The 57,671-nt window shown below is 73.5% G+C and carries 44 protein-coding genes and 1 pseudogene (2 of these 45 only partly in view); 14 read left to right on the top strand and 31 right to left on the bottom strand.

What is annotated here, in order from left to right:
- On the bottom strand, positions 1 to 184 hold the 5' end (the start) of the coding sequence (locus tag ACZ3YO_RS19745) for a molybdopterin oxidoreductase family protein (protein ID WP_465570808.1). The gene continues 1,916 nt to the left of window position 1, outside the view; 184 of the gene's 2,100 nt are visible here — the first part of the coding sequence; it begins with the start codon at positions 182 to 184; its stop codon lies off the left edge, out of view.
- Between the two features lie 192 nt (positions 185 to 376).
- On the opposite strand from ACZ3YO_RS19745, the gene ACZ3YO_RS19750 reads away from it, so the two are divergent.
- From ACZ3YO_RS19750 to ACZ3YO_RS19760, 3 genes are all read left to right on the top strand, one after another.
- Positions 377 to 1,525 (top strand): uroporphyrinogen-III synthase, encoded by a 1,149-nt coding sequence (locus ACZ3YO_RS19750; protein WP_465570810.1) that lies wholly within the window; start codon positions 377 to 379, stop codon positions 1,523 to 1,525.
- On the top strand, positions 1,525 to 2,385 hold the full coding sequence (locus ACZ3YO_RS19755; RefSeq protein WP_465570813.1) for a sirohydrochlorin chelatase: 861 nt from the start codon (positions 1,525 to 1,527) through the stop codon (positions 2,383 to 2,385). The genes ACZ3YO_RS19750 and ACZ3YO_RS19755 overlap by 1 nt, the downstream gene beginning before the upstream one ends.
- 186 nt (positions 2,386 to 2,571) lie before the next feature.
- Positions 2,572 to 4,092: a carboxyl transferase domain-containing protein gene (locus ACZ3YO_RS19760; RefSeq protein WP_465570815.1), complete on the top strand. Its 1,521-nt coding sequence runs from the start codon at positions 2,572 to 2,574 to the stop codon at positions 4,090 to 4,092.
- Between the two features lie 61 nt (positions 4,093 to 4,153).
- On the opposite strand, the gene ACZ3YO_RS19765 is transcribed toward ACZ3YO_RS19760, so the two are convergent.
- Positions 4,154 to 4,507 (bottom strand): VOC family protein, encoded by a 354-nt coding sequence (locus tag ACZ3YO_RS19765; protein WP_465549846.1) that lies wholly within the window; start codon positions 4,505 to 4,507, stop codon positions 4,154 to 4,156.
- 85 nt (positions 4,508 to 4,592) lie between these two features.
- A complete protein-coding gene (locus tag ACZ3YO_RS19770; RefSeq protein ID WP_465570818.1) occupies positions 4,593 to 5,561 on the bottom strand; it encodes a helix-turn-helix domain-containing protein in 969 nt (322 codons plus the stop codon).
- Between the two features lie 99 nt (positions 5,562 to 5,660).
- On the opposite strand from ACZ3YO_RS19770, the gene ACZ3YO_RS19775 reads away from it, so the two are divergent.
- The gene (locus tag ACZ3YO_RS19775) at positions 5,661 to 6,455 is read left to right on the top strand and encodes an NAD(P)H-dependent oxidoreductase (RefSeq protein ID WP_465549842.1); all 795 of its coding nucleotides are present in this window, start codon (positions 5,661 to 5,663) and stop codon (positions 6,453 to 6,455) included.
- Between the two features lie 485 nt (positions 6,456 to 6,940).
- Entirely contained in the window at positions 6,941 to 7,315 is a 375-nt protein-coding gene (locus tag ACZ3YO_RS19780; protein ID WP_396322511.1) for an aggregation-promoting factor C-terminal-like domain-containing protein, read from the top strand.
- 361 nt (positions 7,316 to 7,676) lie between these two features.
- Here the strand turns inward: ACZ3YO_RS19780 and ACZ3YO_RS19785 are convergent, their stop codons facing one another.
- Positions 7,677 to 8,126: an HD domain-containing protein gene (locus tag ACZ3YO_RS19785; protein WP_465570823.1), complete on the bottom strand. Its 450-nt coding sequence runs from the start codon at positions 8,124 to 8,126 to the stop codon at positions 7,677 to 7,679.
- Positions 8,127 to 8,304: 178 nt separating this feature from the next.
- Between ACZ3YO_RS19785 and ACZ3YO_RS19790 the strand changes: the two genes are divergently transcribed.
- Positions 8,305 to 9,243, top strand: a complete 939-nt coding sequence (locus ACZ3YO_RS19790) for an AEC family transporter (RefSeq protein WP_465570825.1) — start codon at positions 8,305 to 8,307, stop codon at positions 9,241 to 9,243.
- Between the two features lie 48 nt (positions 9,244 to 9,291).
- On the opposite strand, the gene ACZ3YO_RS19795 is transcribed toward ACZ3YO_RS19790, so the two are convergent.
- Positions 9,292 to 9,729: a MarR family winged helix-turn-helix transcriptional regulator gene (locus tag ACZ3YO_RS19795; protein WP_465571000.1), complete on the bottom strand. Its 438-nt coding sequence runs from the start codon at positions 9,727 to 9,729 to the stop codon at positions 9,292 to 9,294.
- A 113-nt stretch (positions 9,730 to 9,842) separates the two neighbouring features.
- Here ACZ3YO_RS19795 and ACZ3YO_RS19800 point away from each other — a divergent pair, with 113 nt between their 5' ends.
- From ACZ3YO_RS19800 to ACZ3YO_RS19810, 3 genes are all read left to right on the top strand, one after another.
- Positions 9,843 to 10,766, top strand: a complete 924-nt coding sequence (locus ACZ3YO_RS19800) for an alpha/beta fold hydrolase (protein WP_465570827.1) — start codon at positions 9,843 to 9,845, stop codon at positions 10,764 to 10,766.
- Positions 10,767 to 10,892: 126 nt separating this feature from the next.
- Positions 10,893 to 11,444: a DUF6817 domain-containing protein gene (locus ACZ3YO_RS19805; protein WP_465570830.1), complete on the top strand. Its 552-nt coding sequence runs from the start codon at positions 10,893 to 10,895 to the stop codon at positions 11,442 to 11,444.
- The gene (locus ACZ3YO_RS19810) at positions 11,441 to 12,196 is read left to right on the top strand and encodes a maleylpyruvate isomerase family mycothiol-dependent enzyme (protein ID WP_465570833.1); all 756 of its coding nucleotides are present in this window, start codon (positions 11,441 to 11,443) and stop codon (positions 12,194 to 12,196) included. Before ACZ3YO_RS19805 ends, ACZ3YO_RS19810 begins: the two co-directional genes overlap by 4 nt.
- A gap of 186 nt (positions 12,197 to 12,382) precedes the next feature.
- Here ACZ3YO_RS19810 and ACZ3YO_RS19815 read toward each other — a convergent pair whose 3' ends face one another.
- Positions 12,383 to 12,646, bottom strand: a complete 264-nt coding sequence (locus tag ACZ3YO_RS19815) for a dsRBD fold-containing protein (protein WP_148641447.1) — start codon at positions 12,644 to 12,646, stop codon at positions 12,383 to 12,385.
- 324 nt (positions 12,647 to 12,970) lie between these two features.
- Between ACZ3YO_RS19815 and ACZ3YO_RS19820 the strand changes: the two are divergent.
- Positions 12,971 to 13,810 (top strand): annotated as a pseudogene (locus ACZ3YO_RS19820) (DMT family transporter); the annotation flags it as partial.
- 281 nt (positions 13,811 to 14,091) lie between these two features.
- Complete coding sequence (locus tag ACZ3YO_RS19825; protein ID WP_465570835.1) at positions 14,092 to 14,736, top strand: DUF6629 family protein; 645 nt, start codon at positions 14,092 to 14,094, stop codon at positions 14,734 to 14,736.
- A 162-nt stretch (positions 14,737 to 14,898) separates the two neighbouring features.
- Here ACZ3YO_RS19825 and ACZ3YO_RS19830 read toward each other — a convergent pair whose 3' ends face one another.
- The 5 genes from ACZ3YO_RS19830 to sbnB form a co-directional block, all read right to left on the bottom strand.
- Positions 14,899 to 15,783 (bottom strand): LLM class flavin-dependent oxidoreductase, encoded by an 885-nt coding sequence (locus tag ACZ3YO_RS19830; RefSeq protein WP_465570838.1) that lies wholly within the window; start codon positions 15,781 to 15,783, stop codon positions 14,899 to 14,901.
- A gap of 13 nt (positions 15,784 to 15,796) precedes the next feature.
- Positions 15,797 to 16,792: a hypothetical protein gene (locus tag ACZ3YO_RS19835; protein WP_465570840.1), complete on the bottom strand. Its 996-nt coding sequence runs from the start codon at positions 16,790 to 16,792 to the stop codon at positions 15,797 to 15,799.
- Entirely contained in the window at positions 16,789 to 17,241 is a 453-nt protein-coding gene (locus tag ACZ3YO_RS19840) for a VOC family protein (RefSeq protein WP_396322520.1), read from the bottom strand. The genes ACZ3YO_RS19835 and ACZ3YO_RS19840 overlap by 4 nt, the downstream gene beginning before the upstream one ends.
- 127 nt (positions 17,242 to 17,368) lie before the next feature.
- On the bottom strand, positions 17,369 to 18,223 hold the full coding sequence (locus tag ACZ3YO_RS19845; protein WP_465570844.1) for an aspartyl/asparaginyl beta-hydroxylase domain-containing protein: 855 nt from the start codon (positions 18,221 to 18,223) through the stop codon (positions 17,369 to 17,371).
- 376 nt (positions 18,224 to 18,599) lie between these two features.
- Positions 18,600 to 19,607, bottom strand: coding sequence for a 2,3-diaminopropionate biosynthesis protein SbnB (gene sbnB, locus ACZ3YO_RS19850; protein ID WP_465570846.1), 1,008 nt, complete (start codon positions 19,605 to 19,607; stop codon positions 18,600 to 18,602).
- A gap of 182 nt (positions 19,608 to 19,789) precedes the next feature.
- Here sbnB and ACZ3YO_RS19855 point away from each other — a divergent pair, with 182 nt between their 5' ends.
- Together ACZ3YO_RS19855 and ACZ3YO_RS19860 are read left to right on the top strand one after the other, a co-directional pair.
- Positions 19,790 to 21,049, top strand: a complete 1,260-nt coding sequence (locus tag ACZ3YO_RS19855) for an MFS transporter (RefSeq protein WP_465570849.1) — start codon at positions 19,790 to 19,792, stop codon at positions 21,047 to 21,049.
- A 99-nt stretch (positions 21,050 to 21,148) separates the two neighbouring features.
- Complete coding sequence (locus tag ACZ3YO_RS19860) at positions 21,149 to 21,442, top strand: phosphopantetheine-binding protein (RefSeq protein ID WP_465570852.1); 294 nt, start codon at positions 21,149 to 21,151, stop codon at positions 21,440 to 21,442.
- A gap of 66 nt (positions 21,443 to 21,508) precedes the next feature.
- Here the strand turns inward: ACZ3YO_RS19860 and ACZ3YO_RS19865 are convergent, their stop codons facing one another.
- The 6 genes from ACZ3YO_RS19865 to ACZ3YO_RS19890 form a co-directional block, all read right to left on the bottom strand.
- Entirely contained in the window at positions 21,509 to 22,384 is an 876-nt protein-coding gene (locus ACZ3YO_RS19865) for an acyl-CoA dehydrogenase family protein (protein ID WP_465570854.1), read from the bottom strand.
- Entirely contained in the window at positions 22,381 to 23,493 is a 1,113-nt protein-coding gene (locus ACZ3YO_RS19870; RefSeq protein ID WP_465570857.1) for an acyl-CoA dehydrogenase family protein, read from the bottom strand. The genes ACZ3YO_RS19865 and ACZ3YO_RS19870 overlap by 4 nt, the downstream gene beginning before the upstream one ends.
- Positions 23,483 to 23,866, bottom strand: a complete 384-nt coding sequence (locus ACZ3YO_RS19875; RefSeq protein WP_465570859.1) for a phosphopantetheine-binding protein — start codon at positions 23,864 to 23,866, stop codon at positions 23,483 to 23,485. The genes ACZ3YO_RS19870 and ACZ3YO_RS19875 overlap by 11 nt, the downstream gene beginning before the upstream one ends.
- An 85-nt stretch (positions 23,867 to 23,951) precedes the next feature.
- The gene (locus tag ACZ3YO_RS19880) at positions 23,952 to 25,481 is read right to left on the bottom strand and encodes an amino acid adenylation domain-containing protein (RefSeq protein WP_465570861.1); all 1,530 of its coding nucleotides are present in this window, start codon (positions 25,479 to 25,481) and stop codon (positions 23,952 to 23,954) included.
- 4 nt (positions 25,482 to 25,485) lie between these two features.
- A complete protein-coding gene (locus ACZ3YO_RS19885) occupies positions 25,486 to 26,220 on the bottom strand; it encodes a hypothetical protein (RefSeq protein WP_465570864.1) in 735 nt (244 codons plus the stop codon).
- Positions 26,217 to 26,462 carry an MbtH family protein gene (locus tag ACZ3YO_RS19890; RefSeq protein WP_465570866.1) on the bottom strand — a complete coding sequence of 82 codons (246 nt, stop codon included), beginning with the start codon at positions 26,460 to 26,462 and terminating at the stop codon, positions 26,217 to 26,219. The genes ACZ3YO_RS19885 and ACZ3YO_RS19890 overlap by 4 nt, the downstream gene beginning before the upstream one ends.
- Positions 26,463 to 26,719: 257 nt before the next feature.
- Between ACZ3YO_RS19890 and ACZ3YO_RS19895 the strand changes: the two genes are divergently transcribed.
- Complete coding sequence (locus ACZ3YO_RS19895; protein WP_465570869.1) at positions 26,720 to 30,064, top strand: condensation domain-containing protein; 3,345 nt, start codon at positions 26,720 to 26,722, stop codon at positions 30,062 to 30,064.
- A gap of 70 nt (positions 30,065 to 30,134) precedes the next feature.
- Here ACZ3YO_RS19895 and metH read toward each other — a convergent pair whose 3' ends face one another.
- From metH to ACZ3YO_RS19965, 14 genes are all read right to left on the bottom strand, one after another.
- Positions 30,135 to 33,722 (bottom strand): methionine synthase, encoded by a 3,588-nt coding sequence (metH, locus tag ACZ3YO_RS19900; protein WP_465570872.1) that lies wholly within the window; start codon positions 33,720 to 33,722, stop codon positions 30,135 to 30,137.
- 199 nt (positions 33,723 to 33,921) lie between these two features.
- Positions 33,922 to 37,788, bottom strand: a complete 3,867-nt coding sequence (locus ACZ3YO_RS19905) for a non-ribosomal peptide synthetase (protein WP_465570874.1) — start codon at positions 37,786 to 37,788, stop codon at positions 33,922 to 33,924.
- A 130-nt stretch (positions 37,789 to 37,918) separates the two neighbouring features.
- Positions 37,919 to 39,250, bottom strand: coding sequence for a helix-turn-helix domain-containing protein (locus ACZ3YO_RS19910; RefSeq protein WP_465570878.1), 1,332 nt, complete (start codon positions 39,248 to 39,250; stop codon positions 37,919 to 37,921).
- Between the two features lie 893 nt (positions 39,251 to 40,143).
- Positions 40,144 to 42,255 (bottom strand): hypothetical protein, encoded by a 2,112-nt coding sequence (locus ACZ3YO_RS19915; protein ID WP_465570881.1) that lies wholly within the window; start codon positions 42,253 to 42,255, stop codon positions 40,144 to 40,146.
- 14 nt (positions 42,256 to 42,269) lie between these two features.
- Entirely contained in the window at positions 42,270 to 44,078 is a 1,809-nt protein-coding gene (locus tag ACZ3YO_RS19920; RefSeq protein ID WP_465570884.1) for a carbamoyltransferase family protein, read from the bottom strand.
- A 17-nt stretch (positions 44,079 to 44,095) separates the two neighbouring features.
- Positions 44,096 to 48,112, bottom strand: coding sequence for a non-ribosomal peptide synthetase (locus tag ACZ3YO_RS19925; RefSeq protein WP_465570886.1), 4,017 nt, complete (start codon positions 48,110 to 48,112; stop codon positions 44,096 to 44,098).
- A gap of 163 nt (positions 48,113 to 48,275) precedes the next feature.
- On the bottom strand, positions 48,276 to 49,232 hold the full coding sequence (locus tag ACZ3YO_RS19930) for a TauD/TfdA family dioxygenase (protein ID WP_465570888.1): 957 nt from the start codon (positions 49,230 to 49,232) through the stop codon (positions 48,276 to 48,278).
- Between the two features lie 68 nt (positions 49,233 to 49,300).
- On the bottom strand, positions 49,301 to 51,439 hold the full coding sequence (locus ACZ3YO_RS19935) for an amino acid adenylation domain-containing protein (RefSeq protein ID WP_465570891.1): 2,139 nt from the start codon (positions 51,437 to 51,439) through the stop codon (positions 49,301 to 49,303).
- Between the two features lie 48 nt (positions 51,440 to 51,487).
- Complete coding sequence (locus tag ACZ3YO_RS19940; RefSeq protein WP_465570893.1) at positions 51,488 to 53,383, bottom strand: FAD/NAD(P)-binding protein; 1,896 nt, start codon at positions 53,381 to 53,383, stop codon at positions 51,488 to 51,490.
- A 50-nt stretch (positions 53,384 to 53,433) separates the two neighbouring features.
- On the bottom strand, positions 53,434 to 54,354 hold the full coding sequence (locus ACZ3YO_RS19945; RefSeq protein ID WP_465570895.1) for an MBL fold metallo-hydrolase: 921 nt from the start codon (positions 54,352 to 54,354) through the stop codon (positions 53,434 to 53,436).
- Positions 54,351 to 55,346 (bottom strand): ornithine cyclodeaminase family protein, encoded by a 996-nt coding sequence (locus tag ACZ3YO_RS19950; RefSeq protein WP_465570898.1) that lies wholly within the window; start codon positions 55,344 to 55,346, stop codon positions 54,351 to 54,353. The genes ACZ3YO_RS19945 and ACZ3YO_RS19950 overlap by 4 nt, the downstream gene beginning before the upstream one ends.
- Before the next feature lie 45 nt (positions 55,347 to 55,391).
- Complete coding sequence (locus ACZ3YO_RS19955; RefSeq protein WP_396322543.1) at positions 55,392 to 56,162, bottom strand: thioesterase II family protein; 771 nt, start codon at positions 56,160 to 56,162, stop codon at positions 55,392 to 55,394.
- Positions 56,159 to 56,956: an FkbM family methyltransferase gene (locus ACZ3YO_RS19960; protein WP_465570901.1), complete on the bottom strand. Its 798-nt coding sequence runs from the start codon at positions 56,954 to 56,956 to the stop codon at positions 56,159 to 56,161. Before ACZ3YO_RS19960 ends, ACZ3YO_RS19955 begins: the two co-directional genes overlap by 4 nt.
- Positions 56,953 to 57,671: the 3' portion of a thioesterase domain-containing protein gene (locus tag ACZ3YO_RS19965; protein WP_465571003.1), read on the bottom strand. The gene runs 121 nt beyond the window's last position; the window shows 719 of its 840 coding nt (coding positions 122-840); its start codon lies beyond the right edge, outside the window — the gene reads right to left on this strand; it ends in the stop codon at positions 56,953 to 56,955. Before ACZ3YO_RS19965 ends, ACZ3YO_RS19960 begins: the two co-directional genes overlap by 4 nt.

Genomic DNA, 57,671 nt, shown 5'->3' on the forward strand with positions numbered 1-57,671 from the left:
GGACGTCCCGCGCCAGCAGGGCGGGCGCCGAACGGCCCTTGCCGCAGAGCGCGCCACGGTTGACGGGGAAGTCCGGCCGCTCCAGCACCTCGGCCCGGGCCGCACCCACCTGAGGTCCGGTGCGCAGCCGCATGCCGCACTGCAGCGAGCAGTACGGGCAGTGGGTGTCGGTGGTCGTCGTCATGGCGACGAATCTGACCGGTGATCGTTTCGCCGCCGGGTCCCCCGTGTTGCGCGCGCGGTACGCCTCGCTCACGCCCTCGCCGGACCGGGGTGCGCGGCCGGACATCAGTCGTAACCGGACGGGCGGATTCGCTAACGCGCAGGTGACGGGCGGGCAATCCCCGCGTAACGCGGCCACCGCACCCTTGCGGCCATGGCACCCTCCCCCACACCCGCCGGTCCGCGTCCCCCCGCACAGCCGGGCCCCCTCACCGGCTTCAGCATCGGGGTCACCGCCGCGCGCCGCCGCGACGAACTGGTCGCCCTGCTCACCCGGCGCGGCGCCCAGGTGGTCGAGGCGCCGGTCCTGCGGATCACCCCGCTCGCCGACGACCTGGCCCTGCGTCAGGCCACCGAACGCTGTCTCGCGGCGCCGCTCGACTACGTGGTCGCCACCACCGGCGTCGGCTGGCGCGGCTGGATGAGCGCCGCCGAGGGCTGGGGCCGGGGCGCCGCCCTCGCCGACGCCTGCCGGGACGCGGTGGTGCTCAGCCGCGGCCCCAAGGCCACCGGTGCGGTCCGGGCCAGCGGCCTCGGCGAGGGCTTCTCGCCCGACTCCGAGGCCACCGACGAGCTGCTCACCTGGCTGCTGGCCCGCCCGCTGGCCGGCCGCCGGATCGCCGTCCAGGAGCACGGCATCCGGCTGGACGCCTTCGCGGCCGCCCTGCGCGAGCGCGGCGCCGAGGTGATCTCCGTCCCCGTCTACCGCTGGGAGCCGCCGGACGACCCGGCACCGGTGCGGCGGCTGGTCGAGCAGACCGTCCGGCGCCAGGTCCACGCGCTCACCTTCACCAGCGCCCCGGCGGTCACCGCGTTCGTGGAGACCGCCACCGCCGAGGGCCTGCGCGGACCCCTGCTGGACGCGCTGCGCGGGGACGTCCTGCCGGTCTGCGTCGGCGCGCTCTGCGCCCGGCCGTTCGCCGAACTCGGCCTGCCCGTGGTCTTCCCCGAACGCGGCCGGCTCGGCTCGCTGGTCCGCCTGCTCGCCGAGGCGCTGCCCGGGAGGGGCCGACAGGAGGTGGCCCTCGCCGGGCGGGTGCTGACCCTCCAGGGAAACGCCGTACTGGTCGACGGCCGGAGCCACTGGCTCAGCCCGCGCGGCGCCGCCGTACTGCGCGCCCTCGCCGAGCGGCCGGGCCGTGTACTCAGCCGCGCCGAACTGCTCCGCACCGCCTGGGCCGACGCCACGGCGGACGAGCACGCCGTCGAGGCGGCGGTCGGGCGGCTGCGGGCGGCGCTCGGACCGCACGGCGGGCTGATCCGGACGGTGCCCAAGCGCGGATACCGCCTGGCGGCGGGCTGATGGGCGCCGGCGTGCGGCCGGGGCCGGGGCCGGGGGCGCCTCCGGGCGCAGGCCCGGGGCGGGGTGACCGCCCGGCGCTGCTCGCCGTCGCACACGGCAGCCCCGACCCGGCCGGGGTCGCCACGACCAGGGCGCTGCTGGAACGGGTGCGCGCACAGCGGCCCGGACTGGACGTCCGCTGCTGCTTCCTGGACCTCGCCACGCCCTCGCTCCCCCAGGCGCTGGCCCGGCTCCGCGACGACCGGCCGGCCGTCCTCGTGCCGCTGCTGCTCGGCACCGGCTACCACCTGCGGGTCGACATCCCCGGCGCGCTGACCGCCGCCCGGCCGCCGCACGTCCGGCTCGCCCCCGCGCTGGGCCCCGACCCGCTGCTGGCCGCCGTGCTCGCCGACCGGCTCGCCGAGAGCGGGCGGCCCGCGGGCGCCGGCCCGGTGGTGCTCGCCGCGGCCGGCTCCTCCGACCCGGCGGCCGTCACCGACACCCGCCGGATGGCCCGCCTGCTCGCCGCGCGCCTCGCCGACGGCCGGCCCGTCGTCCCCGCCTACCTGTCCGCCGCCCGCCCGACGCCACGCGAGGCCGTCGAGGCCCTGCACGCCGAGGGCCACCAGCACGTCGCCGTCGCCACCCATCTCCTCGGCCCCGGCTTCTTCGCCGACCGCGCCGCCGGCACCGCCGCCCGCTGGACCAGTGCCCCGCTCGGCGCCCACGACGCCCTCGCCCGCCTGGTCGCCGCCCGCTACGACCGCGCATGCCTCGACCTGGCACGCGACGACCCGGCGTACGGCGACCGGGCATGCGAGGACCGGACGTACGGCGACGCGGCCCGGCGGCGGCCGGAGCCGGCGATCGCCCGCGGCTGAGGCCGGGGCCGCGCGATCGGGCCGGTCCCTCGGGGCGTGCCGAAGGCCCGCGGGGCTGCGACGGGATGCCGGCTCCCCGACGCTGTCGGCCTGCTCACATCCGCACGTCGGACCGGGACGGGCCCGCCGCCGCTGCGTAGGGTGGATCTTGTCGGTGCGGGTGGCGCTCGGGTGACGGGGTGGACGTTGGGTACGGGAACTTCTCTGACGGCTCGTCAACTACTCGGCCTGCTGGTCGATTCGGGCACCTTCCGGAGCTGGGACGAGCCGCTCGGCCCGGAGCCCGCCGAGGCCGGCTACCGGGCCGCGCTGGCCCGGGCGCGGGAGCGGACCGGCACGGACGAGGCGGTCGTCACCGGAGCCGGACTGATCGGCGGCCGGGCGGTGGCGCTGGTGGCCTCCGAGTTCGGGTTCCTCGGCGGGTCGATCGGGGTGGCCACGGCCGAGCGGATCACCCGGGCCGTGGAGCGGGCGACCGCCGAACGGCTGCCGCTGGTCGCCCTGCCGGTCTCGGGCGGGACGCGGATGCAGGAGGGTTCGGCGGCCTTCCTCTGCATGCTCCGGATCACCGCCGCCGTCCAGGCCCACCGCGCGGCCGGCCTCCCCTACCTCACCTACCTGCGCAACCCCACCATGGGCGGCGTGTTCGCCTCCTGGGGAACGCTCGGGCAGCTGGTCTTCGCCGAACCGGACGCCCGGCTGGGGTTCCTCGGACCCCGGGTGTACGAGGAACTGCGCGGCGTGGAGCTGCCCGCCGACGTGCAGCGCGCCGAGACACTGGCCGGGCGCGGCCTGGTGGACGCGGTGGTCCCAGCGGAGGACCTGCGCGAGGTCCTGCGGCGCTCACTGGCCGTGCTCACCCTCGAACCGACGCCCGCGCCCGGCGACGCCCGGACGGACGGCCGGACGGACGCCCGGCCCACCGGGCCCGCGGCCCGCCCCGACGCCTGGGAGTCCGTGCGCAGCACCCGCCGGCCCGACCGGCCGGGCGCGCGTGAGCTGCTGCGCCGCACCGCCGAGGAGCTGGTCCTGCTGGACGCCCCCGGCGGCCGGGACGGCGCGCTGGTGCGCGCGCTCGCCGTGCTGCACGGCCGGCCCGCGCTGGTGATCGGGCAGCAGCGGCAGGAGCCGGGCCGGGAACGCCCGTTCACCGCCGCCGACCTGCGCGCCGTCCGCCGCAGCGCCCGCCTCGCCGAACAGCTCGGGCTGCCGCTGGTCACGGTGGTCGACACGGCCGGCGCCGAACTCTCCGCCCAGGCCGAGCTGGACGGCATCGCCATCGAGATCGCGCACTGCCTCACCACCCTGCTCGCCCTGCGCACACCCGTCCTCGCGGTGCTGCTCGGCCAGGGTTCGGGCGGCGGCGCGCTCGCCCTGCTGCCCGCCGACCGGGTGCTCGCCGCCGAACGTGCCTGGCTCGCCCCGCTGCCGCCCGAGGGCGCCTCGGCGATCGTCCACCGCGACGGCGCGCACGCGCCCGAACTGGCCCGCTCGCAGGGCATCGGCGCCTACGACCTGGCGGACGTCGGCCTGGTCGACACCGTCGTGCCCGAGCGGCCGGACGCCGCCGAGGAGCCGGCCGCCTTCTGCGACCGGCTAGGGCAGGCGATCGGCGCCGCGCTCGGCGCCCTCACCGCCACCCCGGAGCCGCAGCGCCTCGCCGCCCGCGCCGCCCGGCACCGCCGGCTGGGGGACGTCCTGGGCTGACGAGTCCCCCGGGCGGGGTCGGGGCGGGCCGGCGCGACTCAGCGCCGCCGCGAGGACGCGGTCAGGCAGGCTGCCACAGCTCGACCCGGTTGCCCTCGGGATCGGTGACCCAGCCGAATCGACCGACCCCCTCCATGTCCTGCGTCCCTTCGGCGACGTCCGCTCCCTTGGCGCGCAGTTGCGCGAGCATCGCGTCCAGGTCGCGGACGCGGAAGTTGAGCATGGTCTGCTGGGAGCGGGGGCCGAAGTAGTCGGTCCCGGACTCGAACGTCGCGAAGACCGTCGGCCCGGCTCCCTGACGCCACAGGCCGTGCTCATCGGCGTCCAGGCCCAGGCAGTCGCGGTACCACGCATTCAGGGACACCGGGTCGGCGGCCCGCAGGAAGTACCCACCGATTCCAAGCACATGTTCCATGCCGCCATCCTGCCAGGACGGCGGCCGGGCGGGCCGGCACCACACCACCGCCCGCATCCGCCCCCGCCCGGCCACGCCGGACTCGTCAGGGAGTGTGCCCCGCCGGGGCCGGCGCGGCGGTGAGGGAGGCGGCCAGCCGGTCGAGGGCGGCGGCCTCCGGGGTGCCCTCCCCGGCGCTGAACACGTGCACCACCAGGCCCGTCTCGCCGGGCGCGGCCGGAACGTGCAGCGTCTCGAAGTCCAGGGTCAGCGGCCCGGTCACCGGGTGGCGCAGCCGCTTGCGCCCGGCCGAGCACATCACGACCTCGCCGGTGGCCCAGATCCGCCGGAAGTCCGCACTGTGGGTCGACAGTTCGGTGATCAGCGCGGCCAGCTCCAGGTCGTCCGGGTAGCGGCCCGCGGCGACCCTCAGCTGACCGACGGCCTCGCGGGCCCGGTCCTCCCAGTCGGGGTGGACGTCGCGGGAGGCCGGGTCGAGGAAGAGGAAGCCGGCGTTGTTCCGGCCGCGGCGGGGCGGGTCGGCGAGGCCGCCGATCAGCTCCGCACCCAGGCTGTTCCACGCCACCACGTCCAGGCGGTGGTCGGTCGCGAAGGCGGGGAAGGGGGCCATGGTGTCCAGGAGCCGCTGCAACAGCGGGCTGGCCGTCACCCGGGGCGCGGTGCCGCGCCTGGCCCCGGCCAGGGTGGCGAGGTGCCCGCGCTCCGCCGCGTCGAGGCCGAGCGCCCGGGCGAGTGCGTCGAGCACCTCGGGGGACGGCTGGGTGGCCCGGCCCTGTTCGAGGCGCACGTAGTAGTCGACGCTGATCCCGGCCAGCTGGGCCAGCTCCTCGCGCCGCAGCCCGCGCACCCGCCGGTGGCGGCCCCCGGCGAGCCCGACGTTCTCCGGCGCGACACGGCCGCGGCGGGCGCGCAGGAAGCCGCCCAGCGCGCGCCGGGCGTCGCCCACCCCGTCGATCCCCTCGGCCCCGTCGATTGTGCTGCCGCCGTCCGCGCGGCCGGTCCCGTCCCTCTTGTCCGTCACAGCTGTGCGCTCGATGCGGTCCACCCCGTTCATACGGTCAAGTATGGGTGGCCCTCGCAGTACCAGGACCACCGGTCCGACGGTCGAACAGGGTTCTGGCCGGCCGGCGGCGCCCGGGAGAGTGTGGTCCGCATGACCGATGCCACGCCGCAGCCGCGGAAGAAGATCCTTGTCGTCAGCGCCCACCCGGAGCCCCGTTCGCTCAACGCCTCCCTCACCGCCTTCGCCGTCGAGCACCTGCGCGCGGCCGGGCACGAGGTGCAGGTGTCCGACCTCTACGCGATGAAGTGGAAGGCCGCGGTGGACGCCGACGACTTCCCGCAGCACGCGGCGGACGGGCGGCTCGCGGTGATGGCCGCCTCGGAGCGGGCCACGCTGGCGGGGCGGCTGGCACCGGAGATCGCGGCGGAGCAGGAGAAGGTGCTCTGGTCGGACGCGGTGATCCTGCAGTTCCCGATGTGGTGGTTCTCGGCTCCCGCGATCATGAAGGGCTGGATCGACCGGGTGTTCACCGCCGGCTTCGGCTACGGCCCGGCCGTTCCGCCGCCCTACAGCGAGGGCGCACTGGCGGGGCGGCGGGCGCTGGTGTCGGCGACGATGGGCGCCCGCGAGTCGGCCTTCTCGGACCGGGGGATCCACGGGCGCCTGGCCGACGTCCTGTACCCGCTCCAGCACGGCCTGTTCTGGTTCGCCGGGGTGGCACCGCTGGAGCCGTTCGGGGTGTTCGAGTCGAACGACCTGCCCGAGGAACGGTTCGCGCAGGCGCGTCGCGCGTACGCGCGGCGGCTCGACGGCCTCTTCACCGACGAGCCGGTCCCGTTCCGCACGCTCGTCGGCGGCGACTACGACCACGACATGCGGCTGCTGCCCGGGGTGGAGGAGGCGGGGGCGAGTGGGCTGGACCTGCACGTCCGCCCGCGGGGCTGAGCCGGGGGCCGCGGCCCCGCTGGGGTGTGGCGCCGCTCTCAGATCGTCTGTACACGCAGTGGCGCCGGCCGTCCGGTGGGTGACGGCCCCGGGTGGGCGGTCGGTGAGTGCGCTCACACGCGATTGGCCGCCACGACGACCGGTAGTGGTCGGCGGGCGGCAGTCCGGGCGGACGCTCTTCGGGCGCATCCGCCGACGTCAACGGGCACCTCGGCGGCCGCCGTGGCGGGCCCTTCGAATCCACGGCGCAGCCCCGCACTACGACGACGCATCGTAAACAGGGGGTCTTGGCGACGGCCGATCCGGTCTGGCAACAATGGCTCAGTCGTCAGCCGCCCCGGCACCTGTCCCGCCGGGGAACGGCTAGCTGCCGAGTCACGCCCCGCGACCGTATCGGCCCCTGTCCGGCCATTGGTCGAGGCGGGGCGTGACACCGGCCCAACCTGATTGAGGTCCTGTTCTTCATGCCCGCTTTCAAGCTCCGTATGCGCACTTCCGCTGCTCTTCTTGCCGGCGCCGCCGGTGTGACCGCCCTGGGTGCCGGTCTGATGCCCGCCACCGCCTCGGCCGCGACCGCCTCCCCGCAGGCCATCGCCGCCCAGATCGTGCCGGCCAACCAGCTCTCCTCGTTCAGCCAGATCATCTCCCACGAGTCCAGCTGGAACGTGACCGCGACCAACCCGAGCTCGGGCGCGTACGGCCTGGCCCAGGCGCTGCCGGGCTCCAAGATGGCCTCGGCCGGCGCGGACTGGAAGACCAACCCGAAGACCCAGATCAAGTGGGCGCTGGACTACATGAACACCCGCTACGGCAGCCCGAACGCCGCCTGGTCGTTCTGGCAGACCCACCACTGGTACTAAGCCGCTCCACTCCGGCAGAAGCCGGACCGTCGAGCCGCCGAGTCACCGAGTCTCCGAGCCACCGCGCAGGCGAGCAGCTGAGCCGCTGAGCCGCTGGGGCTCCGACGCCCGCCGTCAGACCGCTGTCCCCCCTCACCCCGGGGATCGGACAGGGAGATCCGGGGTGACCGAGAGGGCCCGTGCACGCGTGATCCGCGTGCACGGGCCCTCTCGCCCGTTCCCGGGCCGGGCGCCCAGCCCGCCGGTCACCGCGCCGACGCCGGCGGCCGTCCTCCGGCTCGTCCCACCGCCGGCGGCCGTTCACCGGCTCCTCCCACCCCGGCGGCCGGGCAGCGGGAGCCGACGGCCCGTCAGCCGAGCGTCAGCCCTCGTCCAGGCCGAGCAGCGCGCGCGTGCGGCGGTACTTGGCCGCCAGCCGCTCGGCCGTCGCGGGGTCGAGACTGGCCAGCCGGACCGGGTCGGCGTTGTGCGCGAGGTCGGCCTGCTTGACCAACAGGGCGCCGGGGGTGGCCAGAATGCGAGCGGTGTACTCCTCGAGCGGCTCGCCCGGGCGTTTGGTGAGGGCGTCGACGATCACCTTGGTGGTGTCCGGGAGCGCGGCCGCCGCCAGCCAGTCCCGGGTGAGCGCGTCGTCCTCGATCGCGTCGTGCAGCCAGCCTGCCGCGATCTGCTCCGCGCTGCCGCCGCGGTCCGCCACGCCGTGGGCGACCGCGGCGAGGTGCTCGGCATAGGGGTGGCCGTTCTTGTCGACCTGCCCCTCGTGCGCGCGCCGTGCGATCGTCTCCACCTCAGCCAGGCTCAGATAGTCCACCAGGTCATCGTAGGCCTCCGGGCATCTGGTTGACTGCGGCGGTGCCGGGCGACCCCCGGCCGCGCCCACGCACCGCCCACGGGCGGCCGACACGCGTGTCGCCACCGCGCCACGCCGCCAGGCCGCCAGGCCGCCACGTCGCCGTCCCGACCCGGCGACCCGAGCCCTCCGAGGAACCATGCCCAGCCTGCATCCGTTGCTCTCCGGCTTCGCCCCGATCTGGGCCCTCACCGGGGTCGGCTACCTGGTCGGCCGCAGCGGCCTGCTCGGGCCGCACGCGGACACGGTGCTGAACCGGTTCGTCTTCCATGTGGCCATGCCTGCCGCGCTCTTCCTGATGATCGCGCGCGAGCCGCTGGACCGGTTCGCCAACCCCTCGATGCTCGCCTTCGCCGCCGGAACGGTGGTCGCGACGGGGCTCGGACTGCTGGCCGCGCACCGGCTGTTCGGCCGGGAGCTCCCCGAGCGGGCGATCGGCGGCATGGCGGCCGGCTACGTCAACTCGGCCAACCTCGGCATCCCCGTCGCCGTGCAGGTGCTCGGCGACGCGTCCTTCGTCGCACCGGTGGTGCTGTTCCAGATCCTGCTGGTCACGCCGGCCGTGCTGACCGTGCTGGACAACGGGCGCGCCGGCCGTCGCGCGCTGCGCACGCTCCCGCTGCGCAACCCGATCCTGCTGGCGGTCGCCGCCGGCGCCGTGGTCTCCGCCGTGACCTCCGCGACGGGGTGGCACCTGCCGGACGAACTCAACCGTTCCTGCACGCTGCTCGGTGGCGCCGGCGTGCCGACCGCGCTGGTGGCGCTCGGTATGTCGCTGCACCACCGCCCGGCGGCCTCCGGCACGGCCCGGTACGCGGAGGTCGGGGTGGCCGTCGCGGTCAAGACGCTGATACAGCCGCTGGCCGCGTTCGCCGTCGGCGCGTTCATCCTCCACCTGCCGCCCCACCAACTGCTCACCGTCGTACTGTTCTCCGCCCTGCCGACGGCGCAGAACGTCTTCACCTACGCCCGCGAGTACGGGAAGGGCACCGCGCTGGCCCGGGACTCGGTGCTCTGGTCCACCCTCGTCTCGATGGCGACGCTCTCGGCCGTCAGCTGGGCACTCGGGCCGGCCTGAGGCGCCCCCGCGCCGGCCGGGTCCGCCTCCACCGTCGCGTCGGCCCGGTCACTCCTCGTCGCGGGCCGCGGCGACCACCTCCGTCATGGCCAGCAGGAACCGCCGGGCCGTCGCCAGCTCCGCCTCGTCGAACCGGCCCATCGCGGCCACCAGATCGGCGATCAGACGCCCGAAGAACGCCTGCCCCAGCTCCATCGCCCGATCCTCCAACAGCAGTTGGACCTTGCGGCGGTCCCCCGGATCGCGCTCGCGGCGGATCAGGCCGAGCCGCTCCAGCCGGTCGATCAGGCCGGTGGTGCCCGCCGAGTTGAGCCGCATCGCCTCGCCGAGCCGCCCGGGGGTCACCACCGTGCCGGCCCGGGCGGCGTCCAGCAGGTGGATCAGTGCCCGCAGGTCGGTCGGGTGCAGGCCGTTGCGTCCGGCGAACTCGGCGCCGAACAGGTCGAGTTCGACGGTCAGCCCGCGCAGCAGATGGACCAGCTGCATCGGTTCCTCGGTTCTGTCCACCCTGTCGTCCTTCCCCGGGCACATCCGTGCGACTATTCTCTCGCTCAGCGAGATTATTGTTCAGCGAGTAAGTTCGCCGTCCACCGGAGGGCATGATGTCAGCACGCTCCGCCAGAACGTCCGACGCCACCGGCACCGCCGCTCCCCCGGAGGCCGGACTCGACGCCTTCTTCGCCGCCTACGACGCAGCCCTGGCCCGCTGGCCCGTCCCCGTCGAGGCCCTCACCGTCCGCACCCCGCACGGCACCACCCGGGTCAACGCCTGCGGCCCCCGCGACGGCCGCCCGCTGGTGCTGCTCCACGGCGGCGGCGCCACCTCCACCGGCTGGCTCGCCAACGTCGGCCCGCTCGCCGCCGCCGGCCACCGCGTCCTCGCCGTCGACCTCATCGGCGACCCCGGCCGCAGCACCCTCGACGGCCCGCCGCTCGCCGGTGTGCCCGGCCTGCTGGGCTGGCTGGACGCCGTCCTCGACGGCCTCGCCGTCCCCCGGGCCGACCTCTGCGGCCACTCGTACGGCGGCTGGATCGCGCTGGAGTACGCGTTGCACGCCCCGGCCCGCATCCGCCGGCTCGCACTGCTGGACCCCACCCAGTGCTTCACCGGTTTCCGCCCCGGCTACCTGTTCCGCGTCCTCCCCCTCTTCCTGCCGCCCCGCACCGCCGGCAAGGCGCGCCGCTACCTCGGCTGGGAGACCGGCGGCACCGGCCTCGACCCGGCCTGGCGCGAGGTGTACGCCCTCGGCCACTCCGAGTACCCCGCCGTCCGCCCGGTCACCGGCCGCCGCCCGGACGCCGCCCGTCTGCGCACCCTCGGCGCCCCGGCCCTGGTGCTGCTCGCCGAGCACAGCCGCCCGCACGACGCCCGCCACGTCGCCACCCTCGCCCGGCAGGCCCTCCCCGAGGCCACGGTGACCGTCCTCCCCGGCACCTCCCACCACAGTCTCCTGACGGCCCGGCCGGCCGAACTCAACCGCCGGCTCACCGAGTTCCTCGCCCCACACCCCGGACGCACCTGAGGGCCACCGCCCGGGCTCCGGGCGGGCGCGACCCCACCGGTGACGGTGCGGCAGGCGGCCGGCGGCTCCTATGATCGGGGGCAGGTCCCGCACGCACCCGCGATCGTCCGGACAGGTGAGGTCGAGATGACGGCAGCAGCACTGGCGATGTTGCGGGCGGCCGGGGCCGAGGTGGTGGAACACCCAGGCGGCACACTGCTCGCGCACCTGCAGCGGGTCGCCGCCCTTCTCGATACGTGGGGCGCTCGCCCGGCGCTGGTCTCGGCCGGCCTCTGCCACGCCTTCTACGGGACGGACGGCTTCCCGGTCGCGCTGCTGGATCCCGGTCGCCGCGCGGAGCTGGTCGAGGCGATCGGCACCGAGGCCGAGGCGCTCGTCCACTTCTACGCCTCCTGCGACCGCGCCTCCTCCTACCGCGGACTGGCCGACGAGGCAGGCCCGTTCGTCGACCGCTTCACCGGCACGCAGCGGTGCCCGAGCCTCCGGGAACGCCGGGACTTCGCCGAACTCACCGCGGCCAACGAGCTGGACCTCGCCGCCGTCAGCCCGGAGTTCCGCGCCCGCCACGGCGCGGGCCTGCTCGACCTGTTCACCCGGTGGCGGCCACTGCTGTCCGACCCGGCCCGGGCGCACTGCCGCAGCGTCCTGGGAGCGAGCGGCCCGGTCCCGCCGTCATGACCACACCTCCTCCCGCCTCCCGGTCCGCCTCCCGCTCCGACCTCGTCGACGAGCTCGTCCGCTCCGGTGCCCGGCTCGCCGACACACTCGCCGGCCTGACCGACGCCGACCTGCGGGCCCCCTCCGCCCTCGCCGGCTGGACGCGCGCGCACGTCGTCGCCCACCTCGCCCGCAGCGCCGACGCCTACCGCGGGCTGCTGGCGGCGGCCCGCACCGGCGCCGGGCCCGACCCGCGCCCGGGCGCCGGGGCCTTGGCGCGAGCCGTCGAGGACGGCGCGGCCCGCCCGGCCGCCGACCTCGTGAACGACCTGCGGAACTCCCTCGCCGGCCTGATCGAGGATGCCCGGTCGATGCCCGCGGCCGCATGGGACGCGAGGGTGACCGCCCTGGCCGGCTGGCCCCACCCGGCCTGGTTCACCCTCCACCGCTGCCGGCGGGAGCTGGAGACCCACCACGCCGACCTGGCCGCCGGCTACGGCCCGCCCGACTGGCCCGCCGCCTACGTCGCCTGGGCCCTCGACGACACCCTCGCCGCCCTGGCCGCCCGCGACTTCGCCCTCGGCCGGGTCGACGCCGTCGACCTCGGCCGGCACTGGACCCTCGCACCGACCGGCCCGTCCGTCGCCGCCCCCGGCCACGCCCTGCTCGCCTGGCTCGGCGGCCGCGCCGACGCCCCTCTCCGCAGCACCGCCGGCGCTCCCCTCCCCACACCCCCCGCCTGGCCACTCCCCCCGGTCCAGGCCTGGACCTGACCGGACGTGACGACAGGCCCGGACACGACCGGACGTCACGCGGCTTCGAGTGCCGCCCCGCTCCTCCCGCGCCCGGCCGCCTTCCCGCCCGTCGGGGGCCGCCGCCGTACTCCGTGGGTCCGGTGAGGCCGGCGGCGGCCCCGGTGGGTGAGCGATGAGCCCGGCGGGTGCCGGCGGGGGCGGTCGTCAGTAGATCAGGTAGCCGGGCCGGTGCCCCTCGTCCTCGATCTCGCCGGTGGCCTGCGCCCGCAGCTTGCGGGAGAGCTCCTCCAGCGCACGGGAGGCCGCCACCTCCTCGCCGATCCGGGCGAGCGGGCGGTCCTCCGCGCTCTTGACCGCCTCCCCGTGGGCGCTGAGGCCCGGAGCCCTGGCGCCGGTCAGCCTCGCGTTGCACCCCGTGTGCACACCGTCTTCCTCGAAGCTCAGCTCCACGTCCCATTGGTTGTGCATGCCACACCTCCTGGTGCCGGCCCCCGACGTGCCTGTTCAGACCGGCACGGATGCGGACCCCGTGGCGGCTGCTCACACCAGCGTGCGCCCGCTGCGCCTGCGGCGGCAAGCGCGGCGGGCGCGGCGGGAGCGGCACTCCGGGCCCGGCACTCCGCCGGCACTCCCGGCCACGAGCTCCCGGCCACGAGCTCCCGACCCCCGGCCCGCGGTGTCCCGGGGGTCGGTGTCCCGCCCCGGCGGTAGGCTGGCGACAGCGCGCCACAGCCGCGGTCGAACCACGGACCGACGGTCCGGCGCCGGCAGCGACGTTCGGGTGGTCCCTCCGTGGCGGTCTTCCTTCTCGCACTCAGCGCCGCCTGCTGCTTGGGTCTCGGCTTCGTCCTCCAGCAGCACGCGGCACAGCGGGCGCCGCGCTCCGACCTGCTGCACTGGCGACTGCTGCTCGACCTGGTGCGGATGCCGGAGTGGCTGCTCGGCACCGGCTTCATGGTCAGCGGTCTGATCCTCTCCGCGCTCGCCCTCAACCAGGGCGAAGTCTCGCTGGTCGAACCGCTGCTCGCCACCAACCTGCTGTTCGCGATGGCGCTCTCCCGGGTGCTCACCCACCAGAGCCTCGGCCGCTCCGGCTGGGCCGGGGTGCTGCTGCTCGGCCTCGGCGTGACCGCCTTCATCGTGGCCGGCCGTCCCAGCGGAGGCGGTCCACCGGCCGGGGAGCTGCGCCATTGGCTGGTCGTCGGCACGGTCACCGGGCTGACCCTGCTGCTGGTCTCCCTCGCCCGCCGGCTGCCGCTGTTCGAGGAGGCCACCCTGCTCGCCCTGGCCGCCGGCCTGCTCTACGGCCTCCAGGACGCGCTCACCCGGACTACCACCCAGCGCCTCGACCACGACGGACTCGACGCCGTCCTGCGCAGCTGGCAGCCGTACGCGGTGGTGGCGGCCGGCGTGGTCGGACTGCTGCTGGTGCAGAGCGCGTTCGAGGCCGCGCCGCTGCGGATGTCGCTGCCCGCGCTGACCGCCGCCCAGCCGATCTCCGGGATCGTGTGCGCGGTCGGCTTCCTCGGGGACCGCCTGCGGGTGACCCCCGGTGCGCTGGCCTGGGAGTCGGCCGGACTGGTGGCCATCGTCATCGGCGTGATCGTGATCGGCCGCCACCCCGCCATGCCGGGGACCACCCGCGACCTCCTGGAGACCGTCGGCGAACTTCCGGAGGACGTGGACGGGGAGGCGGTGGAGGACGAGGGGCTCGCGACGAGCGGGCCCGCGGGCGGGCCCGGGTCCGGCGGCCGCGGCGACCCCGACCCGCCGCACCCCACCGCCGGCCGCCCCGGCACCGGCGGCCGCCCCGCCACCGACGACGCCGACGGCTCGGGCCACTCGGGCCGCTCCGGCGGCTCCCGGTAACGGCCCGGCGACCGCGGGACCAACGGCGGCGGAGAGGCGGCGGCATGTGCTGGAGCGCGCAGGCGGACCTGGTCGCAGGCGGCGTGGTGTCCGGCATCGGCGTGCTCTGCCTGGTCCGGATCCACCGCGCCGGACGGCCGGAACGGCTGCCGCTCGCCGCGCTCCCCCTCGTCCTGGGCGTGCACCAGCTGGTCGAGGCCGCCGTCTGGTACGGCATCGACGGCGGGCTACCCGCCGGACCGGCCGGGTGGGCGCGGACGGCCTGGGCGGCGATCGCGCTGCCGCTGCTGCCCGTGCTCGTCCCGGCGGGCGTCTGGTGCGCGGCCCGGGAACCGGCCCGCCGGCGCGTGGTCCTGCCCTTCGTCCTCCTCGGGCTGCTCGTCGCCGTCCCGCTCGCCGTGGCCGTCGCCGTCCACCCGGTGGCGGCCACCGAACACGGCCACACCCTCAGCTACGCCATCGGTCTCCCCCACCCGGCCGTCCTGCTGACCGGCTACCTGCTCGCCACCGTCGGTTCGCTCCTCCTCAGCGGCGACCGCCTGCTCCGCCGCCTCGGCCTCCTCACCGGTGTGGGCGCCGTCGTCTGTGCGCTGCTGTGGCGGCTGGCGTTCGTCTCCACCTGGTGCGCGCTGGCCGCCCTGGCGAGTCTGCTCCTCCTGCACTGGACCGGCCGCCCTCCGCGCGGCTGACCGCCATGGGCACTGTGTTCAGGCGACGAGCGCGAGCCGATCGAGGCCGAACAGGGCCGCGACAGACTGTGACGACCCTCTTGTCCCTCGGAGAACGCACCCATCACTCTAAGAAAGACAACGGCTTCCCAGGCCCGATCGGGTCGGGACAGGCCGGCCAGGTCAGGTCCGGCTCGGGAAGCGGGCGGCGATCTCCTCCATGATCGTCTCCCGGCCCTCGTACGGGAACTCCTCCCGGGGCCAGTGGACCACCATGTCGGTGAAGCCGATCCCGGCGTACAGCTCGGCCGCGTGGAAGAAGGAACCGGCGGACTCCAGGGTGCCGTCGACCATCCCGCCGGTGAGCAGCACCCGGTCGATGGTCGCCGGGTCCCGGCCGGCCGCCTCACAGGCCCGGTCCAGTGCCTCCATCTGCCGGCGGAACAGCGGGACCAGGTCCTGGTACGGCCGGCGCTCGAAGTTGCCCGCCTCGCCGGCCGTCACCCAGAGGTCACCGTGCTCGGCGGCCAGCCGCATGCCGCGCGGGCCGGTCGCCGCGACGGCGAACGGCAGCCGGGGGCGCTGCACGCACCCCGGGTGCAGGTGCACCTCGTGCGCGGTGAAGTACGCGCCCTGGTAGCTGGTCTCGGGCGAGCGGAGCAGGCGGTCGGTGAGCTCCACAAACTCGGCGAACCGCTCACCGCGCTCACGGGCGCTCGGCGACTTCCCGCCGGTCGCCTCGTCGTCGTAGACGCCGGCGCCCGCGCCGAGGCCGCAGATGATCCGGCCCTGGGAGATGTCGTCCAGCGCCATGAGTTCCTTGGCGAAGGTGACCGGGTGGCGGAAGGTCGGGCTGGCCACCATGGTGCCCAGCCGGATCCGCGACGTGGCCGCGGCGGCCGCGGCCAGCGTCGGTACCGCCCCGAACCAGGGTTTCTCCCGCAGCCAGCGCCACATCAGGTGGTCGTAGGTCCACGCGTGGTCGAAGCCGAGTTCCTCGGCCCGCACCCATCGCCGCCGGGAGTCCGCCCAGCGGCGGTCGGGCAGAATCAGCGCACCGTATCGCATCTCGTCACTTCCCTCAGACCGACTGCGGCTGCAGGTCGAGGTCGCTGGAGTCGAGCCCCGCAGCGTGCTCGGCCACCCGCACCATGGTTCCGAGGAGGTCGCGTTCGACCTCCAGCACGTCCGCGTCCCGCAGCTCCGGCGGCCGCTGCTCGTCCTCGCCCCCGGAGTTCAGGCCGTGCGCGACCAGGTCGAGGGCGACCGCCTCCAGCCGGCGCAGCAGCTGCGGGACGACCTGGCCGTCGGCGTCGTGCGCGCGGGCGGTCATGAAGTAGTTGTCGTACAGGATCCCGAGCAGGTTCGAGCGCCGGTTGCCGCCGGTCGAGACGGCCTCCTGGAGCAGCGAGCCGCCGGCCGGGACGAGCTTGGCGGCGACGCCCGAGTGGACCAGGTGACTGACGGCGACCGCACGCCGCAGCTCGGCCACCACGGACCCCCCGCCCAGCCAGGACAGCTGCCTCCCGCGGAACACCTGGCGCACGGCCGTGAAGTCGGGCGCCCACGTGCCGCTGAAGCCGGGGTGCGCCAGGAACATCGAGGGCCGGATCAGCTCCTCGTAGACCTCGCGCGAGCAGGATCCGGTGTAGAGCAGCATCGCGCAGTAGCCGCGGACGTACGCGGACATCGCCGCGATGGCGTTCGCCTGCCGGACCCCCTCGGTGAGGGTGGCGGTACGCATCTCCTGCGCCAGCAGCCGCCAGATGACGAAGGAGATCTGGTGGCCGGTGATCCAGCGGAACCAGTGGACCCTCGGATCCGGTGCGTCCGTGGCGGCGTCCACGCCGGACGACGGGCCTCCGGGCAGCGGGGAGTCGCCGTGCGCGAGCAGGGTCGGGCAGAGCTCGCGCAGGTCGGGGCCCGACGCGGCGTCCAGCCGCAGTCGCCCGAGCTCCTCGTCGGCAGCCGCGGGCGGCGGCAGGATGAGCGGTTCGAGGCCGTAGGGGCGGCCGGCGAAGGTCCAGCCCTCAGGCGTGGACAGCTCGGCGGACAGTGCCTCAAAGCTGATGTTCATGAACCATCCGGCACGTAGGTGAACTCGAATTCGAGGCCGTTGACGTCGTAGGTGTAGAAGCTCCGGATGCCGTCCGCGTCGATCACGATGTCGGTGGGCCCCTCCGGCCGGGCGAAGTGGTAGCGCCCGGACTCGTGGAGCTCCACCCAGTGGTCCCGCCACCACTGGAGCCGCTCCGGCGAGTCGGCCGACAGGCAGGTGTGCTGGAACTGCACGGTGTTGCCGCCGGGCAGCCGGTCGTCCTGACCGGTCTGCTCGAACAGGTGGAACCGGACGTCCCCGACCATCACCTCGGTCAGGCGGGTGATCCCGGGAAGCCGGCTGAGCGTCAGCTCCGAGAAGGTGTCCAGCGTCCAGGTCTCCCGGGCACCGAAGTAGTCGCGGTACCACGCCAGACAGTTGTCCAGGTCCGCAGTCTGTATGCCGATGTGGTGATGGTGGACTGTCATTGATGATTCCTGTCAGCTCGCCCGATTCGTGGCGCGGTGTGCGTGCCGGTGGCCAGGGCCCGTCAGGAGTCCCTGGCCACCGCATCGGCCCGTTCCGCGAGTGGAAGTGCCCGTCGTCGTGTGGCCGCTACTTCTCGATGCGCTCGAGGTTGGTGTGGTGGTACAGGTCCGCCACCTTCTTGACGATCCGCTCGTCGCCGCTCAGCCGGGCGATCTCCGTCATGGTGCTCCAGACGAACTTCGGGCCGCCGTCCTTGCGGTAGTGCTTCCTGATGACGAGGCCGAGCACCTCCATGATGTTCTCCTCGTCGATGACCCCCGACAGCGCGTGAATGCCCTCACGCTCCTCGGCGGTCAGCTCCGGACGCTCGCAGAGGTTGGCCTCCGGGATGCCGCCCGTCAGCTCGTGCTCGAACTTGAACAGCTTCTCCACGTCGTCCACGTTGGCGACGTCGATCAGCAGGTGGACGCGGCGGGTGTCGCCGACGACACCGGCGCTGTGCGGCTTGGTGACGTCGATGAACCAGACCTCGCCCTCCTTCATCCGGTAGACCGAGTCGGACTCGTTGAACATCGCGTCCTCGGCGGTGGAGAGCACGATGTGCACGCGGTGCGCGATCCGCGCCTTCGAGACGTCGTCGGACAGCTCGACGTAGTCGCGGTGCGGGACCAGCACGCTGTTGCTGAGTGCCACGAGACGGGCGAAGGTGATGTGCTCGGTCGCGAAGTGCTTCCGGATCAGCTCCTGGACGTACGGCAGGCGCTCGCCGTCGGCGGTGAACGCGGCCGGCTCGGACGGGTCGAACTGCGAGAGGACGGTGCCCTCACCGCCGCCGGGCGTCATCAGCATGGCGCTCTTCCACGGGCGGCCGCAGACGAACTCGTCGTACGGCTCGCCGAAGTTGATGCCGAGGCTCGCCTCCAGGTCGTCCGACAGCTTCGTCTGGTCGAGGTCGATCTTGCCGATCAACTGCGTACGCATGGCTCACTCCTTGACTCGCTCATTGGACCCCAGAGGAATGCGATCACCGCGTGAAAGGCTGCACAGTGCCGGCGGGGGGATTCGCCCAGGAGATCGTGCGAGGAATTGCTGTCCAGATATGCGCAACTCGTCCTCGGGGATACCCATGCTAGGCGGATGAGGCCGAACGGACGGGCGGCAATGGAGGCAGGCCGGAGGCAGCCTTCCCACCCGCCGGATGGGCCGCACAACGCGTCGGGCCCGGCCCGTCGGATACGACGGGCCGGGCCCTGCGGAATCTCCGTGTCCGCACGGTGACCGTTGGTCAGCCGGTGTCCGGGCGGGGAGTCCGGCCGCGTGACGCCGCCGCCGTCTCCCGGGGCGGGCCGGACGGGACCTAACCGACGTGGAAGTCGGGAATCCAGGTGCCGATGCCCGCCTTCTCCGCGACGGCCTGGACGTGGGCCGCCACGGCGATGTCGAGAATGCCGAGTCCGAACTGCGAGTACACCACCACGCCGTCCGCGCTCCGGCGGGCCGGCTGCCGGCCGCGCACCACGTCGCCGAGCGTGGTGCGGATGAAGTCCCGTCGGCCGTGGCGCTGTTCCAGCAGGTGCAGCGAGGTGTTGACCCGGAGGACGTGGTCGGGGTCGTCCACCACGTTGTCGTGCCGCTCGATCTCGTCGGGGGCGATGTCGCGCACCGACATGTGCAGGACGGTCGCGCCGCGGGGGCACCCGGCCAGGCTCTCGATGTGCGGCGCGGGCGTGTTGGTGGCGATCGACACCAGCGGAGCGGCGCTCAGCACCGCGTCGGCCGAGCCGACCGCCTCGACCGCGGCGTCGGGCGCGAACTCCCTTACGCGGGCGGCGAAGGCGTGGGCCCGCTCCGCCACGATGTCGAACACCAGCAGGCGCCACCCCTCGCCGTACACGGCACGGAGGTAGCGCACGATCGAGAGGTTGATCGGCCCGCAGCCGATGGCGCCGACGGTGGTCAGCCGTTCCTCGCCGTGCAGGGTGGACGCCGCGAGGGCCGCACTGGCGCCGGTGCGCGCGAGGTTGATCGCCGAGGCCTCCATGAGGGCCGTGACGCGGCCGTCGGCAAGGGAGTTGAGTGCGATGACGGAGGAGGCGCGGTCCTTGCCGGCCTCGGCGTTGCCGGGGAACGACGAACTCCACTTCATCCCGGCCCGCTCCTCGTCGGTGCGCAGGTAGGCGGGCATCCCGACGATGCGGTCCCGGGGCCGGGTGGCGACGGTGAGGAAGCTGGAGAGCGGTACGGCCGTCGCACCGTCCGCGTGCGCCTCGTAGGCGGACCGCACCGCGGCCAGCACCTCGGCCTGCCCGCCGGCCAGGCAGGAGCCGACCTGCTCGCGGGTCAGGACCAGTACCCCGTCATTCATTTCCGCTCTCCCCATCCGGTTCTCCAGGTGAATGCCGTCATCGAACGCCGGCGCGTGCCAGTAGTTCACATGGGGAGCCCGACTCGGCGGATCTGCCGCATTTCTGCCCGGGAAATTGCCGCTGTGACGGGCGCGATATCTCCTCCCCCGGTGCAGGTCCACGTTGCTAGGATCCCTCATCCATGGCTGCTTTTCTCAAGGGTGACTACGCCAGGCTCTGGCTGGCATCCGGAATGTCCTCACTGGGAGACGGCGTCACGGTCGCCGCCGGCCCGCTGCTGATGGCGACCATCAGCAGGAATCCCGCGGTGGTCGCCGGCGCCGTGTTCGCCCAACAGCTGCCGTGGTTGCTCTTCTCGCTCTTCAGCGGTGTGTTCGTCGACCGCGTGGACCGGCGGCTCGTCGTGGGCGCGGTCAGTGTGCTGCGCGCCGTGGTGATGACCGTGCTCGCCGTGCTGGTGTGGCGCGGGTGGGCGAGCATACCCGCCGTCTACGCGGCGGTCTTCCTGCTGGGCGTGGGCGCCACGCTCGCGGACAACGCCGGTCAGGCGCTGCTGCCCAGTGTGGTCTCCTCGGAGGAGCTGCCGAAGGCCAACGCCTGGCTGTCCGGCATCCGCATGGTGTGCAACCAGTTCGCCGGCCCGCCGCTCGGCGGCTGGATGTTCGTCTTCGCGGCGGCCCTTCCGTTCGGGACGGACGCCGCCTGCTTCGTGCTCGCCGCCGTCCTCGTCCTCTCGCTCCGCCCCCGCCCCGGCCACAGCCCCGGTGACGCCGCGGCGCCGGCCCCGGACGCCACGCCCGCGGCGCGCGGCACGGTGTGGCAGGAGATCGCCGAGGGCCTCCGCTGGCTGTGGCAGCACAAGGCCATGCGCATGCTCGCGGTGACGATGGGCCTGATGAACCTCACCTACGGCGGCATCTTCGCGGTGTACGTGCTGTGGGCGCGCGAGCGGCTCGGATTGACCGGAGCCGGCTACGGCCTGCTGCTCGCGGTGTCCGCCGTGGGCGGGGTGATCGGCACCGTGTCCGTCTCGCGCCTGGAGGCCAGGTTCGGATCGGCCGCCCTGCTCCGCGCGGGGCTGCTCGTCGAGACCCTCTCCCACCTCGTCCTCGCCGTGACCCGCGCGCCGTGGATCGCGGCGGTCACGCTCGTGTTCTTCGGCGCCCACGCCACGATCTGGGGCGTCGTCGGGGTGACGCTGCGCCAGCGGGTGACCCCGAGCGAGATGCTCGGCCGGATCAACAGCGTCTACATGCTGTTCAGCATGGGCGGCGCCGCGATCGGCTCGCTGCTCGGCGGCGTCATCGCGCGGTCGTTCGGCATCACCGCGCCCTTCTGGGTCGGCTTCGTGGCGATGACCGTGATGACGGCGCTGGTCTGGCGGCTGATGACGCCGGCCAAGCTCGACGCCGGGCGCGAGCCCGTCGCCACCGCCGTCTGACCCCCGGCGCCGTCCTTCACCCCGGCTACCGCCCCGGTGCGGCGGCCGCCCTCGTCCCTCCGCAGACCGGAACTCCCGGAGTCAGGAAAGTGAACCGACATGACCACTGAGCACACCCCCACCGCCGTGGAAGAGACGCTGCGCGAGCTGTTCGCCCAGGTGCTCGAACTCGACGTACGGCAGATCTCCCTCGACGACGACTTCTTCAGCCTCGGCGGCCACTCGCAGCTCGCCATCCGCCTGGCGGCCCTGGCGCGCAAGCGGCTCGGTGTGAAGGTCGCCGTCGCGGACGTGTTCTCCGCCCCGACGGTCGCCGGCCTCGCGCTCTGCGCCGCCCAGGCCGCCCCGGTCACCCCGCTGACCCGCCGTACGGCCGAAGGCACCGCCGCATGAGAGCGCGCCGCACGTCAAAGGCCCGGGCCATCGGCCCGGGCCTTTCTCGTGGACGGCGGCGGCCGCTCAGACGGTGAGCGGCAGCCGCGCTCCGGCCTCCTGCCACAGGGCGCGCGGCGAGCCGGTCAGCGCCGGCAGCGAGCAGGCGGTGCGGAACAGCCGGACGATCCCGGGGTCGCTGGTGCCGGCCGCCCCGAAGGCCTGCACGACGGTGTGGGCGCTGTCCAGCGCCGCCGACACGCAGGCCGCCGCCGCGGACGGGGCCAGGTGACCGGCGGGCACGCCCTCGTCCTCGCCGTGCGCCGCCCGCCACAGCCCGATCCGGGCGAGGGTCAGGTCGACGGCGCAGCGCGCGATGCGGTGGGCGGTGCCCTGGTGCTCCAGCAGGCGGCGGCCCGCGACCACGCGTTCGCCGGCCCGCTCCTGGGCGGCCTCCAGGCAGCGCCGGGCCACCCCGCACGCGTACGCGGCGAGGGCGAGCAGGTCGCGGTCGCGCGCCGCGTTCGCCGCGGAGGCGTCGAGGACCGGCTGCGGCAGGCCTGCGAGCGCCTCCGGCCGGGGCTCGGACAGCCGCCACCGGCCGTCGGGGGCGTGCTCCACCAGGGCGTCGGCGGCGGCCGGCGCGGTGCGGTGCTGGCCGACCCAGGCCCGGTAGGCCTCGGCGGCGGCCGGCGCGTGGCCGCCCTCCGCGTACACGTCGAGGAAGCTGCGGACCGAGCGCACCAGGGTGTGCGGGCGGCAGCCCGCGCCCAGCTCCTCCAGCACGAGGAGCCATTCGAGTTGCCCGAACAGCGGCCGGGCACCGGGTGCGGGGGCGAGCAGTTCGGAGAGGCCGACCGCGTCGAGGACGTCCCAGCCCGAGGCGTCGGGCGCGGCCGCCGCCTCCTGCTTGCCGACGGCGTCGGTCAGCCGGTGCTGGGTCGCATCCAGCTGGAGGTTCATCGGACCGTCCTGCCGATCATGAATTCTCCTGCGATCAGGTCGAGCTGGAGTTCCTGCGCGCCGCCGGAGATGGTCAGCTCCGGAGCCTCGGCCACCGCGGCGCGCAGCAGGGTTCGGTGGGGTGCGGCCTCGTCCGGGCCCGGCACGGAGAGCAGTTCCTCGGCGGCCCAGCGGGTGACGGCCTGGGCGGCCAGGCCGCTCGCGAGTTTCGCGTACGCGGTGACGGTCTCGTCCGTCTCCAGGCCCTCGGCGGTTCCGGCGGCGTGGTAGGCGAGCGCCCGGGCGTTCTCGACGAGGAACTGACGGCGTGCGAAGTCCGCTGCCAGCACCCGTCGTTCGGCCTCCGGCCGGGCGGTCAGCTCGGTGCGGGCGGCGGCCAGCCAGGACTGGGCGCGGGTGAGGTAGTCGAAGCCACCGCGCTCGAAGCCGATCACGGTGGGCAGCAGGGCCCAGCCCTTGTGCAGCTCGCCGACGAGCGCATCGCGGTCGACCCGCACGTCCCGCAGCGTGATCGTGTAGTACGGCTCGCCGGAGGCACGGGCGACCGGCTCGATCCGCACCCCGGGGTCGCGCAGGTCGACCAGGAAGAGGGAGATCCCGTCGTACCGGCTGTCGCCCTGCCGGGTGCGCACCGAACAGAGTGCGATCTGCGACAACTCGGTGAGCAGGCTCCAGGTCTTCTCGCCGGTGATCCGCCAGCCGTCGCCGTCGGGCACGGCGCCGGTGGTGACGCGGGTCAGGTCGCTGCCGGCTCCCCGCTCGGAGAGCAGCAGGCTGGCCAGCAGCCGGCCGGAGGTGATCGGGGGCAGCCAGCGGCGGCGCTGTTCCTCGGTGCCGAAGGTCAGCAGCGGGCAGCCCACCCCCTGGACGGTGATCAGGTGGGCGACGTCCGGCAGGCCGCGCAGGCCGATGCGTTCCGACACCGCCGAGTGGGCGGCCAGGCTCAGACCCCGGCCGCCGTACTCCTCGGGGTAGTGCACGGCCAGCAGCCGTGCGGCGCCGAGCGCCTCGAAGGACTCCCGGACGCCGGCGTCCGGCCGGAGGCCGTCGAGCACCTCGTCGACCTCGGTGACCAGGGCCGCCTGGACCGGATCGAAGTCACGACGCACTGGCGGCGCTCCCGTCGGTGGCGCGGGCGGCGCTCAGGGCGGCGGCGAGGGGCACGGCGGGTGCCGCGGCGGCGGCCGCGGTGGCGGCACGCAGCTGCTCGACCTCGGCCGCGAAGTCGCGCAGCACCGGATTGGCGAAGAGCAGCGAGACCCGCAGCTTGAGCCCGGTGCGGCGGGCCAGCTGGCCGACCAGGTGCATCGCCAGGATGCTGTCGCCGCCGGCCGAGAAGAAGTCCTCGTCGGCACGGACGTCGGTCCGCTCCAGCAGTTCGTGCGCGAGCGCGAGCACGAGCGCGGACAGGTCACCGCCCGTGGCGCCGACCTGTGTGCCGTCCGACCGGACGGGGTTCTGTTCGTCGGCATGGCCGTTCATGGGTGCCGGACCTCCGCTTCCTCTGTTCGTTGCCTCGTGGCGGGCGCCGGTGCGGCGCCCCGGGTTGGTCGGGTCGCTCCGCGGGTCACGCGGGCAGCGCGGAGCCCACGCCGAGGGCGTCCGCCTGCAGCCCCTGCCGGTCGACCTTGCCGCTCACGGCGACCGGCAGGCCGTCGACCCGGCGCCAGACCGTGGGCACCATGTACGCGGGCAGCCGGCCGGCGGCGAACGCGGACAGCGCCCGGGCGCCCGGCTCCGAGCCGGGGGCGAGCACGGTCACGGCGACCAGCCGGACGCCGGTGATGCCCGTGTGCGGCACCACGGCCACGTCCAGGATCTCGGGGTGCTCCAGCAGCCGCGCCTCGACCTCGCTCAGCTCGACCCGGAAGCCCCGGACCTTCACCTGGTGGTCCGAGCGGCCGTGGTAGACGATCTCGCCGGCCTCGTCGAGGTGCCCGAGGTCGCCGGTGCGGTACATCCGCTCGCCGGGGAAGCCCGGGTCGGGGTGGGCGACGAAGCGCTCCGCCGTCTGTCGCGCCCGGGCCAGGTAGCCGCGTGCGAGGTGCGGGCCGGAGAGCCAGATCTCGCCGACCTCGCCGGGCGCGGCGGGCTTCAGCGCATCGGTCAGCACCTCCGCGCGGATGCCCGGGACGCCGGTGCCGATCGGTACGTGCGGCCCGGTGTCGGTGGCGGTGCAGCGGTGGGTGGTGGCCCAGACGGTGGACTCGGTCGGGCCGTACTCGTTGTGCAGCTCCGCCCCCGGGACCGCGGCTAGGTGCTCCCGGGCCAGCGGGTACGGCAGGGCCTCGCCGCCGAGGATGACGCAGCGCAGCCCTTCCGCGGCCTCCGGGTGGAAGCGCAGCAGCGCCGCGTACTGCGAGGGGAGTCCGTCCAGATGGCTGACCTCGTGGGCCCCGAGCAGGTCCGCGAGGAGCTGCGGGTCGCGGATCTCCTCCTCCCCCGGGAGCAGCACCCGGCCGCCGGCGGCGAGTGTGAAGTAGAGGCCCGCGACGGCGGCGTCGATGGTGAGCGGCGCGAGGACGGCGTAGACGGACGGCTCGGGGTAGCTGCCGAACCGGGCCAGGGTCGAGCCCACCACCGACCGGTGGGAGATCACCACGCCCTTGGGGAGGCCGGTCGATCCTGAGGTGAAGATCGCGTACGCCGCCTGGTCGGGGTGGACGACGGGCAGCTCGCCGTCGTCCACCTCGTCGCCGTCGTCCGCCGGGGCGTCCACGGGCCTGAACTCGGCGCCGGCCGCCGCGGCGACCTCGGCGTCCACGCCGGTCACCAGCCGCAGCCGCGCCTCGGAGGCGATCAGGCGGATCCGGTCCTCGGGCAGGTCGGTGGCGATCGGGATGTAGGCGGCGCCAGAGAAGAGCGTGCCCACCACGGCCACCACGGCCTCGACCGAACGGTCGACGGCCACTCCGACGAAGGTGTCGGGCTCGGCGCCCGCCCGCACGAGGGAGCGGGCGAGCCGGCGGGCGCGGGCGACGAGCTGCGCGTACGTGATCGACTCGCCGCCGGCGACGACCGCGACCGCGTCGGGGGCCCGCTCGGCGCGCGCCTCGATCAGCTCGTGCAGCGTGCCGGTTCCGGTGACTTGCTCCATCAACTCAACTGTTCCCTTGTGCGGCTACGGCGGTCGGCGCGTACCGGTGGATGGCGGCGGTGAGCCGGGCCCGGACCTCCGGGGAGTCGAGCAGCCCGGCGGGGACGTCGACGCGGTGGAGTTCGACGGCGGCCGGGTCGGCGACCAGGAGGTCCAGCCGCGGATCCGGGCGGGCCGTCACACCGACGACCGGCGCAGCGGGTGCCACCGGCTCGGCGGCCCTGCTCGCCTGGAGGAAGCGCAGCCAGGCGCGGTAGCGGTCGAGCAGGTCGTCGACCATCTCGTACGCCTCCTCGTCGCCGCCGTGCACCTCCGCCATGGCGTCCCGCCCGGCCGACAGCGCCCTCTCCCACCGGGCCACGTCCGGCCCGGCGGCCGGCTCCGCCGTGGTGTCCGGGTCGATGCCGGTCGCCGCGCACAGCCTGCGGAAGTCCTGGACCATGTCCTCGACGGTCACCGGATACGGGTCCACCAGCAGCGCCGGCGTGCCGGTGAGCGCCGAGACGTGCAACGCGAGGGCGGCCGTGCCGCAGTAGGCGAGCACCAGGGCGGGCCGGTCCGGAAGCCGGGCGGCGACGAGGGCGGCCTGCTCGGAGAGGGTCAGCGGCCGGTCGACGTGGTGCACCAGCGGGTCGACGCGGACCAGCCCGGCCACTCCCTCGCGGGCGAGGAAACCGAAGTCGGCCGTGTCGCCGGCCCCGCGGAACTCCAGCGCGAGGACCGTCTGCGCGCCGGTCACGACGGGCTACCGCCCGGGGCGGTCGCCCGGGCGGTGCCCTCGACGGCGGCGACCAGCGACGCCGGGCGCATGTCCGTCCAGTGCCGGTCGATGTAGTCGAGGCAGTTCTGCCGGCTGTCCCCGCCGTGCACGCTCTCCCAGCCCCCCGGGACGTCCAGGGCCGCGGGCCACAGCGAGTGCTGCCGCTCACCGTTCACCAGGACGAGGAACTCGCCGTCCACATCATCGAATAGAGCGCTCACTGACCCACCTCGGGATTGCCGTTCTGCCGAAAACCGCCGCGTACGACGAATCACGACCGTAGGAGATCGGGAAGCCCGGGATCGGCAGCGCCGGAGGCGGCCGGGCGGCAGATTCCCCCGGCGGTTCCGCGGGCCGGCCCAGGTGCCTGGGTTCTGCCGGTCGGGGTGCCGGTGCGGGCGGGGCCCGGCGTCTAGCGTTCGGATGTTGACCATTGCGGCGTGTGGTGGCGGCCTTCGATGCCCCTGGAGGAGATTTCGTGATCCCTGTGTCGTTCGGCCAGCACCGGCTGTGGCTGCTCGACCGGTTCGAGCGGACCGGCTGGACGTACAACATCGTCGTCCAGGCCGCGATCTCGGGCCCGCTCGACGTCGCCGCGCTGGACGCGGCCGTCGGGGATGTACTGGCCCGGCACGAGGTGCTGCGCACGAGCTTCCCTGACGTGGACGGCACGCCCGTCCAGCAGATCGCCGCGCCCCCGGCCGGCGGCGTGCTGCACCTCGTCGACGCGGCGCGGGACGACCTGCCGGACCTGCTCGAAGCCGGCGGCCGGCACCTGTTCGACCTCACCCGCCAGGCCCCCGTACACGCCCGGCTGCTGCGCACCGCGCCGGACGAGTTCGTCCTCCAACTGGTCTTCCACCACATCGTGGTGGACGGCTGGTCGGTGCGGCCGCTGATGCGCGACCTCGCCCACGCCTACTCCGCGCGGCTCGCCGGCACCCCGCCCACCTCCCCGCCGCTGCCGGTGCAGTTCGCGGACTTCGCCGCCTGGCAGCGCGAGGTCCTCGGGTCGGTCGACGACCCCACGTCACTGCTGGCCGAGCAACTCGGCTTCTGGCGCACCGCCCTCGCCGGACTGCCGGACGAGATCGCCCTGCCCACCGACCGGCACCGCCCGGCCCTCGCCACCCACCGGGGCGGGGGCGCCGCACTCTCCACCGGCGGTGAACTCCATGCCCGGCTGCGGCAGATCGCCCAGGAGAGCGGTGCAAGCCTCTTCATGGTCCTGCACGCCGCCCTCGCCGCCCTCCTGCACCGCCTCGGCGGCGGCGACGACATCCCGATCGGCACCGGCACCGCCGGCCGCTCCGACGAAGCCCTCAACGACCTCGTCGGCTTCTTCGTCAACACCGTCGCGCTGCGCACCGATCTCTCCGGCGACCCGACCTGGCGCCAACTCATCGACCGTGTACGTGACTTCGACCTGAGCGCCTTCGACCACCAGGACGCGCCGTTCGAAGCGGTGGTCCACGCCGCCGCACCCCAGCGCCACCCCGGCCGGCACCCGCTCTTCCAGACCATGCTGGAACTCCAGAACCACGAAACCGCCGTACCCGACTTCCCCGGTCTGGACGTCCGCATGCAGACCGCCGAATCCGTCGAACGCCATTCCGCCAAGTTCGACCTCTACCTCGACCTGGCGGAGACCTTCGACCGCGACGGCACCCCCACCGGAATCCGCGGCCACCTCAACTACGCCACCGACCTGTTCGACCACGACTCCGCCGCACTCCTCGCCCGACGCTTCACCCTCGTCCTCGACGCCCTCGCCACCACGCCCGACGCACCCGTCTCCCACGCCGACATCCTGGTGCCCGGCGAGGCCGACCTCCTCGGCCGCACCCCCGCGACACCGCCCGACGCCCCCACCGTCGACACCGGCGAGCTCGCCGCCCTGCTCGCCACCGACCCCTCCCTCACCCGGCTCCACCTCACCGGGGACCTCCCCGCCCCCGAAACCCTCGCCGCCCTCCACCGGGCCCACCCCCACCTGCGCCCCACCGCGACCACCCCCCTCGCCGTCCTCGACCGCGCCGGCCGGCCCGTCCCCCTCGGCGTCACCGGCACCCTCCCCACCGGCCAGCGCGCCCGCCGCCGGCCCGACGGCCACCTCGAACTCCCGCCGCCCCCGGCCGCCGCCGACCGGGACGCCCCCGGCGGCGAGGCCGCCGCCGGCCCCGCGGGCACCACCGAGGCCGACCGGCCCCGCACCCCCGCCCAGGAGATCCTCTGCGGCATCTTCGCCGACCTCCTCGGCCGCGACAGCGTCAACCTCCACGACGACTTCTTCGACCTCGGCGGTCAATCCCTCCTCGCCGTCCGCGTCGCCAGCCGCGTCCGTACCGTCTTCGACACCGAACTCGACCTCGCCACCGTCTTCCGGGCCTCCACCGTCGCCAAGCTCGACGCCCACATCCGGCAGTCCGCCGCCCGCCCCCGCATCACCCCCCGCCGGATCGACCCCCGCCCCTCCCCGCTACCGCTCTCGCCCGCCCAGCTCCGCCTGTGGATGACCGACCAGATCCAGGGGCCCAGCGCCTCCTACAACGTCCCCATCGCGCTGCGCCTGCGCGGTGACCTCGACGCCACCGCGCTCCACCACGCGCTCAACGACCTGATCACCCGCCACGAGGCCCTCCGCACCGAGTTCCACGAGACCGACGGGGAGCCCCACCAGCACGTCCTCTCACCCACCGAGGCATACCTCCGCCTCCACCGGGCCGACTACACCACCGAGGCCGACCTCGCCGGCCTCGTCGCCGCGCAGTTCTCCCACGTCTTCGACCTCGCCCGGGGGCCGCTGGTCCGCGCCCACCTCTTCACCCGCACCCCCGGCGAGCACGTGCTCCTGCTCCTCATGCACCACATCGTCTGCGACGGCTGGTCGACCGGCCCCCTGCTCACCGACCTGACGACCGCCTACACGGCTCGGCTGCGGAACGCCGGACCGCAGTGGCCCGGACTCGCCCTGCAGTACCCGGACTACACCCTCTGGCAGCACGAGCTGCTCGGCGACGAGGCGGACCAGCAGTCCGAGACGTACCGTCAGCTCGCCTTCTGGCGGGCGACGCTGGCCGGCCTGCCCGCGGAGGCGACGCTCGCGCCCGACCGTCCGAGGTCCGCGACGGCCGACCCGTCCAGCGACACCGTCGCGGTCTCGATCGCTCCGGAGCTGCACGCCGCGCTGCTGCGGCTCTCCCGGGAGAGCGGCACGACCCTGTTCATGGCCCTGCACGCGAGCTTCGCGGTGCTGCTGGCCCGGCTCGGCGCCGGCAACGACATCCCGATCGGCACCTCGGTGGCCGGACGGACCCACGCCGAGTTCGACGAGCTGGTCGGCTTCCTCATCAACACGGTGGTCCTGCGGGCCGACCTCTCGGTGGACGTGGCCTTCCGTGAGTTCCTCGCGCGGGTGGGCGCCGCGGACCTCGCCGCGCTCGCCCACCAGGACGTGCCGTTCGACAAGGTGGTGCAGGCGGTCAACCCGCCCCGTGCCCCCGGCCGCAACCCCCTGTTCCAGGTGGGCTTCACCATGGAGCACCACACCTCGCTCGCCTTCGAACCGGAGGGGCTGGCCGTCGAGGCCTTCCCGATGCGCGGCGTCTCCGCCAAGCTCGATCTCGATCTCACCCTGACGGAGACCCTCGACGAGGAGGGCTCCCCCGCCGGCGTCCTCGGCACCGTGGAGTACCCGACGGCGCTCTACGACCGGGCGACCGTCACGCGGGCGGTCGGCGAGTTCGGCCGTCTGCTGGAGGCGGTGGTCGCGACCCCCGACATCCGGCTCTCCGCGCTCGGCGTGATCTGCAAGGAGGCTTGAGCCCCGCGGACGACGGCGGCCGGATCCCCAACACCCGGGATCCGGCCGCCGCGGCGTCTGCGCGCCGCCGTCAGCTCAGGTTGGGCCGCAGCCAGCGCTCGGCCTCGCTGAGCTCGCAGCCGCGCCGGACGGCGTAGTCCTCCAGCTGGTCGCGGCCGATCCGGCCGACGCTGAAGTAGCGCGACCCCGGGTGCGCGAAGATCAGGCCGCTGACGCTGGCGGCCGGCGTCATCGCGAACGACTCGGTCAGGCCGATCTCCTGGGAGCCGGCGTCGAGCAGCTCGAACAGCTCGCGCTTCTCGGAGTGGTCCGGGCTGGCCGGGTAGCCGAGCGCGGGGCGGATGCCCCGGAACCGCTCGGCGTGGAGGTCCTCGAGCAGCGGGTCGGCGTCCGGCTCGAACCACTCCCGGCGCGCCTGCAGGTGGACGTACTCGGCGAACGCCTCGGCCAGCCGGTCGGCGAGCGCCTTGACCATGATCGCCCGATAGTCGTCACGCTCGGCCTCGTACCGGGCCGCCAGCGTCTCGGCGCCGTGGATGGCGACCGCGAATCCGCCGAGGTGGTCACCGGACGGGGCCACGTAGTCGGACAGGCAGCGGTTGGCCCGGCCGGCGGGCTTGGCGGTCTGCTGGCGCAGCATCGGGAGCCGGACGCCGTCGACCACGATGTCGTCGCCCTCGGAGTGGGCGGGCCAGAAGCCGTAGACGCCGCGCGCCTGGAACGCACCGTCGGCGATGATCCGGTCGAGCATGGCGATGGCGTCGTCGTACAGCTCACGCGCGACCGGCTGGTCGAGGATCGCCGGGAACTTGCCCTTGAGCTCCCAGGCGAGGAACAGGAACTGCCAGTCGATCAGCTTGCGGAGCTCGCCGATCTCCGGTGTCACGGTGCGCACGCCGGTGAACGCGGGCGTCGGCAGGTCGCTGAAGTCCATCCGCTCACTGTTGGCGCGGGCCTGCGCGAGGGTGAGCTGGGCGACGCGGTGCCGGGTCTCGTGCTGCTCGCGCAGTCGCTCCTGCTCGGCGCGGTTGGCGGTGTCCAGCTCGGCCGCCCGCTCGGGGTCGAGCAGGTCGGAGACCACGCCGACGACCCGGGAGGCGTCGAGGACGTGCACGGACGGGCCCTCGTACGCCGGCGCGATCCGCACCGCCGTGTGCTGCCTGGAGGTGGTCGCGCCGCCGATCAGCAGCGGGAGCTCGATGCCCCGCCGGCTCATCTCCTCGGCGACGGAGACCATCTCGTCCAGCGAGGGCGTGATCAGGCCGGACAGGCCGATCGCGTCGGCGCCCTCGGCGATCGCGGTGTCCAGGATCTTCGCGGCGGGCACCATCACGCCGAGGTCGATGACCTCGTAGTTGTTGCAGCCGAGCACGACGCCGACGATGTTCTTGCCGATGTCGTGGACATCGCCCTTGACGGTCGCCAGCACCACCTTGCCCTGACCGCGCCCGGAGGTCTTCTCGTCCTCCATGTAGGGCTCCAGGTAGGCGACCGAGCGCTTCATCACGCGGGCGCTCTTGACCACCTGCGGCAGGAACATCTTCCCCGAGCCGAACAGGTCTCCGACGATCTTCATGCCGTCCATCAGCGGCCCCTCGATCACCTCGAGCGGGCGGCCGAGGACCTGCCGGGCCTCCTCGGTGTCCTTCTCGACGAAGTCGACGACACCGTGGACCAGGGCGTACGAGAGGCGCTCCTGGACGGTGCCCTCGCGCCAGGAGAGGTCGACGGTCCGCTTGGTGCCGCTGCCGGTGACGGTGGAGGCGAAGGTGACCAGCCGGTCGGTCGCGTCGGGGTGGCGGTCGAACAGCACGTCCTCGACGAGTTCCAGCAGCTCGGCGGGGATGTCCTGGTAGACCGCGAGCTGTCCGGCGTTGACGATGCCCATGTCCAGGCCGGCGCGCACCGCGTGGAACAGGAAGGCCGAGTGCATGGCCTCGCGCACCACGTCGTTGCCGCGGAAGGAGAAGGACAGGTTCGAGATTCCGCCGCTGGTGCGCGCGCCCGGGCAACGCCGCTTGATCAGCGGCAGGGCGTCGATGAACGCCTTGGCGTAGCCGTTGTGCTCGGCGATGCCGGTGGCGACGGCGAGGACGTTCGGATCGAAGATGATGTCCTCGGGCGCGAAGCCCGCCTTGTCGACCAGCAGGTCGTACGCCCGGCCGCAGATGTCCACCTTGCGCTCGGTGGTGTCGGCCTGGCCCAGCTCGTCGAAGGCCATCACGACGACGCCGAGCCCGAAGTCGCGGATCCGCCGGGCCTGGGCGAGGAAGGGCTCCTCGCCCTCCTTGAGGCTGATCGAGTTGACCACCCCCTTGCCCTGCACGCAGGCCAGACCCGCCTCGATCACGCTCCACCGGGAGCTGTCGATCATGATCGGGATCCGGGCCACCTCCGGCTCGGTCGCCACCAGATTGAGGAAGGTGGTCATCGCCCGCTCGCTGTCGAGCAGGTCGGCGTCCATGTTGACGTCGAGGAGGTTGGCGCCGCCGCGGACCTGTTCGAGAGCGACGTCGACCGCGGCCTGGTAGTCGTCCGCCTCGATCAGCCGCCGGAACTTCGCCGAGCCGGTGACGTTGGTGCGCTCACCGATCATGACGAAGCCGGTGTCCGGGCCGATCTCGAACGGTTCCAGCCCGCTGAACCGGGTCGCGGCGGGCGGCTCGGCGACGACGCGCGGCGTCACCCCGGCCACGGCGGCGGCGATCCGCTCGATGTGGTCGGGCGACGTGCCGCAGCAGCCGCCGACGATGTTGACCAGACCCGCCTGCGCGAACTCGCCGATCAGCCGGCCGGTCTCCTCCGGCGTCTGGTCGTAGCCGCCGAAGGCGTTGGGCAGGCCGGCGTTCGGGTGGGAGGCCACATGGGCACCGGACAGCCGGGCCAGCTCGGCCACGTACGGGCGCACCTCGGCGGCGCCGAGCGCGCAGTTCACGCCGACGATCAGCGGCTCGGCCCGCTCGACCGACCGCCAGAACGCCTCGACCGTCTGCCCCGACAGGGTGCGGCCGCTGAGGTCGACGATGGTGACCGAGAGCCACAGCGGCAGCTCGGGCGCGACCTCGCGGGCGGCCGCGATCGCCGCCTTGGCGTTGAGCGTGTCGAAGATCGTCTCGATCTGCAGCAGGTCGACCCCGCCCTCGGCCAGCGCCGCCATCTGCTCCGCGTACGCCGCCTTGACCTGCTCGAAGGTGACCGCCCGGTACGCCGGGTCGTCGACCTTCGGGGAGAGCGAGAGCGTGACGTTCAGCGGTCCGACCGAGCCCGCGACGAACTTGCCCCCGGCCTCGTCGGCCGCCTGCCGGGCGAGCCGCGCCCCGCTCAGGTTCATCTCCCGGACCAGGTGCTCCAGGCCGTAGTCGGCCTGGCCGAGGCTGGTCGCGGTGAAGGTGTTGGTGGTGATGATGTCCGCCCCGGCCGCGAGGTAGCGCCGGTGCACGTCCAGGACCAGATCGGGCCGGGTCAGGTTGAGGAGGTCCGGGTCACCCGTCACGTCGTACGGGTGGGCCCCGTCGATCACCTCGCCCCGGTAGTCGGCCGGACCCAGCTTGATGGCCTGCAGCAGGGTGCCCCAGGCGCCGTCGAGAACCAGGATCCGTTCACTCATCAGCCGCCGCAGCGTCGCGGTCGCGTCGCGTCGGGTACGAGAATCACTCATTTCGACAACCTCCGTACGAAATCACCGGAGGCGCCCTTGGTCGAGTGATTTCAAGTCGAGCGTGGCGGGAGGATTTCCCGTTGCAGCGCCTCTCGACTCCGGCCCCAACTATATCGGATCCCCTCGGCGGAGCGGAATGAAATGGTTCCCGCCCACGCTCACCTGACGCCCCGTCAGACCGCGCCGACAGGGCGCCCGGCTACCGCGGCCGGGCCCTCAGGGCGGGCCGCGCCGCCCGCCCTCCGTCGAGCAGCGCCGCTATTCCCTCCGGCGTGGGGCTGTCGAACAGGGACTTCAGCGACACCTCGACGCCGAACTCGTCCCTGATCCGATTGGCCAGCCGGGTGGCGAGCAGGGAATGGCCGCCCAGCGCGAAGAAGTCGTCCTCGCCGGAAACCGGGCCGCATTCCAGGAGCTCCGAGAATATCTCCCCGAGGACGGCTGTCCGCATTTCGGGACGGGGCGGGCCGGGGCGCCTTTGCGCCGGTCCCCCCGGCGAGCCGCCGGAGACGGCCGACGCGGAGCCGGCCACCACCCGGGCGGCCGTCCCACGATCGGCCGACCCGTGATCAGCCGGTCCGTGATCAGCCGGTCCGTGATCAGCCGGTCCGTGGTCGGCCAGGTCGGCGGCTCCGGGAGCGGGCTGCCCGGCTCCGGGAGCGGGCCCGGCTCCGGGGGCGAGGTGCTCGGCCAGACCCGCCGGGGTCGGCCGTTCGAACAGCGCCCGCAGCGGCGGCTCGGCCCCCAGCTCGGCCCGGATCAGCGCGGTCACCTCGCCGGCGCGCAGTGAGGTGCCGCCCAGGTCGAAGTAGCTGTCGTCGATGGCGACCTCGGGCACCGCCAGCACCCGGGCGAAGATCCCGCAGAGCACCCGCTCCACCGGGGTCCGGGGAGCCCGCCCGGCGGCCGCGCGGCCGGGCTTCGGCAGGGCCCCGCGGTCCAGCTTCCGGTTGGGATTGAGCGGCATCCTGTCGAGCTGGACGAAGGCCCACGGCACCATGTAGTCGGGCAGCGCCTCGGCCACGTGCGCGCGCAGCGCGGCCTGGTCCACCGGGCCGGACTCCGACACGACGTACGCGACCAGACGCTTGGCGCCCGGGCGGTCCTCCACCGCCAGGACGGCCACCTGCGCGACGGCCGGATGGCTGCGCAGCACCGTCTCGATCTCGCCGAGTTCGATCCGGAAGCCACGGATCTTCACCTGGTGGTCGACCCGCCCGAGGAACACCAGGTGGCCGTCCCCGGTCCAGCGCACCAGGTCACCGGTGCGGTACATCCGGCTGCCCGGCCCGTCGAACGGGTTGGCGACGAAGCGCGCGGCGGTCGCGGACGGACGGTTCAGGTATCCGCGGGACAACTGCTCGCCCGCGAGGTACAGCTCGCCGACCACGCCGGCGGGCACCGGCTGCAGCCGGCCGTCCAGCACGTACCCCCGCATGTTGCCGATCGGCCGGCCGAGCAGCGCCTCCGCCGGCCAGTCCGCGCCCCTGGCGGGGAAGGAGTGGGCGATCGCGAGATGGGTCTCGGTCGGACCGTAGTAGTTGTCGAGCCGGCGCCGCTCGGGCTCGAAGAAGGCCTTGAGCCGGGGCGAGAGGGTCAACGCCTCGCCGCCCTGGGCGATCATCCGCAGTTCGGGCAGCCGGACGCCGGTCCGCTCGGCGGACTCGCACAGCGCGTCGAGCACCAGGTTCGGCAGATTCATGTCGTGGACGTCGTGGTCGGCCAGCCACCGCGCGAAGAGGTCGACATCGCGCCGGACCTCCTCCGGCGGCACCACCAGGGCGCCGCCGCTGGTGGTGGCGAACAGCACCTCGAAGGCGGAGGTGTCGAAGCTGAGCGAGGAGAACTGGGCCATCCTCCCGGGCGTGAGCGTGGTCTCGTACCAGGTCAGCAGGCTCACCAGGGAGGCGCCCGGCATGACCACCGCCTTCGGCCGGCCGGTGGAGCCCGAGGTGTAGATGACGTAGACGGGGTGCTCGGGCCGCAGCGGCGCCAGGCGGTCGGCGTCGGTGAGGTCGGTCGCCGGCAGGTGTCCGGCGTCGACCGGTTCGGTGAGCGTGAGCACCGGGGCGGCGTCGCTCTGCATGAACGCGATGCGGTCGGCCGGGTAGCTCGGGTCGATCGGCAGGTAGGCGCCGCCCGCCTTGAGCGTCGCCCACAGGGCCACGATCACGTCGACCGAGCGCTCCATCATCAGCGCCACCACCGACTCGGGCCCGACGCCGTGGCCGACCAGGTACCGGGCGAGCTGATTGGCCCGGGCGTTGAGCTGGGCGTAGGTGAGCACCGTGTCGCCCATCTGCACGGCCGGCAGGTCGGGGGTCCGCCCGGCCTGGGCCTCCAGCAGGTCCGGCAGGGTCCTGCGCGGCACCTCGAACGGCGGGCTGTTGCGGTTCCACTCCACCAGGAGCCGGTGGCGCTCGGCGGGGTCGAGGACGTCGATCCCGCCGACCTTTCCGGTGGGGTCGGCGGCCACGGCGGTGAGCACGCGCAGCAGACGTTCGCCGATGGTCCGGGCGGTCGCCCGGTCGAAGAGGTCCGTCCGGTAGGTGAGGGTCAGCTCGACGCCGCCGGGCGCGCCGTCCTCGCCGAAGCGCTCGGCGAAGGCGAAGGCGAGGTCGTGCCGGGCGGGGTGCGGGGTCGTCCCGTGGGGCTGCGCGTCGACGCCGGCCAGGGACGCCGGGGCCCGGTCGGTCCCCGCGGTGACCAGCACCTGGAAGAGCGGGTGCCGGGCGAGCGAGCGGGCCGGGTTGACGGCGCCCACCAGCAGTCCGAAGGGGATGTCCAGGTCGGCGTAGGCGTCCAGGCCGGTCTCCCGCACCCGGCCGAGCAACTCGGCGAAGGTCGGGTCGCCGGAGACGTCGGTACGGAGCACCAGCAGGTTGGCGAAGGGCCCGACCACGTCGTGCAGGTCGGCGTCGGTGCGGCCCTCGGCGCGGGTGCCGAGGGGGATGTCCTCGCCCGCGCCGAGCCGGTTCAGCAGCACCGCGACGGCGGCCTGGACCACCATGAACATGGTGCTCCGGGCCGCCCGGGCCACCTCCGCCAGGCGCCGGTGCGTCTGCGCGTCGAGCCGGAGACCGACCTCCTCACCCCGGTGCGTGGCGACGGCCGGGCGCGGCCGGTCATACGGCAGGGCCAGCTCGTCGGGCATGCCCGCGAGCAGTTCCGCGCGGGCCTTCAACCGCGCGGCCACGGCCGGGTCGGCGCCGCCGGCCGCGGCCGCGAACCGGCTCTGGCGGTGCGCGAAGTCGGTGAATCGGGCGGGCAGTTCGGCCCAGTCCGGCGCACCGCCCCGGGAGCGGGCGGCGTAGGCCGTGTCGAGGTCGCGGGCGAGCAGTCCGAGTGAGGTCTCGTCGACGGCGATCCGGTGGGTCAGCAGGAGCAACAGGTGGTCGTCCGGGCCGAGTTCGAGCAACCAGACCCGCAGCGGGATCTCCGCGGCGAGATCGAAGCCGTACGTCGTCAGGGCGGCCAGCCGGGCCTCGAGTTCCTCCTCGGCGATCCGTTCGACCTGGAACGCCACACCGGCGTCGACCACCCGCTGCCCGGTGACACCGTCGGTCTCCCCCTGGACCGTGCGCAACGCCTCCTGCCGCGCGGCCACGTCGTCCACCGCGGCCCGCAGCGCCTCCCGGTCGAGCGAACCGCGCAGGCGCAGCGCCAGGGGGAGGTTGAAGCTCGCACCGGGCCCCTCCAGCCGTTCCAGGAAGCGCAGGCCCTGCTGGGCGGAGGTGAGCGGAAGGCGGGCGCCGTCCGGCGCGGTTCCCCGGGGGGCGGCGGTGTCCGCCGGCACCGCCAGGGCGGCCAGCGCGTCGAGGTCCGGGGCGTCGTAGAGGTCCCGGACGCTCAGTGTCACGCCGAGCTCGGCCCGTGCCCGGCCGGCCAGCCGAACGGCCTTCAGCGAGTCACCGCCGAGGCCGGGAAAGGAGTCCTCCCCACGCACCGCGGCCACACCCAGAACCTCCGCCAGAAGCTCGCGGAGCGCTCGCCGAGCACTGTCGCCCACGCCGACCCCCACCTCGTGTAGATAAGCTCGTTCACCGCCGTCGAGCTGCGAGAACACACCCGCTGACGGTCAGAATAAGTCGCCCCGGAACGCCTCCATCGGCACCATCGGCGGCAGAGCGGAGGCAATATCCGCTCCGCCGCCTCGGCCCGGTCCGCCGGGGCTCCGGCGCGAGGCCGGGCAGGACCTAAGGCACGGTGCACGTCAGCTGCCGCTGCACCATGACGGTTCTGGGCGGGAGGGCGTGGCGCACCAGGTTGAGCACGGAGAAGCGGGGCGGTTCGCCGCTCGCCCCGGCGATCCGGCGCACCAGGCCGAGCGTGCGCAGCAGGTGGATGGCGCGCAACGCCGCGGCGGCGGGGCCACCGAGCAGGCCGACGGCCTGGTCCACCGTCCACGGGTCGGCGTCGGCCAGACGACGCAGCCCCTCGGTGTCCTCCACCGGCAGCGCGGCCACCGTGCGGGCGAGCCAGGCGGTCAGCGAGTCGTCGGCGTTGACCAGGGCGTTGGTGAGCATCGCCGGCAGGCCGGCCGCGGGGTCCAGGAGCTGGGCGGGCTCGTAGAGCAGCAGCCAGGAGGCCGCGGCCTCCAGAACTGCGGGAACGCCGTCCAGGTGCCAGCAGATGCGGGCGATCGCGGCGGTCACCTCCATGTCCGCGGCGGTCTCCAGGTAGAGCTGCGCGCAGCGCGATCGCATGAACTCCACCGCCGGGTACGCGGCGAGGTCGGCGTCGCGGGCCTCGCCGCGGGCCCACTCCGGCACGGCGAGCGGGAAGACCGGGAAGACCGGGTCGCCGGCGGTCGGCGAGGTCTCGCAGGTCTCGTACAGCACCCGCAGTCCCGGACACCGGCTCAGCATGAGACGCAGCATCAGCTCGTCGTCCTGGTCGAGGTCCCGGCCGTCGACGGTGAGCAGGATGTCGTTCTTGGCCAGGACGGCGGCCAGGTCGTCGAGGGCGGGCTCACACCCCAGGAGACCGGCGATCCGGCCGAGCAGGGTGTTCGCGGGGTCGCGCGGATCGTCGACGACCGGCCCGGGGCCGTCCAGTTCGATGCAGACGGCCGGCATCCGGCCGCTCTGGTGCAGCACGCTGGCGACCTCGTGGATCAGGCGGGTCTTGCCGACGCCGGGCATGCCCACGACCTTGACCAGCCGGTGTCCGGAGGACTCCAGCATGGCGGTCAGCGTGGCCGTCTCGCGCCCGCGGCCGATGATCGGGCCCAGGGGGGCGGGCGGTGCGATCAGCTCGTCGATGAGCGTCTCGCCGACGAAGGGGCCGGCCGCCGCCTCGAGTTCGGCCCGGCGGGCCTTGCTCAGCCGCAGGGCGTCGGCGAGCAGCCGGATGGTCTGGATCCTCGGGGTCCTCGTGCGTTCCAGCTCCAGGTCGCGGATGGCCCGGACACTGATCGTGGAGATTTCGGCAAGCTGCCGCTGGGTCATCCCCACGCGCTTTCGCGCATTTCGCAGCAGGACACTGAACTGTGCGTTCTGCACATGGTTGGCAGTGATTTTGAACACGCTCCAGAGATTGCCGTCCGATTCGCTGGGATCGGCCGGACGGATGGGTCTAGATCGTCACCGCACCCCCTCGGGCGGACCACAGCACTGGCCGGCCCGGACGGAATGCGCCGATCTCACCGATTTCATGGAGATCACATGGGATTCCGCATCGGCCATTCGGCTCGCAGCCACGTCCGCCAGAAATGACACGCAGAGGGATTCGGTCATCGCAACGGCCTGCTGCGGAGATATTTGAATCGACCCCGAGCTCTCGGGGAACCTTTGACCACCGGAGGTGGCTCATGCGCGGCGCATGGCCACCGAATGACAGAGCGCCGTCCCCAGAACGATTTCTCCGGCCTTCCGCCTGACGGACCAAATGTCGGTTTTGCCCGGCATGACACTTCCCCCGTTCCGGCAACCTGACGGCGCTCACCGCAGTTCGTGCGGCATCAGATGACAACACATGACGGGTACACAAGGAAAGCTCCTGGCTCGATCGGAGCCGTCCCGAGCGGCTCGCCAAACACCCTTGATCGCCCCCAGAAGCGCACATCCCCGGCATATCTCCGGCCGCGTGATACGCCCGCTTTACACCGTCTCGTCAGGCCCCGGCGAGCCCGGTTGTGAGTGCCGCGTGCCGCTCCACAGCCGGGATCCTCACGTTCCGGGCCATCCGGAGGGGCTCGTTCCGGCCAGCCGGGAGAGGAATCTTCCGCAGTCTCGGAGGGCGTCTCGCCGTCACGTCCGCATGGTGGACAACCGTTTGCGGCCATCGGCCGCACCGTGATTGTCTGAAGCGGGCCGGAGGACGCGCCCAATTCCTTTGGCGTACCCTCGGGCATTTTTCGCTCGTACACGCAGAACGGCGGTGCCGATGATTTCGGCACCGCCGTTCGGGGAATGCGTTGTTACCGGCCCGCCCCGGGTCGGTCGCTGTCGCCGGCACCCCCGGCGACAGCCGTGAACGTGTGGACGTCACCGAAGGAGCAGTACGGGTCGGGCGTCCGGCCCGCCAGGACGTCGGCGGAGATCCTCCGGATCCCCGCGTCACCGGGGAAGGCCGGTGACGGCCAGGCCAGGACGACCTCGTTGAGGCCGTCGCACACGATCTCGCCGGGCAGCGAGATCCCGTGGCGCTCCCACCGGGCGCCGCCCGACACGATGGCGACCGGCCGGCCGTTCACCTCGACCGACACCTGCCCCCCGGCGCCGGCCGGGTGCGGTGTCCGCCAGGTGACGTCCAGCTCGACCGGCCGTCCGGCCTCACCCACGAAGAAGAACACCGATCGGGCCGAGAAGGCCTTGTAGTAGTTCCGCTCGTACGCCGGGGCACCGGGGGTCGACCACTGGAGCTCCAGTGCCTGGCGGCCGGCCGAGTTGTACGAGGGATCGAGCAGGTCGACCTTCCGGAGTCCGACCGAATGCTCGTCGATCCACACCTTCTCGACCTGCCGGCGGACGTCCTGGCCGTCCTTCGCCAGTACGTTGGCGATCGATCCCGTGATGAGCGGATCGAGATACTGGCGGACATTCACGAAGAGGTAGCGCTGGATCTGCGGTGAACCGGCCTTCAGCAGCTTCTCCGCGGACGCGCACATCAGCATCGGGGTGCGCCGGGCCTGCAGTTCCAGATAGGCCGACATGAGCGGCGCGAGCCGGTCGGAAAGGCCGACCGAGCGCTCGATCGAGTGCTCGACCAGTTCCCCGTCCTGCCACCAGTGCGCGTTGTGGACGGCGGCCAGGAAGAGCGTCTCCGCCTCCGATCCGGCCTCCGGCCCGGGTGCCTCGGCGAGCAGCTCCCGCCAACCCACCGCGGTCTCCTTGAACGCGCCCAGCAGCGCGGCGGCCGCGGCCGCCATGGTCACGCGGATGCCCTCCGCGTTGAGGTGGCAGTAGTCGATGAAGAGCCGCCGGTCCGGAATGCCGCCGCCGAGGTGCTCGCGGAACAGCTCCGGCGAGTCGACCAGCAGGCCGCCGTGCCGCTCGGCGCCCTCGCGCAGGGCCGCGAGGACCGGCGCGGTGCTCCGCGGGGCGTAGACCACGGTGGTGTCCCAGATCTGGGCGTCCCGGGCGGCCTCCAGCGCGGCCCGGGCCGCGTCCTCGTCGCCGGCGGCCCGGGCGCAGTCCGCCAGGACGTAGTGGCCGGCCGCGTTGGTGCCCTGGTCGAGTTCGACCATCCGGCGGGCGGCCTCGGCCGCCTCCCCGAAGCGGCCCTCGGCCAGCGCGGCCCGGGCCGTCCCGTACAGGGCCACCCACCGCGGGTTGCCGTCGGCCGGCAGGTGGGCGGCGTTCGCCACCGGGTCGCGCCAGTCGGCCAGGTTGAACTCCGGGGCGATCCACAGCACCGGCACACCGCGCTCCGCGTAGAACGCGGAGACCTCGTCGACGATCTCCTCGGAGGTCCGCCGGACGAACTCCTCCGCGTGCTCCCGGTACCCGGCAGGGCCCCGCTCGCGCACCGCCGCCGCCAGCACTCCGCGCTCCAGCGGCTCGGTCGGCAGCTCGTAGCGCCAGTTGTTGCCGCAGAAGAGCACCACCGCGTCGGGCTCCAGCACGGCGGCGGCCAGGGCGAGGTCCTTGATCTCCCGCCCCAGCGAGGTACGGGCCAGGTCGACGACCTCGACCTCGCCGGGCCCCAGACGGGACTCCAGCAGCGCCGCCAGCACCCCGGCGGGGGTGTAGGCCGGGTCGTACAGGAAACCGCGGGCCACCGACTCGCCGAGGAGCAGCACCCGCCGGCCGCGCGCCTTGGGCGGGATCTCACCCGCGTTGGCCCACATGGGCCACTCCAGCCGCCGCTCCTGGTCGCGGACGAACGGCCCGTCGCCGCCGGTGCGCTGCCAGATCCCGACCCGCTGCACGTCCGGCGGCCCGGCCGATGCGCCCGGCGCCGGTGCGGGGCCGGGCGGGTCGGTGGAGAGCAGCCGCAGCAGCTGTGCCAGCCGCGCGCCGTCGTCGGTCGAGAGCTGCCGCGCCAGTTCATCGGCGAAGAACTTCAGGGAATCCGAAGGTCGGTCCATGGGCCCGTTCCTGTTCAGAGGAGCGTGTAGACGAGGTGGTCGACCGCTTCGCCGGCCAGCGGCGTGGGAATCGCGGTCTCCAACTCCCACAGCAGCGGAATCGACGAACGGTCCAGAACGAAGTCCTCGATCACCAGAAGGTCGATCTGGCTCTTGACGAAACACCTGATGGCGTCGAGCGGAGTGCACACGATCGGTTCCCCGCGCACGTTGAACGAGGTGTTGAGCAGGATCGGGCACCCGGTCTGCCGGTGGAACTCGCCCAGCAGCTTCGCGAACCTCGGGTTGCTCCCGCCGTCGACGGTCTGGATCCGGGCCGAGCCGTCCACGTGCGTGATGGAGGGCAGGTCGATCGGGGAGGTCACCTGGTGGGTCTCCAGCATGAACGGAGACGGGTGGTCCAGGTCGAAGTGGTTCTGCGCCTCGGACTCCAGCACGGCCGGCGCGAACGGGCGGAACGACTCCCGCAGCTTGACCAGTTCGTTGATCCGGTCGCGCGTCCCGGCGCCCCGGGGATCGGCCAGGATCGAACGCGCGCCGAGCGAGCGCGGGCCGAACTCCATCCTCCCCTGGAGCCAGCCGACCACCTTGCCCCGGGCCAGCTTCCGGGCCACGTGGGTGATCAACTGCTCCTCCTTGCCCCGGAAGTCCCGGTAGCGCGCGGAGGTGTTCCTCAGCAGCCGGTGCACCTCGTCGCCGGAGCTGGCGGGCCCCAGGTAGACGTGCTCCTGCCGCTTGTGTTCCGGCCGCTCACCGGTCAGCCGTACGTGCGCCACCGCGGCGGCCCCGATCGAACCGCCCGCGTCGCCGGCGGCCGGCTGAACGAACAGTCGTTCGAACGGGCCCTCCCTCAGACAACGGCTGTTCGCCACCACGTTCAGCGCCACACCGCCCGCCATGCAGAGGTTCTCGCTCGGCACCTTCTCGTGCAGGTAGCGCACCTTCTCCAACAGGATGTCCTCCAGGACCACCTGGACGCTGCGGGCCACGTCCAGGTGGAAGGGCTGGAGTTCGGACTCCGGCACCCGGGCCGGCCGGCCGAGCAGCTCGGCCAGCGCCGGCGAGTACATGGACTCCTCCGAGAGGAAGGAGAAGTACTTCATGTTGAGCCGGTACTGCCCGCCCTCGCCCGGCTCGACCAGGTCGCGGATCCGGTCGGCGTAGCGGGGCTCCCCGTAGGGGGCCAGGCCCATGACCTTGTACTCGCCCTCGTTGACCTCGAAGCCCAGGTAGCCGGTGACGGCGCTGTAGAAGAAGCCCAGCGAGTCCGGGAAGTCCACCTGCTCGAAGCGCTCCACGAGGTGCCCGTTGCCGGAGCCGTAGGTGGTCGTCGGCCAGTCGCCGACGCCGTCCACGGTCAGGATGGCCGCCTCGTCGAAGCCGGAGAAGTAGTAGCTGCTCGCCGCGTGCGAGAGGTGGTGGTCGACGATCTCGACCGGGCCCTCGTACCCGGTCACCGTGCGGAGCACGTCGATCGGCGGGGTCCTGGTCATCCGGTCCTGGATGTCGCGGCGGCGCTTGGCCGGCACGCCGGGCATCAGGCCCATCCAGATCTGGCGGCCCAGCTTCTGCACCGGGTCCTCGTAGTAGCCGATGGCGTCGACGTCGGCGAGGCTCAGCCCGGCCTCGTCCAGGCAGTAGCGGAGCGCGTTCCGGGGGAACGACTTGTCGTTCTTGACCCGGGTGAACCGCTCCTCCTGGACCGCGGCGACCAGCTTGCCGTTGCGGATCAGGCAGGCCGCCGAGTCGTGGTAACCGGCCGATACGCCCAGGACGTTGACGTCCGAGGCGGGCTGGCGCCGGGGGGTGACACTGGTGGACATTCGGTTTCCTTCCGCTTTCACCACTGCGCCAGGTGGTCGTCGATCAGCTGGCCGATCTCCCGCAGGGGCTCGCGGCCGGTGATCTCCAGGTGCCCGCAGTCGAGGTCGTACTGCAGGATCTCGCCGTCGACGAACGCTCCCCACGTCTGCGCGCCCGAACGGTCGCTGGTCCGGGTGGCGTTGAAGAACAGCAGGTCGCCGGAGAATCGCTCCCCGGCGTGGTAGTGCAGGAACGCCTCGCAGTTGCCGACGGTGGTGGCCGCGACGGTGGAGGCCTGCTTCCACTCCAGCATGCCGAGCACCGGGTCGTGCGCGCGGAGCAGGTCGACCAGCTCCTCGTGGCTCGCCGGGTCGGCCAGGCCGTCGGCGCGGTGGCCCAGCAGGACCTCCATCACCCAGCGGCTGTCCGCCTCGGCCGGCCGGAACTCCTCGGGCAGCGGCCGGGCGTCCAGCAGGGCCAGCGTCGCGACCTCCTCTCCCGCCGCCTCCAGGCGGACGGCGACCAGGTACGCCAGCACCCCGCCGAACGAGCAGCCCATCAGGTGGTAGGGCCCGTGCGGCTGGAGCTCGCGGATCGCCGCGACGTGGGAGTCGGCCATCTCGGCCATGGAGGCCGGCTTCACCCCGTCCGCGAGCTGGGTGGACTGCAGGCCGATCACCGGGCGGTCGTCGTCGAGGTGCGGAAGGATCGGGGAGTAGGTCCAGCTCAGGCCCGAGGCCACCGGCAGGATGAACAGCGGTTCGCCGACGCCCTCGCGCATGGTGAGGACCGGCTCCATGGGGTTGCCCCGGGTGCGGTTGGTCAGCTGCTGGGCCAGCTGGGCCACGGTCGGCCAGCGGTACAGGTCGCGGATGGTCAGCGGGACGCCGCCGATGTCGGCGATTTCCGTGACGCGGTCGAGGAACATCACGGCGAGCAGCGAGTGGCCGCCGAGGTTGAAGAAGTTGTCGCCGACACCGACGTCCGGGACCCCGAGGATCTCGGCCATCAGCGCGCAGAGCGCCTTCTCGACCGGTGTCCCGGCGGCCCGCACTCCGCCGCCGGTGGCCGTCCAGGCCGGCAGTGCGCGGCGGTCCAGTTTGCCGTTCGGGGTGAGCGGCAGCTCGCTGACCATGATCACGCTCGGGACCATGTAGTCGGGCAGCTGCTCGCGCAGGTCCTCGTGGAGCTCGTCGGCCGTCACACCGTCGTCCGCCGGCACCGCGTAGGCCACCAGGCGCTTGTCACCGGGTACGTCCTCGCGCACGATGACCGCGCCCTGGCGGACCCGGGGGTTGCGGGTGAACACCGCCTGGACCTCGCCCAGTTCGATGCGGAAGCCGCGGATCTTCACCTGGTCGTCGGCCCGGCCGATGTAGTCCAGCCCGCCGTCCGGGCTCCAGCGGGCCAGGTCGCCGCTGCGGTACATCCGCTCACCCGCGCCCTCGAACGGGCAGGCCACGAAGCGCTCCGCCGTCAGGCCCGGCCGGTTCAGGTAGCCGCGCGCCAACTGCGGCCCCGCCACGTACAGTTCGCCGACCACGCCGACCGGCACCGGGCTCAGCCGCTCGTCCAGCACGAACATCCGCAGGCCGGCCAACGGCCCGCCGACCAGGCTCCGGCCGACCGAGCCGGCCACCGTCGGCGCGTCCAGCGCCAGGTAGGTGGCGTGGATGGTGGTCTCGGTGATGCCGTACATGTTGACCAGCGTCACCCGGTCGTCCGGGTGCCGGTCGTACCAGGGCGAGATCTGGGCGAAGTCGAGCGCCTCTCCCGCGAAGATCACGGCGCGCAGCGCCAGTTGGGGGGTGCTCCTGGCGTCCTCCGGGATCAGCGGGTAGAAGGCCGAAGGGGTCTGGCACAGCACGGTGACCCGCTCCCTCGCCACCAGGGCCAGGAAGTCCTTCGGCAGGCGCGACACCTCGTACGGGACGCTGACCAGGGTGCCGCCGTGCGCGAAGGCGCCCCACATCTCCCACACCGACACGTCGAAGGCGTAGGAGTGGAACCAGGTCCACACGTCGTCGCCGCCGAAGGCGAACTGCTCGCGGGTGGCCTCCAGGATCGCGACCACACTGCTGTGCGCGATGGTGACGCCCTTGGGGCGCCCGGTGGAGCCGGAGGTGTAGATCACGTACGCCGGGTGCCCGGGCAGCAACGGCGTGGTGCGCTCGGCGTCGGTCAGGTCGGCCGCGTCCCCGGCGGCGAGGTCCGCTTCGACGGCGCCGCCGCCGAGCAGGACCGGGGCGTCCTCGAACTTCGGCGGCAGGGACGCCGAGGCGGCGCCGTCCGTGACCACCAGGGCGGGCCGTGCCTCCTCGAAGAGGGTCGCGATGCGCTCGGCCGGGTACGCGGGGTCGACCGGCAGGTAGGCCGCGCCGGTCTTGAGGACCGCCAGCAGCGCGACGGCCAGGTCGGCGGAGCGGTCGAGCAGCACCGCGACGCGCTCCTCGGGGCCCGCGCCCCGGGCGCGCAGCAGCCGGGCCAGCCGGTTGGCCCGGGCGTTCAACTCCCGGTAGGTGACGCGGGTCTCGCCGTCCACCACGGCGGTCGCGTCGGGCCGGCCGGCGGCCTGTGCCTCGAACAGCCCGACCAGGGTGGCGGTGGGCTCGGCCCCGAGGGTGCCGCTCCACTCGGTGAGGACCCCGCGCTCGCGGGCGTCCAGCAGCGCGATCTCCCGGATCGGAGTGTCGGGGTCGGCCGCCACCGCCTCCAGGACCAGCCCCAGGCGCTCGGCCGCGGCACGGACCGTCGCCTCGTCGTAGAGGTCGGTGCTGCCCTCGACCGTGACGGCGAGCCGGTCCGGGAGACCGTGCTCGGTCCGCTGCCGGCTGAAGCCGATGGAGAGGTCGAACTTGGCGGTGCCGATGTGGACCGGCTCGGCGCTGACGGTGAGTCCGGGCAGGTCGAGAGGGTGGTCACCGGCCTCCTCCAGGGTCAGCAGCACCTGGAAGAGCGGGTTGCGACTGGTGGAGCGCTCCGGGTTGAGCTCCTCGACGACCCAGTCGAGCGGGACGTCCTGGTTGGCCCAGGCGGCGATGTCGGTCTCGCGCACCCGCTGGAGCAGCGCGCGGAAGGACGGGTTGCCCGCGGTGCTGGTCCGCAGCACGACGGTGTTGACGAAGAAGCCGACCAGGTCCTCCAGCGCCTCGTCGGCCCGGCCCTCGACCGGCACGCCGATCGGGACGTCGTCGCCGGCCCCGGTCCGCGACAGCAGGACGGCGGTCGCCGCCTGGACCACCATGAACAGCGTGGTCCCGGTCTCCCGGGCGATCTCCAGCAGCCGGGAGTGGACCTGCCGGGAGCAGCTGACGGTGTGCGCCACACCCTGGTACGAGGCGGTGAGGGGCCGCGGGCGGTCCGGCCGGATCAGCGCCTCCTCCGGCAGACCGGCCAGCGCCTCTCGCCAGTGGGCCAGCTGCTCGGCGGCCTCGCTCGCAGGGTCCGAGGGGGTGCCGAGGAAGTCGCGCTGCCACGCGGCGTAGTCGCTGTACTGCACCGGCAGCGGCTCCTGGTCCGGGGCCCGGCCCCCGGTCCGCGCCCGGTAGGCCACGGCCAGGTCGCGGAAGAGCGGCCCTTCCGAGGAGCCGTCGGTGGCGATGTGGTGGACGACGAGCAGCAGCACGTGCGTCCGCTCGCCCAGGGCGAGGAGGTGCGCCCGGAAGGGAAGGTCCTTGGCGAGGTCGAACGGCACCCGGCCGAGCCGGACGAGGGTCTCGGCGGCGCCCGCCTCGTCGGCCTCGGTCACCGGGAGTTCCACGCCGCCGTCCCCGATGTCGAGGACCCGCCCGCAGAGGGTGCCGTCGACGACCTCGAAGACCGTTCGCAGGGGCTCGTGGCGGGCGACCACGTCGCCCAGCGCGAGCCGGAGGGCCTCCCGGTCCAATTCCCCCACCAGCCGCACCGCGCTCGGCACGTTGTAGGTGGGGGACAAGCCTTCCTGCCGACTCAGAAACCACAGGCCTTGCTGCCTGACGGAGGGCGAGAACACTGTTGAGCTCCAATTCCTCACGCCGGGCGACTGGCGTCTCCGCCTCCCATTGCCCGGTTCCATTCGAGACGTCAGATTGACAACGCTAGGGGCCTCGGCCGGTGGATTGCGGCACCTTCGGGGGCAGAAAGCAGGTGCCTGCGAACAGGTGACGACCGGCCCCGGGAAAAGCCGGGGAATTCCCGATTCCCGGCCTTCCCGGCCCTTCCCGGCACGGAACGGCCGATCAGATCAGCACGGGACCGCGGCCGTTGCGGTGGGCGGCGCTGCGCCTGCTGTCGAGGTGCACGTACACCCGGTGCAGCCAGCGGTCACGACCGTCGTAGCGCGGGGTGAAGTCGCTACGGCCGTGCACCACCAGGCGGTTGTCGATGAAGACCAGCTCGCCGGGCGCCAGGGTCAGTGAGGAGGAGACCTTGGTCAGCACCGTGCCCAGCCGCTCCATGGCCCCGGCGGCCTCGTCGTCCAGCGCGGTGGTGGCGTTGAAGTCGACCCGGATGTCCGGGTCCCGGACGTTGCCCCCGAGCACCGGGTGCGGCGCCGTGGCGTCGCCCGAACCGAAGGACGGCGGCGCCTCGGTGACGAAGCGGGGGCTGTTGAGGACGGCGAGGTCCGCGTCGTCGAGCAGCGGCAACGCCTCGCGGATCGAGGAGACCAGGGTGCCGGCGCGGCCGTCCCGGTCGGCGCGCAGGCACAGCAGGCCGACCAGGTCCGGGCGGTAGGGGTGGAAGGCGTTCTCGTTGTGCAGTTCCAGCGGGACCGAGCCGGCGTTGCTCTGGGACCCGGCGAGCGAGCGGACCGGGACCACGTCCTGGACCAGGGCGCCGTGCTTCTCGTCGCGGTAGGCGATCACCTCGCCGAGCTGCTGGGCCAGCAGCATCGCCGCCGCGGAGGGGACCGCCGGGATCCGCTGGACCGAGTCCTTCACCGTCGGGGTGTCGGGCAGGGCGCTCTCGTCCACCGGCAACCCGGTGATCGACAGGATGCCGGCCACCCCGGCGTCCTGTCGCAGTCCGCGCAGCGCCTCGATCAGCCGGACCGGCAGCCGGCAGCTGAGCCGGCGGGCCTCGACCAGCCAGTCGGGGTCGTCGAGCAGCCCCGGCGGGGTCCGGACGAGCTCCTCGGCCAGGCCGCGCAGGACGGCGCGTTCCTCGGTGGTGAGTGCCAGGCGAATCGCGTCCACGGACACGGGCCCGGGCTCGGATGCAAGGGCGGTCACACTGCTGCCTCTCGTCTGGTGGTGCGGGAGCGTCACGGCTCGAGCCGGCTTCGCAGTTGCCGGACGTCGACCTTGCCGTTGGCGGTCAGGGGGAAGCGGTCGACCGTCACGAAACTCTCGGGGATCATGTACGCGGGCAGGCGCCCGCCGAGGTGCTCGCGCAGGCTCGCGGCCTCGGGCGCGGCCCCCGTCTCGGGCAGCACGAAGGCGGCCAGGCTCTGGGTCCGGGCGTCCGGGTCGGCCGCGATCACGACGACCTCGGCGACGCCGGGGTGGCGGCGGAGCTGCTCCTGGATCTCCCCCGGCTCGACCCGGTAGCCACGGATCTTGATCTGGTGGTCGACCCGGCCGAGGAACTCCAGCGAGCCGTCCGGCAACCAGCGGGCCCGGTCGCCGGTCTTGTAGAGGCGCGCGCCGGGCGGGCCGTACGGGTCGGGCAGGAAGCGCTCCTCGGTCAGCTCCGGCCGGTGCAGATAGCCGCGTGCCACGCCCACACCGCCGATGTGGACCTCGCCCGCGACACCGACCGGGAGCGGCTCGAGCCGGTCGGTGAGCACGTACATGGTGGTGTTCGGGATCGGGTCGCCGAGCGGCACCAGGACGTTGCCCGGTGGCTCGGTGACGACGTACCCGGAGTTCCCGATGGTGATCTCGGTGGGGCCGTACTCGGTCGCGACGGCGGTGCCGTCGGGGCCCGCCGCGGCGATCCAGCGGCCGGCCAGGTCGGCGGTGAAGGCGTCGCCGGCCGCGATCGCGATCCCGGCGAGGTCCCGGGTCTCCTCCGGGGTGAGGTCGAGGCTGAGCAGGTCCAGCTGGCCCGGGGTCATCTTCAGGAAGCTGTACGGCCCGCCGGCGACCAGGTGCTCGCCCAGGTCGGCGATCGGCAGCGGGTCCGGGAGGAGGTGGACCGGCTGACCGGCGAGCAGCGGGCTGAACAGGTTCGGGATGCCCAGGTCGAAGGAGATCGAGGAGAAGGCGGCGGAGCCACCGGTGCCCCGGCCGGCGTACGCGGTGGCCGCCCACAGCAGGTAGTTGGCCAGGCCCCGGTGCTCGACCATCACGCCCTTGGGCGCGCCGGTGGAGCCGGAGGTGTAGATGACGTAGGCGAGCCGGTGCGGGTCGGCCGGGGTGTCGGGGAGGCCGGACGGCCGGGCGTCGATCGCGGCGCGGTCCCCGTCCACGAGCACGCTCCGGACGCCGTCCACCGGTTCGAGCAGCGGCAGCTGCGCGGTCTCGGTGAGCACCGTCTCGCAGCCGGCGGTCTCGACCATCAGCCGGAGGCGCTCGGGCGGCAGGTCGGGGTCGAGCGGCAGGTAGCCGGCGCCGGAGCGCCACACCCCGATGAGGGCGGGCAGCAGGTCCGGGCCTCGGCGCAGGCAGACCCCGACCAGGGTGTCGGGTTCGGCGCCGAGGTCCCTCAGGTGGTGGGCGATCCGGTTGGCCCGCTCGTCGAGCTCGCGGAAGGTCAGGGTGCCCTCGTCCGAGCGGACGGCCACCGCGTCCGGGGTGCGGCGGGCCTGGGCGTGGATCAGCGCGTCGACGGTGTCCGTCCCGCGGTCGACCGTGCCACCGGACGCCCAGGTGTGCAGCACCAGTTGCCTCTCCCCGGCCGGGAGCCGGGCGGCCAGGGCGTCGCCGTCGGGTGCCGCGGCCATGGCCTCCAGGACCAGCCGGTACATCGCCGCCAGGACGGCGAACCGGGCGGGCGCGACGCTCTCGGCGCGGGCCGTCAGCCGCAACCGTCCGTCCTCGGGGGCGACCAGCAGGCCGTACGCCGTCCCGGGCCCGGCGGCCGCGGCGAACAGGACCCGGTCGGGGCGGGTCGCGCCCCGGCCGGCCGGGGCGGCGGCGATCTCCTCGCCGGAGCGCAGGTCCTTGACGACCTGCTGGAGCAGCTGCCGCCAGGTCTCGGCGTCCCGGTGCACCTCGACGGCGACGGGCCGCTCGTGCTCGGGGAGGCTGACGTCGGTGCTCAGCCCGTGGTCCGCGGTGAGCGTGCCGAGCACCTTGACGTGCGCGGCGACCAGCACCTCGCCGACGGTCGCCCCGCAGGTCGCGGCCAGTGCGCCCAGGCCGTCGGCGAGATCGCCGAACTCCACGACGGTCTCGGCGGGTTCGCCCGCGGCGTGCCCGGGCTGCCAGGCGGTGGGCAGGGTCAGTGTGACGGTCAATGCGGTCTCTCCTCGTGGTCGCACCGCGGCACGCGCGCGACGTGCTGTCTACTGGTAGGCCGGAGTCGCCCGCGCGGGCAGTTCCTCGCCGGGGCGGACGCCGGACAGCGCGTGAGCCGCGATCGCGTCGGCGTCCCGGACGTAGTCGCCCCACGGACCGGGGCGGCCGAAGCCGACCTGGGTGAACCAGCGCGTGTTCTCGGTGGGTACGCCGAGGACGTACAGGCCGGTGTCGGGCAGGCCCGTGCGGTCCACCGGATGGAACGGGGCCGTGGTGACCGCCACCCCGCCGGTGCGGAAGGCGTGCTGCGCGTCCCGGTTGACGAACTCGGTCCACAGGCCGCGTCCGCGGAGGTTGCGGGTCAGCTCCGCCGGGTCGCGGCCGAGGTCCGGCACCGGGACGCGGGCGTCGACCACGTGGTCGACCGGCGTCCCCGAACCCGCCACCCGGGGCGAGGAGACGGTGAACCGGCCGAGGCCCGGATCGGCGGCGATCCGCACCTCGGGCCCGACCACGCGCAGCACTCCGGCCGCCATCAGCGCCAGCGCCTGCCGCAGCCGCACCGGCGGTGGCCCGGCCACCAGCACCGAGCTGACCGGCACGAACGAGCCGAGGAACGCCTCCCGGTGTGAAGCCGGGTCGAGCCCCCCGAAGTCGACGCACTCGCGCATCACCCAGCGGGTGTCGCGGATGACGTCGAGCGCGGCCATCAGCGGCGACCGGGTGTTGCCGCGCTCGGCCTCCCGGACACTCCCGCGCAGCAGCGCGGCGAGCGTGCGGTCGAACTCCTCCGGCCCCGCGAAGGTCCGCCCGGCGAACGGACGGGCCAGCGCCTCCAGGTCGATCGGGGGCATCCCGGCGACACCGTGACGGGCGGCGATCGTGCGGACGTCCGGCAGCCCGGCGTCGCCGGCGAGGACCACCTCCGCGGTGAACTCCTCGTCGGCGCCCGGCCCGTGCGAGTGGCGCAACGCGGTCGCGTAGTAGACCAGGTCGATCTCGGCGGTCAGCCAGGGCAGCACGTCGGCCGTGAAGTCCAGCACCGGCCCGGCCGCCCGGCTGCGGACCCGGTCCGGGGTGAAGAGGACGGGCTTGAAGGAGTACCCGGGAGGCCGGTTGTTGTCGCCCTTGGCCAGCAGCGGCAGCCCGCTGCGCGAACCGGCCAGCAGGACGGGCTCCGCGCCGCCGGGCCGGTACACCAGCTCGCCGTCCGCGTCCTCGGTGAACCGGCCGCCCCGGCCGACCGTGAGGGCCGCCATGACGTCGTAGAAGGACAGCCCGAGCCCCAGCACGCCCACGGCCGCGCCGGCCGGGATGGCGTCGAGGGACATCTCGGCCGGCGAGTCGCCCCGGATCCAGCCGAGACCGGGGCGGTCCGCGGCGAAGTCGAGAAGCTCCCGCTCGGTGCGCTCCGCCGGCGCCGGCCCGGCGTGGCCGGTGACCAGGACCACCCGGTCCGCGTCCAGGCGGCCCCCGCCGGCCGTGGTCAGGCGGTAGCCGCCACCGCACGGTTCGAGGTCGGTCACGGCAGCGCGCACGCGCGTCAGCCGGACGTGTGCCGGCAGGTGGGCCTCGATCGCGTCCAGGGCGAAACGCAGGTAGCGGCCGTACACCGCCCGGGGCGCGTACCCCTCCGGCCCCGGGTGGCCGGGGACGCCGGCGGACCACCACTGGTCGAAGGTCGGCCCCGCACCGGCCCGGGCCGGCCCGTCGTCCTGGGCGCCGGAGAACGCGGAGATCAGGCCCACCGGCGTGTTCATCAGGAACCACTCCGGCTGGTCGGTGCGGTAGATCCGCCCGCAGCCCACCTCCACCGCGTCGATCAGGTGCAGCTCCACCGGCCGGTCGCCGGGCTGCTCGGTCAGCCGGGCCACCAGGCGCTCGGTCACCGCCAGCCCGCGCGGGCCGCTGCCGACGACGGCTATCCGCCAGGGTCGCGTCAAGGGAATCCCCCTCCCGAGGGCAGAGAAAGTCGGTTCCGGGTGATGCCGGCTCAGGCGTGGCAGGTGAGCGGCTTGCCGCCGTTGTAGACGACCATGTCCCGGTAGGCGGCGGCGGTGTCGATCCTGGCGCCGGGCGGGGTGCCGTCCAGCTCCGCGTACGCGCGGTGCAGGTTGCCGACGATCCGCTCGACGTCCAGCCACGCGAAGTACTCGCCGAGGTCGCTCTCGAACGCGGCCTCCAGCGGGCTCAGCCCGGCGTCCTTGGCCTCGCGGGCGATCTCCTGCACGGTGCGCAGGTAGCCGAGCGCCTCGTCGATCACCTCGGGCCCGCAGACCGGACCGTGGCCGGGGACGATGGTCTGCGCGTCCAGCGGCCGCACCACCTTCTCCAGCACCTCGATCGCCCCGCTGACCGAGCCCATCAGCACGAACGGCGCGCCGCCCTTGAAGAGCAGGTCACCCGCGAACAGCACGGACCGGTCCGGCAGGTGGACGATCGAGTCGTTGGTCGTGTGTGCCGGGCCCCCCACGTACCGCACGTCGCAGCGCAGTTCGTCCGACCAGAGCGTGACCCCGTCGGTGTAGGTGAGGAACGGCGGTGCCAGCTCGAACTCGCCGAAGTCGATCTCGTTCCACACGCCCCGGTTGTACGGCCGCCCGAAGGCCACCACCTCGGCCCGCGCCTGCTCGTGCCCGATGATCGTGGCGCCGGGGAGCAGATAGTTGCCGAAGGTGTGGTCGGCGTGGTGATGGGTGTTCACCAGCGTGCGGACCGGACCCCTGGTCACCCCGGCGACCGCGTCCAGGTAGGCACGCGTCCGGCTCTCGGTGGCGCAGGTGTCGATGCTGATGACGCCCTGCCGGCCGACCAGGAAGGCGGTGTTGTTCAGGAACCAGCTGCCGTCCGGCTGGACGTACGCGAACACGCCCTCGCTGACCTCGACCGTCTGCGGCGCGCCGCCGAGCGTCACTTCCGACCGCCTGCCACGACCGGGACACTGCCCTTGGTGGACGGGAAGCCCGCCAGCTCGGTGCCCAGGCCCTGCGCCGCGGCAATGCGGTAGGCGTACGCGGCCACCGCGACGTCCTGCAGCGGCGAGCCCACGGACTTGAACAGCGTGCGGGCCGGGCGCGGCGCGTCGGCGGGGCGGCTGCACAGCTCGGCGAGCGTGATCACCCGCCCGGTGTCCAGGGTGCCGGCCTTGACGGCGGTGATCGCGTCGCCGGACTCCTCCAGTGCCTGCAGCCGGTCCACCACGATGAGCCCGGGCGCGCGCCAGACCTCGGCGTCCAGCTCCCGCTCCTCGGGCAGGGTCGAGCCGGTGGAGCTGATGTGGACGGTCTCGGGGATCCAGTCCGCGTAGAAGGCCGGGCCGTTGCCACCGGTGTTGGTCGCCACCAGGATCAGGTCGGCGTCCTGCACGGCGGTGGCCCCGTCCGCGACCGGTTCGATCTCCACGCCGAGGCGATCCGAGAGGTCCCTGGCGAACCCGTCGCGCCGCTCCTTGCGCGGACTGTGCACGGAGATCCGCTCCAGGTCCAGCAGTTGGCTGATGACCGTGGCCTGCATGCGTGCCTCGGCGCCGGAACCGATGATCCCGACCCTCCTGGCACCCGGCGCCAGCTTGGCGGCGGCCAGGCAGGCGGTGGAGGCGGTGCGCAGGACGGTGAGGTGGTTGCCGTCCACGGCGGCCAGGAACTCACCGGTACTGATGTCGAAGAGGTTGACCTGGAACCGGACGGTGCTGCCGACCAGGTGGAACTCCTTGTAACCGACCACGCCGAGGCCCGGCAGCGCCGCGGCCATGAGCCGCAGCCAGCCTCCTTCGAAGCGGAGGTTGACCCGCTCGGTGATCGCCGTGTTGCCGGCGTGGTCCTCCCGGTAGGCCTCGTCCAGCGCGTTCAGTACACCCTTGACGTCGGTCGCCCGGCGGACGTCCTGGTCGGTGAGAATGATTGCCATCTTTTCGTCTCTCTCTGGAGCTTGTGCACGCGTCAGCGGCGTCGGTCAGCCGGTCGGTCCCGCGCCCGCCGCCGGCGCACCGCGCAGCAGGGCGGAGACCAGCTCCGACGCCTCGTCCAGCACGAAGTGGCTGGTCGGGTACATGTGCAGCGAGAACGGCCGGGTGGTCTCCCACCGCCAGGCCGCCATGGACTCGTAGGTCACGAAGTGGTCGTGCATGCCGCCGGCGACGGCGATCGGGACGTCCAGCGGCAACCCGGGGGCGTACGGGGCCCGTTCGATCAGCCGGTAGTCCGCCCGCAGCACGGGTTCGAACATCTCCATCAGGTCGGGGTCGCCGAGGACCCCCGGCGCCACGCCGCCGAACGACGCCACCTGTTCGAAGAGTTCCTCACGGGGCAGCAGATGGAGCGGGGACTCGATCGAGCGCACGGCCGGCGCCTCGATCGACGAGACGACCAGCAGCTCCGGCTGCGGCCGGCCCTGCGCGCGCAGCCAGCGCGCGAACTCGAAGGCCACCAGGCTGCCGGAGCAGTGCCCGAACAGCACGAACCGTCCCTGCGTCACCGGTGCCAGGACGCTGCCCAACGTCTCCAGGAGCTCCGGCATCTCCTCGATCGGCGGCTCGTCCAGCCGGTTCTCCCTCCCGGGGAACCGGACGGCGCACAGCTCGGCGCCGGCCGGGAGCCGGTCGGCCCACTCGTTGTAGATCGAGGCCCCGGCACCGATGTGCGGGAAGCAGATCACCCGCACGTCCGGCTCGGCCACCGGGCGCGGCCTGACGACCCACTTCCGGTTGACCAGTGTTCCCCTCATGAGTTCCTCCGCGCGAACAACGTGTAAACATCGGTGCCGCGGTACTCCTCGGGCTGTTCCACCGTGGTCGTCATGCCGTGGACGGTGAACAGGTCGACGGCCGCGGCCAGCCGGCCTTCCCCCTCGACCTCGACGGCCGCCAGCCGGATCCTCGGCCACAGCTCCTCGCCGATGCCGCGCAGCACCTCCAGCTCGAAACCCTCGACATCGATCTTCAGGAAGTCGATGCGGTCGATGCCGAGCCTCGTCGCCGTCTCGTCGAGCCGCACCACCTCGCACGAGACCTTCCGGACCTCCTCGAAGCGGCCGGCCAGGATCTCCTCGGTCTCCTCGACCAACACCGCGCGGCGCTCCTCGTCGTCGAGGCCGGCGGCGACATTCCTGATGTAGGAGCGGACCAGTTCCTTGTCCTCGGCAGGATCCGCGTCGAATCCGGACATCATCGTGTACTGCGGGTAGAAGGTCAGCTCACGCCGCTCCGCAACGGAGCCGACGGCCTGGTTGAGAGCCGTGACGTTGGAAAGCCCCGCGACATTGCCGGAAAGCAACCGGAAGACCTCCGGAGCGGGCTCGAAGGAGAATATCCGGGCGGTCGGCCACTGCTGCGCGGCGAACAGCGCGAACATCCCTATATTGGCCCCGACATCGACGATGACCGGGGCGTCCGGGAGCGGTTTGCCGTCCGGCGGCAGGTAGACCCCGTCCTCGAAGATCTCCTTGTACAGATACTCGGCCTCATGGCGGTTGAGGCACCGCACCACCAGGCCGTTCGGCAGGCGCTGCTCGTACGTCATGTCAGCAACTCCGCCTTGATGACGTCAGCGACCCTGGGATCGGCGAGCAACGGCCCGAACCATTCGACGCCGTAGTCGAACCAGTGCGGTCGCAGGTCCGCGGCCGCCCGGCCCCAGAGCAGCTCGGCGGCGTCGGCCTCCTTCTCGTCCTGGAGCAGCACGACGGGGACGTCGCAGGCCTCCGGGCGGTAGCGGCTCAGCGCCCACGCGAGGCCGGCCGCCACCCGCTGGAGCCGCGCCAGGTCGGCCGCCCCGGTCTCCGCGCCGTACCAGCCCTCCCGGCTCAGCAGGGCGAGTACCTGCTCCGCGTCCTCCTCGCCGCCGAGGCCGAACCGCTTCACCACCAGGGCCAGCCGGCGGCGCAGCGCGAGGTCGAAGTCGACCGGCGAGCCGGGCAGGGCGGGCGGCTTGATCAGCACCACCCGGTCCACCTCCCGTGCGTGCGCGCGCAGTTGGCGCGCCAGCTCGAAGGCGAGCACGGCGCCGCTGCCGACGCCGGCCAGGTGATACGGGCCCGCCGGCTGGACGGCCAGCAGCTCGCCGACGAACCGCTCGGCCAGCTCGGGGACGGTCGCCGTCCACGGCTCGGCAGCCGGGTCGGCGCCCGGGTCGACGCCCGGATTGGCACCCGGATTGGTGCCCGGGTCGTGCTCCAGCGACAGCGTGTACACCGGGCGCCCGGTCTCCCAGCCGCGCGCGGCCTCGCGCTCGAGGT

Source organism: Kitasatospora sp. NPDC022785 (assembly GCF_055561295.1).

Excerpts from the sequence above, each read along its gene's own strand:
- ACZ3YO_RS19750 (WP_465570810.1), top strand. The coding sequence starts at position 377 with ATGGCACCCTCCCCCACACCCGCCGGTCCGCGTCCCCCCGCACAGCCG.
- ACZ3YO_RS19755 (WP_465570813.1), top strand. The coding sequence starts at position 1,525 with ATGGGCGCCGGCGTGCGGCCGGGGCCGGGGCCGGGGGCGCCTCCGGGC.
- ACZ3YO_RS19765 (WP_465549846.1), bottom strand. The coding sequence starts at position 4,507 with ATGGAACATGTGCTTGGAATCGGTGGGTACTTCCTGCGGGCCGCCGAC.
- ACZ3YO_RS19770 (WP_465570818.1), bottom strand. The coding sequence starts at position 5,561 with ATGAACGGGGTGGACCGCATCGAGCGCACAGCTGTGACGGACAAGAGG.
- ACZ3YO_RS19775 (WP_465549842.1), top strand. The coding sequence starts at position 5,661 with ATGACCGATGCCACGCCGCAGCCGCGGAAGAAGATCCTTGTCGTCAGC.
- ACZ3YO_RS19780 (WP_396322511.1), top strand. The coding sequence starts at position 6,941 with ATGCGCACTTCCGCTGCTCTTCTTGCCGGCGCCGCCGGTGTGACCGCC.
- ACZ3YO_RS19790 (WP_465570825.1), top strand. The coding sequence starts at position 8,305 with ATGCCCAGCCTGCATCCGTTGCTCTCCGGCTTCGCCCCGATCTGGGCC.
- ACZ3YO_RS19795 (WP_465571000.1), bottom strand. The coding sequence starts at position 9,729 with ATGCAGCTGGTCCATCTGCTGCGCGGGCTGACCGTCGAACTCGACCTG.
- ACZ3YO_RS19800 (WP_465570827.1), top strand. The coding sequence starts at position 9,843 with ATGATGTCAGCACGCTCCGCCAGAACGTCCGACGCCACCGGCACCGCC.
- ACZ3YO_RS19805 (WP_465570830.1), top strand. The coding sequence starts at position 10,893 with ATGACGGCAGCAGCACTGGCGATGTTGCGGGCGGCCGGGGCCGAGGTG.
- ACZ3YO_RS19810 (WP_465570833.1), top strand. The coding sequence starts at position 11,441 with ATGACCACACCTCCTCCCGCCTCCCGGTCCGCCTCCCGCTCCGACCTC.
- ACZ3YO_RS19815 (WP_148641447.1), bottom strand. The coding sequence starts at position 12,646 with ATGCACAACCAATGGGACGTGGAGCTGAGCTTCGAGGAAGACGGTGTG.
- ACZ3YO_RS19825 (WP_465570835.1), top strand. The coding sequence starts at position 14,092 with ATGTGCTGGAGCGCGCAGGCGGACCTGGTCGCAGGCGGCGTGGTGTCC.
- ACZ3YO_RS19830 (WP_465570838.1), bottom strand. The coding sequence starts at position 15,783 with ATGCGATACGGTGCGCTGATTCTGCCCGACCGCCGCTGGGCGGACTCC.
- ACZ3YO_RS19835 (WP_465570840.1), bottom strand. The coding sequence starts at position 16,792 with ATGAACATCAGCTTTGAGGCACTGTCCGCCGAGCTGTCCACGCCTGAG.
- ACZ3YO_RS19840 (WP_396322520.1), bottom strand. The coding sequence starts at position 17,241 with ATGACAGTCCACCATCACCACATCGGCATACAGACTGCGGACCTGGAC.
- ACZ3YO_RS19845 (WP_465570844.1), bottom strand. The coding sequence starts at position 18,223 with ATGCGTACGCAGTTGATCGGCAAGATCGACCTCGACCAGACGAAGCTG.
- sbnB (WP_465570846.1), bottom strand. The coding sequence starts at position 19,607 with ATGAATGACGGGGTACTGGTCCTGACCCGCGAGCAGGTCGGCTCCTGC.
- ACZ3YO_RS19855 (WP_465570849.1), top strand. The coding sequence starts at position 19,790 with ATGGCTGCTTTTCTCAAGGGTGACTACGCCAGGCTCTGGCTGGCATCC.
- ACZ3YO_RS19860 (WP_465570852.1), top strand. The coding sequence starts at position 21,149 with ATGACCACTGAGCACACCCCCACCGCCGTGGAAGAGACGCTGCGCGAG.
- ACZ3YO_RS19865 (WP_465570854.1), bottom strand. The coding sequence starts at position 22,384 with ATGAACCTCCAGCTGGATGCGACCCAGCACCGGCTGACCGACGCCGTC.
- ACZ3YO_RS19875 (WP_465570859.1), bottom strand. The coding sequence starts at position 23,866 with ATGAACGGCCATGCCGACGAACAGAACCCCGTCCGGTCGGACGGCACA.
- ACZ3YO_RS19880 (WP_465570861.1), bottom strand. The coding sequence starts at position 25,481 with ATGGAGCAAGTCACCGGAACCGGCACGCTGCACGAGCTGATCGAGGCG.
- metH (WP_465570872.1), bottom strand. The coding sequence starts at position 33,722 with ATGAGTGATTCTCGTACCCGACGCGACGCGACCGCGACGCTGCGGCGG.
- ACZ3YO_RS19915 (WP_465570881.1), bottom strand. The coding sequence starts at position 42,255 with ATGGACCGACCTTCGGATTCCCTGAAGTTCTTCGCCGATGAACTGGCG.
- ACZ3YO_RS19920 (WP_465570884.1), bottom strand. The coding sequence starts at position 44,078 with ATGTCCACCAGTGTCACCCCCCGGCGCCAGCCCGCCTCGGACGTCAAC.
- ACZ3YO_RS19925 (WP_465570886.1), bottom strand. The coding sequence starts at position 48,112 with ATGGAACCGGGCAATGGGAGGCGGAGACGCCAGTCGCCCGGCGTGAGG.
- ACZ3YO_RS19950 (WP_465570898.1), bottom strand. The coding sequence starts at position 55,346 with ATGGCAATCATTCTCACCGACCAGGACGTCCGCCGGGCGACCGACGTC.
- ACZ3YO_RS19955 (WP_396322543.1), bottom strand. The coding sequence starts at position 56,162 with ATGAGGGGAACACTGGTCAACCGGAAGTGGGTCGTCAGGCCGCGCCCG.
- ACZ3YO_RS19960 (WP_465570901.1), bottom strand. The coding sequence starts at position 56,956 with ATGACGTACGAGCAGCGCCTGCCGAACGGCCTGGTGGTGCGGTGCCTC.